The sequence below is a fragment of the Streptomyces sp. NPDC055815 genome (genome assembly GCF_053616475.1).
In genome coordinates, this window is sequence record NZ_JBSHDU010000070.1 from 1 (window position 1) to 42,703 (window position 42,703).

Here is a 42,703-nt window from a genome sequence, read left to right on the forward strand (position 1 = left end):
GGTGGTGTGGGGGCGCGCCCCGGGGGGGGCGGGGGGGGGGCGGGGGGGGGGGGGGGCCTGGGGGGGGGGGGGCGGCCGCCCCCCCACGCCGAAGAGGTCACGCTTCGGGCGTTCCGGTCGTGACGCGTCGCCGACGTGAGGATGCCGAATCGCGCCCGAAAATGTTTCGAAATGCTCTCGAATTCTGCGTTGCCACAACCTAGGAACGCGCGGCCTCTCGGTCAAGCCCTGTCGCCGATTGATTTGAAAACGGCGGGAGTTCATTGCCTTGACAGGCCGGTTGCGCGACCGGAAACTCTTCGAAAGTTTGCGATATCTGTCGCCGGGAAGACGTACGCACCGAGGAGAGAAGTTGAGCGAGAAGCGTCCGACCCTGGCCGTCATCGCCGCGGAGGCCGGGGTCTCCCAGGCCACCGTGTCCAAGGTGATCAACGGCCGTTCCGACGTCGCGCCCTCGACACGCGAACGGATCGAGGGGCTGCTGCGATCCCGCAACTACCTCCCGCCCGGCAGGCAGAGCAGAGCCCGCCGGTCGGGCCTCGTCGACCTGATCATCGGCGGTCTGGACAGCGCGTGGGCGGTGGAGATCCTGCGCGGCGTCGAGGCCGAGTGCGCCCAGCGGAGCGTCGCCACCGTCGTGTCGCTGGTCCCGCCGGGCGAGGCCACGCCGTCCAGTTGGGCCGCGCTGCCGGTCCTTCACCACAGCGACGGCGTCATCCTCGTCACCACCTCGGTCACCCACGCCCAGCGCGCCCAGGTGGAGAGGGCCGGGGTGGCGCTGGTCGTCATCGACCCCATCGACCTCCCGGGCAACGGCGTGCCGAGCGTCGGGGCGACCAACTGGGCGGGCGGGCTCGCCGCCACCGAGCACCTGCTGGAGCTGGGGCACCGTCGGATCGCCGTCATCGGCGGACGCAAGGACATGCTTTGCAGCCAGGCCCGGATCGACGGGTACCGGGCCGCCCTGGAGCGGGCCGGGATCGAGGTCGACCGCGACCTGATCCGGTTCGGCGACTTCCAGCACGAGGGCGGGTTCCGTGGCGCCCGGGAACTGCTCGCCCTCCCCGAGCCGCCGACCGCCGTCTTCGCCGGCAGCGACCAGCAGGCGATGGGCGTCTACGAAGCCGCCCGGCAGGGCGGGCTGAGCATCCCGCGGGACCTCAGCGTGGTCGGCTTCGACGACCTGCCGATGTGCCAGTGGCTGTCACCGCCGCTGACGACGGTGCGTCAGCCGCTGGAGGAGATGGGCCGGGTCGCCGCCCGCACCCTGTTCCAGGTTCTGGAGAAGCAGCCCCTCGTCACCCCTCGGATGGAGCTTTCGACCGAACTCAAGGTCCGGCTCTCCACAGCCCCGCCCCCTCGTTCCTGACCGATCCCGCTGCCAGGTTCAGGGACGGCCGCAACAATCCGGCCATGGCATGCCTGAATGCGGGAAATCGTCGTTCATGGCAGCGCCCCATTGTCGGCACCGGCATCCCTTTGGGGCCCTGATTCTGCTCCGTATGTCCGAATATGAAGGCGCTCACCCCTGCACGGAAGTCCCAGGTCAGAGGCTGATTCTCATCGAAAGAATTTCGCTGGGCGCAGGATTCTCGAAATGATTTCGAAACTGTTGACATGTTTCCGTCGAGTTTCCAAACTGAGTCCCGAGCCGATGCCGCCCTCTGCCCGTGTGCCGCGCGCCGGCTTTTGAAAGCCGTTACGCCGTGGCAGTACGCGTCCTTTATCCCCGGACGCCGGCGTCGCTCACGCGGATTCCTTTCCGCCGCGCTCGAATCGTTCCGTGATTTCCACCCTGGAGGTTCAGTCATGCGCGCACCATCCCTTCCACCGTCCACCGCCCGCCGGAAGCTCGGCGGCCTGGGTGCGGCGCTGATCGTCGGCGTCCTCGGTTCGGCCACCCTGCTGGTGGCGCCGCCGGCCTCACAGGCCGCCGAGAGCACGCTCGGCAGCGCGGCGGCGCAGAGCGGCCGCTACTTCGGCACCGCCATCGCCTCGGGCAGGCTGGGCGACTCGACGTACACGACGATCGCGGCCCGCGAGTTCAACTCGGTGACGGCCGAGAACGAGATGAAGATCGACGCCACCGAGCCCCAGCAGGGCCAGTTCAACTTCGCCGCCGGTGACCGCGTCTACAACTGGGCCGTGCAGAACGGCAAGCAGGTGCGCGGCCACACCCTGGCCTGGCACTCCCAGCAGCCGGGCTGGATGCAGAGCCTCAGCGGCAGCACGCTGCGCCAGGCGATGACCAACCACATCAACGGCGTGATGGCCCACTACAAGGGCAAGATCTCCCAGTGGGACGTCGTGAACGAGGCCTTCGTCGACGGCACCTCGGGGGCCCGGCGCGACTCCAACCTGCAGCGCACGGGCAACGACTGGATCGAGGTCGCCTTCCGCACCGCGCGCGCCGCCGACCCGGCCGCCAAGCTCTGCTACAACGACTACAACATCGAGAACTGGACCTGGGCCAAGACCCAGGCCGTGTACTCCATGGTCAAGGACTTCAAGCAGCGCGGTGTGCCGATCGACTGCGTCGGCTTCCAGTCGCACTTCAACAGCGACAGCCCGTACAACAGCAACTTCCGCACCACCCTGCAGAGCTTCGCGGCCCTCGGTGTCGATGTGGCCGTCACCGAGCTCGACATCCAGGGCGCCTCGGGCACGACCTACGCCAACGTGACCAACGACTGCCTGGCCGTCCCGCGCTGCCTCGGCATCACCGTCTGGGGCGTGCGCGACACCGACTCCTGGCGAGCGGACCAGACGCCGCTGCTGTTCAACGGCGACGGCAGCAAGAAGCCCGCCTACACCTCCGTCCTCAACGCGCTCAACGCCGTCTCCCCCAACCCCAACCCGACGCCCTCGCCCGGTTCCGGCCAGATCAAGGGCGTCGCTTCGGGCCGCTGCATCGACGTCCCCGGCTCCAGCACCACCGACGGCACCCAGGTCAACCTGTGGGACTGCAACAACCGCACCAACCAGCAGTGGACCTACACCTCCGCGGGTGAGCTCAGGGTCTACGGCGACAAGTGCCTGGACGCCGCCGGCACCGGCAACGGCGCCAAGGTGCAGATCTACAGCTGCTGGGGTGGCGACAACCAGAAGTGGCGCCTCAACTCCGACGGGTCCATCGTCGGCGTCCAGTCCGGCCTCTGCCTCGACGCCGCCGCCAACGGCACCGCCAACGGCACCCTGATCCAGCTCTACTCCTGCTGGAACGGCGCCAACCAGCGCTGGACCCGCACCTGACCCGCCCCACCGCGCCCACAGCGTGAAGGGGAGCCAGGAAGGTCCTGGCTCCCCTTCGGGCTCCGCGGAACTCCGGCAACCTTTTCGCGTCCGGCGGCAACCGAGCAGTGCACCATCGACTCGACCTTCCGGACGGACGGACATGCAGACAGCACGGCGGGCAACCCGACAGCGCGGACACCGGCGCAGGCGCAGACACCGGCTCCTCTGGAGCACGCTGGCGGTACCGGCGGTGGTATCCGCCCTCATCTGCCTGGTGATGGCCCTGCGCCCCGCTCCCACGACCGACTCGGGCGCGGCCACGACGGTGGCCCCCGTCACCGGCCAGGAGACGTCCCCGGCGACCGGTTCCGCACCCCCGGCCCGCGCCTCCCACACGCCACCGACAGCGATCTCGTCGGCGGCCGGCGCCTCTCGCGCGCCGACGGCATCGGCCTCGACGCCGACCACGGGCGCGACCCCCGCGGCCGCGCGGCCCTCGCAGACGACCGGCCGGACGGCACCGCGGACCGCACGCATCCAGCCCCGCACCACGTACCAGGGGGTCGCGACCGCCTACAAAGCCGCGGACGGCAACGGCGCCTGCCTGTTCGGGCCGAACGACGACCTCATGGTCGCGGCGATGAACACCACCGACTACGAGTCGTCCAGGGCGTGCGGCGCGTACGTGCTCGTCCGCGCCTCCAACGGCGCCTCGATCACGGTCCGGATCACCAACGAGTGCCCGCTCCCCTGCGCGCCCGGACAACTCGACCTCAGCGAGCAGGCGTTCGCCGAACTGGCGGACCTCAAGGTCGGTCGGCTCCCGATCACCTGGAGCCTGCTGAGCCCCGGCACCCTCGGCCCGCTCTCGATCCGGTACAAGACCGGGTCCAACCCCCACTGGTGCGGCATCCAGGTGATCGACCACCGCAATCCGGTCGACCGGCTCGAGGTCCGCACGGCCCAAGGCTGGCGGCAGCTGCCCCGTACCGACTACAACTACTTCCTCTCCGCCGACGGCAGCGGATGCGGCGGCTCGATCAGGATCACCGACATCTACGGGGAACGGCTGAAGGTCGACGGGATCGCGCTGAAACCGGACGTCGCCCAGCGGACCCGCGTCCAGTTCACCCGCCGCTGAAACGGCCCCTGTGTCCCCCCGCCGGCCGCAGGTACCCCGCCGTCCGCCCGTTCACCGGCGGCCGGCGGGGCGCCTCTCAGCGCGTTCGCGAGACCTTCGCCGTCCGGGCCGGCGGCGGGGCGGTGCTCTTTCTGACGACGAGACTGGTCGCGAGTTCCATGCGCGTCACCGAGGGCTCCCCTGCGCGCAGGCGGAGCAGCATCTGGACCGCCTCCTCGCCCATCTCGCGCAGGGGCTGGTGGATCGTGGTGAGCGGGGGGCTCGACCATCGGGCGATCATCACGTCGTCGTAGCCGACGACGGACAGGTCCTCGGGCACGCGCAGTCCGCACACCCGGGCCGCCTCCATGACGCCGAGCGCCTGCAGATCGCTCCCGGCGAAGATGGCGGTGGGCCGTTCCGGCGCCTGCAGCAGCTCCATCGCGCGCGCGTACCCGCCCTCGACGTGGAAGTCGCCGAACCGGACGAGGCCGGCGTCGTGGTCCAGGCCGGCCATGTTCAGGGCGGACCGGTAGCCGTCGAGGCGGGCCAGCGAGCACAGCATGTCCTCGGGGCCGGTGATGATGCCGATGCGGCGGTGCCCGAGGTCGATGAGGTGGCGGGTCGCGGCGACGCCGCCGGACCAGTTCGCGGAGCCGACGGACGGTACGTCCGGTTCGGGGTCTCCCGCCGGGTCGACGATCACGAAGGGGATCGACCGCGCGTCGAGCTGCCGTTTGACGGCGTCGGGGAGGGAGGAGAACACCAGGACCACGCCGATCGGCCGGCGCTGGAGCACTCCTTCGATCCAGTCCGGCGCGGGGGCGTGCCGGGTGCCGCTCTCGGTGAGCACGACGCTCGCCTGGTGGGCCTTGGCGAGGTTCTCCACGCCTCGGATCAGCTCCATCGACCACACGCTGTCGAGCTCGTGGAAGACGAGTTCGACGAGGGGCGCCTCCCTGGTGACGCGGGTGGTGCGCCGGTACGCGTGCTCTTCGAGGAGCTGCTCGACCCTGACGCGCGTGCCGGGCGAAACGTCCTGTCGGCCGTTGAGGACTTTCGAAACTGTCGACAGTGAGACCCCGGCCTGCTGCGCGACCTCCGCCAGCGTGATTCGCCTGCTCTCCTCGCCATCTCGCATCTGAGCAGCATAAAGCACCGTTCCACGCGGCGACATAGTCACGCTTTGATAACTCCGCACCGAAGGGTTGACCGGTTCACCGCCTCAACTTTAGCGTCCGACGCCAGGAAGTTTCGACGTCAGTATCGAAACTCTTTCGAAAGGTTGGGCGATGAAGCGACACGTACGGCTCCTCAGAACCGCAGTCGTCGGTGGGGCGTCGCTGGCCATGACCCTCTCCCTGGCGGCCTGCGGCGGGTCGGGCGACTCCGCCGGAGGCGGCGCGGACGAGATCCACGTCCTGGTGTACGGCGACGCCACCAACAAGGTGGAGAAGCAGCTCGTCGACACCTTCAACAAGACGTCGAAGGTCAAGGCCGTCCTCGACACCATCCCCGGCGCCGACTACCAGTCCAAGCTGCAGACGATCATCAGCGGCAAGCAGGCGCCGGACGTGTTCTTCAACTGGGGCGGCGGCAGCATCAAGCCCTTCGTCGACGCGGGCCTCCTCATGCCGCTCGACGACGTCATCGCCAAGGACCCCGGTCTCAAGTCCAACTTCCTGCCGTCCGTCTTCGACACCGCGGTCGTCGGCGGCAAGCCGTACGGCGTACCCATGCGCGGCACCCAGCCCGTCCTGCTGTTCAGCAACAAGAAGGTCCTGGCGGACGCCGGCGTCACCGCACCGCGCACCTGGGACGAGCTGCTGACCGCGGTCAAGGCCCTCAAGGCCAAGGGCGTCACCCCCATCGCCCTCGGCGGCGGCGACAAGTGGCCCACCCAGATGTGGTTCCAGTACGTCTACGACCGGGTGGCCGGCCCCGAGCTCTTCCAGAAGGCCGTGAACGGCGACAAGAGCGTCTGGGCGAGCGCCGACAGCAAGAAGGCCCTCGGCATGCTCAAGGAGCTGATCGACGCGGGCGCGTTCGGCACCAACTACGACTCGGTCAAGTTCACCGACGGCGGCTCCCCCGCCCTCCTCGCCACCGGCAAGGCCGGCTTCGAGCTCATGGGCTCCTGGGAGTACTCCACGCTCCAGGACGCCTACCCGGACTTCGTGAAGAGCGATCTCGGCTACGGCACCTTCCCGACCGTCGCGGGCGGCAAGGGCGGCCCGGACAACCTGGCCGGCAACACCAACAACTTCTACTCGGTCCTGAAGAAGACCGAACACCCGGAGGCCGTGGCCGAGTTCCTGAAGCTCATGTACTCGGACGAGTTCGTCAAGGGCCAGCTGAGCATCGGCAACCTGCCCACCACCACCAACACCGCCAAGTTCCTGGGCGAATCCGCCAGCCCCGCCTACTCGACGTACCAGTACGACCTGGTGAAGAAGGCCCCCCACTTCCAGCTCTCCTGGGACCAGGCCTATCCCCCGGCGGCCACCACCACCATCCACCAAGCCGTCCAGCAGTTCTTCAACGGCCAGACCGGCCCCGACGAGTTCATCGCCGCCATGCAGAGCCTGCCCGCGGCCTGACCCGCGGCCCCGACTTCCGGAACGCCTCCCATGACCACAACCGCTGTACCCACCGCGGACAGCACCGAGAAGAGCGTCCGGCGCGGGCGGCCCAGCCGCCCCGCGACCGGTGTGGGCCGCCCGGGCTTCGCCTGGGCGGCGCCCGCCGCCGTCTTCTTCGGCCTGTTCGCCCTCGTCCCGCTCGTCCTGGTCGTCGTGCTGTCCTTCACCCGCTGGAACGGCCTCGGCTCCCCCGAGTTCGCCGGCCTGGACAACTGGAGCCGGCTGCTCGACGACCCCGTGATGGTGAAGAGCCTCTGGCTGAGCCTGCTCCTCACCGTGCTCGGCGTCGTCGTGCAGACGCCGATCAGCATCCTGCTCGGCGTCTGGGCCGCCGGCCGGCAGCGCAACCGGGCCGTCCTGTCCGCGATCTACTTCGTCCCGCTCCTGCTGTCCATCACCGCCGTCTCCGTACTGTGGCGCGCCGTGCTCGACCCCAACTTCGGGGTCCCGTCACAGGCGAAGTGGCTCTTCGGCGACGGCAACCTGTTCGGCACGCAGACCGGCGCCCTCGGTGTCCTCGTCTTCGTCAGCACCTGGCAGTTCACACCCCTGCACACACTGATCTACCAGGGCGCCGCGCGGGCCGTCCCCGGGGTCCTCTACGAGGCCGCCCGGATCGACGGCGCCGGCACGGTCCGCCAGTTCTTCCACATCACGCTGCCGCAGCTGCGCAACACCGTCGTGACCTCGATGATCCTGATGGTGGTCGGCGGACTCACGACCTTCGACACCGTACTGATCCTCACCCAGGGCGGGCCGGGCACCGACACCACCAACAGCGCCTACTACATGTACCAGAAGGCCTTCAAGAGCTTCGATTTCGGCTCCGCCTCCGCGATCGCGCTGCTCCTCGTCCTCGTCGCCACCCTCGTCTCCCTGGTCATGGTGCGCCTGACCGGCTACGACCGGATGCGCAGCACCATGGAGGGCGTGTGATGAAGCCCCGTCCCAACCTCCTCGCCGGTTTCGGCTCGTTGATCTGGCTCTTCGTGGTCGGTCTACCGCTGTACGTCATGCTGATCGCCACGTTCCAGTCGCGTGCGGACTACGCGGCGAACGGCCCGCTCGCCTTCCCCGAGCACTTCACCCTCGACAACTACGTCAACGACCTCGATGACGGCTTCGCGCAGTACTTCCTCAACACGGTCGTCGTCACGGTCGCGGTCGTCGGCATCGTCGTGCTCCTCGTGCCGCCGCTCGCGTACGCCATCGTGCGCAGCGACGGCAAGGCCACCGGACGGGTCTTCCGGCTCTTCCTGCTCGGCCTCGCGATCCCGTCCCAGGCCGTGATCGTCCCGATGTTCTACCTGATCAACGAGGCCGGCCTGTACGACAACCTGCTCGGCGTCATCCTGCCGACCGCCGCCTTCGCGATGCCCGTGTGCGCCCTGATCCTCACCGGCGTCATGCGGGACATCACGCCCGAGCTGTACGAGGCCATGACCGTCGACGGGGCCTCGCCCTGGACGATCTTCCACCGGCTCGTGCTGCCCCTGTCGAAGAGCGGTCTGTCCACCATCGTGGTGTTCTCCTCGCTCCAGGCCTGGAACGGCTTCCTGTTCCCGCTGGTCCTCACCCAGTCCTCGGAGAACAAGGTCATCACGATGGGCCTGTACGACTTCCAGACGGAACACGGCGTCGACATTCCCGGCCTCCTCGCGGCCGTCGTCCTGTCCATGCTCCCCATCCTGCTCGTCTATCTGTTCGCCCGTCGCGCCCTGGTCCAGGGCCTGATGGGGGTCGGAGGAAAGTGACCGACACCGTGGCCCCCAAGACCCAAGCCCCGTACCGCGCCTGGCACGACACCGCGCTGAGCGCGGAAGCCCGCGTCGACGCGCTGATCCGCGAGATGACCCTGAAGGAGAAGACCGCCCAGCTCTACGGCGTGTGGGTCGGGGCCTCCGACGAGGGCGCCGAGGTCGCGCCGCACCAGCACGACATGGAGGAGCCGGTCGACCTCGACGCTCTGCTGCCCGACGGTCTCGGCCAGCTCACCCGGCCCTTCGGAACCGTCCCCGTCGACCCCGCGCTCGGCGCCCTCTCCCTGATGCGGACGCAGGCCCGGATCTCCGCCGCGAACCGCTTCGGCATCCCGGCCGTCGCGCACGAGGAGTGCCTCGCCGGCTTCGCGGCCTGGGGCGCCACCGCCTATCCCGTACCGCTGTCCTGGGGAGCGACCTTCGACCCCGCGCTCGTACGGGAGATGGCCGCCGCCATCGGCCGCGACATGCGGGCGGTCGGCGTGCACCAGGGGCTCGCGCCCGTCCTCGACGTCGTCCGCGACGCCCGCTGGGGGCGCGTGGAGGAGACCATCGGCGAGGACCCGTACCTCGTCGGCACGATCGCCACCGCCTACGTCCAGGGCCTCGAGTCCGCCGGGATCGTCGCCACCCTCAAGCACTTCGCCGGTTACTCCGCCTCCCGGGCCGGCCGCAACCTCGCCCCGGTCGGCATGGGCGCCAGAGAGCTGGCCGACGTCATCCTGCCGCCGTTCGAGATGGCGGTCCGGGAGAGCGGCGTCCGCTCGGTGATGCACGCCTACACCGACACCGACGGCATTCCCTCGGCCGCCGACGACGGACTGCTCACCGGGCTCCTCCGGGACACCTGGGGCTTCACCGGCACCGTCGTGGCCGACTACTTCGGCGTCGCGTTCCTGAAGACCCTGCACGGCGTCGCCGGCACGTTCGGCGAGGCGGCCGGGACGGCGCTCGCCGCCGGCGTCGACGTGGAACTCCCCACGGTGAAGACCTTCGGCGACCCGCTCCTGGACGCGGTCCGGCAGGGACAGGTCTCCGAGGAGCTCGTGGACCGCGCGGTCCGGCGGGTCCTCCTGCAGAAGGCCCACCTCGGGCTGCTCGACCCCGACTGGAGCCCGGTCCCCCCGGCACTGCGCGGCACCGACACCACGGCGGACGCGGACCGGCTGCGCGGCACGCTCGACCTGGACCCGGCCGCCAACCGCGAGCTGGCCGGCCGCATCGCCGAGCAGGCCGTCGTCCTGCTCCACAACGACGGGACGCTGCCGCTCGACCCGGGAACCCCGCGCCGGATCGCCCTGATCGGCCCCAACGCCGAGGTCCCCACGGCGGTTCTGGGCTGCTACTCCTTCCCCGTCCACGTCGGCGGACAGCATCCCGACACGCCCCTCGGCATCGACCTGCCCACCCTCCACGAGGCCCTCGTGGCGGAGTTCCCCGGCGCCGAGATCCTCGTGGCGCGGGGAACGGGCATCGACGACGCCGGGACCGAGGGCTTCGCCGAGGCCCTGGAATCGGCCCGACGCGCCGACGTCGTCGTGGCGGCCCTCGGGGACCGCGCCGGTCTCTTCGGGCGGGGCACCAGCGGCGAGGGCTGTGACGCGGAGTCCCTCGTCCTGCCCGGGGCCCAGCAGCAACTGCTCGACGCCCTCCTCGACACCGGGACACCGGTCGTGACGGCCCTGCTGGCCGGCCGGCCCTACGCGCTCGGCCGCGCCGTGGACGAGTCCGCCGCGATCGTGCAGGCCTTCTTCCCCGGCGAGGCCGGAACCACGGCCGTCGCCTCGGTCCTCAGCGGGCGGACCTGCCCGAGCGGCAGGCTGCCCGTCAGCGTGCCCCGCCACCCCGGCGCCCAGCCGTCCACCTACCTCGCCGCTCGCCTGGGCCAGACCAGCGAGGTCTCCAGCATCGACCCGACGCCGGCCTTCGGCTTCGGACACGGCCTCACCTACACCACGTTCGCGTGGAGCGACCTGGCCGTGGCGGACACCGAGGCTCCGACGGACGGCGCGGTGCGGCTCGCCCTCACCGTGGCGAACACCGGCGACCACGCCGGCACCGAAATCGTCCAGCTCTATCTGCACGACCCGGTGGCCTCCGTGGTCCAGCCCGTGCAGCGGCTCATCGGGTACGTACGCCTCGACCTGGCCCCCGGAGAGCGGAAGCGGGTCCACGCGGTCGTCCCCGCGGACCTCGCGTCCTTCACCGGCCGGGCGGGGACGCGCATCGTGGAACCGGGACAGCTGGAGCTGCGGTTCGGCGCGTCCAGCACGGAGCCGCGGCTGACCGCCCGGGTGACCCTCACCGGCCCGGTGCGGCAGGTGGACCACGGCCGGCGCCTGCACGTCGACTTCGAGGTCCTCCCGGAGGCCCGCGCCTGAACCGCCGGCCCCGCTGCCCGTCCGGGCGGCGGGGCCGACCGCACGCTTGCGCGGCCAGGATGTCGACAGGCCCACCGAAACTTTCGCCGCGGTTCAGAGGCCCGTCACCGAGTTCGCGCCGATCGTCCTGGCGTACCAGCGGGCGCTGCGCTTCGGCGTGCGCAGTTGGGTGGCGTAGTCGACGTGGACCGCTCCGAAGCGCTTCTCGTAGCCGTACGCCCACTCGAAGTTGTCGAGGAGGGACCAGAGGAAGTAGCCGCGCACGTCGGCACCGTCCGCGATGGCCCGGTGGACGGCGGCGAGGTGGCGGTGGAGGTAGTCGATCCGGTCGTGGTCGTGGATCTGGCCGTCCGCCGTGGGGACGTCCGGGAAGGCGGCGCCGTTCTCGGTGACGGCCAGGGGGAGGCCGGGGTGGGCGCGGGAGGTGGCCACGAGGAGGTCGTGGAGACCGGTCGGGTCGATGGTCCAGCCCATGTCGGTGGTGTCGCCGGGCGGGAGGTGGAAGGTGACGTCCTCGGAGCCCGGCCACGGGGAGTGGTCGCTCTCGCCGTGGGCGTGGGTGCCCGCCGCCGCTCCGGGGGCGGGAGCGGAGACGACGGCGGGGGTGTAGTAGTTGATGCCGAGGAGGTCGATGGGGGCGCCGATGGCGGCCTCGTCGCCCGGCCTGACGAGGCTGTCCCAGTCGACGACGTGGGCGGTGTCGGCGAGGAGGTCGGCCGGGTAGCCGCCGGAGAGCATCGGTCCGGTGAAGACGCGGTTGCCGACGGCGTCGATGCGGCGGGCCGCGTCGAGGTCGGCGGGATCCGTGGTGAGCGGGCGGACCTGGTGCAGGTTGAGGGAGACCGCGACCTGGGCGTGTGCGGGCAGCGCCGCACGCAGGGCGGCGGTGGCGCGGCCGTGGCCGAGGTTGAGGTGGTGGGCGGCGCGCAGCGCGAGGGCGGGGTCGGTGCGGCCGGGGGCGTGGACGCCGGAGCCGTAGCCGAGGAAGGCCGAGCACCAGGGTTCGTTGAGGGTCGTCCACAGCGCGACCCGGTCGCCGAGGGCCTCGGCCGCCAGGGCGGCGTACTCGCCGAAGCGCTCGGCGGTCTCCCGTACCGTCCAGCCGCCCGCCTCTTCCAGCGCCTGCGGGAGGTCCCAGTGGTAGAGGGTGGCCACCGGCTGGATGCCGGCGTCGAGGAGTTCGTCGACGAGCCGGCTGTAGAAGTCGAGGCCTGCCGGGTTGGCGGGGCCCCGGCCGCCGGGCTGGATGCGGGGCCAGGCCAGGGAGAAGCGGTAGGCCTGGATGCCGAGGTGGGACATCAGGGTGACGTCGGTCCGGTAGCGGTGGTAGTGGTCGCAGGCGATGTCCCCGGTGTCGCCGTTGGCGACCTTGCCGGGGGTGTGGGAGAAGGTGTCCCAGATGGAGGGCGTGCGACCGTCCTCGGCCACCGCGCCCTCGATCTGGTACGCGGCGGTGGCCGCGCCCCACAGGAAGCCGGGCGGGAAGTGCAGTCGGCCGACGGCGGCGGGGGCGGTGACGGGGGTTGCGGGCATGACGAGGTCTCCCTTGGGCGGAGGTTGTCGGACGTGAGGGCGAGGTGGAGCGGGGAGGTCAGCCCTTGATGGCGCCCTGGGTGATGCCGCCGACGATGTGACGGCCGAAGAGGGCGAAGACCAGGAGCAGGGGCAGGGTGCCCATGAGCGCTCCGGCGGTGATGACGGACCAGTCGGTGGACCAGCCGGTGCCGAGGCCGGCGAGCGCGACCTGGACGGTGGGGTTGGTGGAGCCGTTCATGACGATGATCGGCCAGAGGAAGTCGTTCCACGACTGGACGAAGGTGAGCATGCCCAGGACCGCCATCGCCGGGCGGGCGACGGGGAAGACGACGTGCCAGATGACGCGCAGGGAGTTGGCGCCGTCGACGCGGGCGGCTTCCAGGAGTTCGGTGGGCAGTGCCTGCGCGAGGAACTGGCGCAGGAAGAACACGCCGAAGGCGGTGACGAGGACGGGCAGGATCAGCGCCCCGAGGTGATTGCTGAGCCCCAGGTTCTTGGTGAGGATGAACAGCGGGACGACGCTGAGCTGTGCGGGCACGGCGAGGGTGGACAGGACCAGGCCGAGCAGGACCTTCTTCCCGCGGAAGCGGAGTTTGGCGAAGGCGAAGCCCGCGAGGACGGAGAAGGTCACCGTGCTGACGGTGACGGCCCCGGCGACGAGCGTGGAGTTGAGCAGGGCGACGCCCATGCCGCGCCCGCCGGCGTGCTGCCACACGTAGCGGAGGTTGTCGAAGAGGTTGCCGCCGGGCAGCATCGGCGGCGGGCTGGAGACGACGGCGTGGCTGTCGGTGGAGGCGGCGACCAGCGTCCAGTACAGCGGGAACAGCGAGGCCAGGGCGGCGAGTCCGAGGACGAGGTGGGCGAGTCGCCCGGCCCGGTGCTGGCCACCGGCCCGCCCGGCCCGGGCGGAGGGCCCGGCCGGTGCGTGGGGACGGCGGTCGGGGACGGATGCGGTGGTGGTCATGTCTTACTCCACGTCACTGGGAGGCGCGCAGGCGGCGGGTGATCAGCGCGTTGACGAGCCCGATGAGCAGCAGCAGGCCGAGCATGACCCAGGCGACCGCGCTGGCGCGCCCGAGCATGCTGGAGTGGAAGCCCTGGTCGTACATGAGGATCCCGAGGGTCTCGTACTGGTGGTCGCTGCCGCCCTGGTGGCCGCTCTGGCCGCCGAACAGGTAGGGCTCGCCGAAGAGCTGGGTGGCGCCGATGGTCGAGACGATCACCGTGAAGAGGATCGTGGGGCGCAGGGCGGGGATCGTGACGTGCAGGAACTGCTGCCATCGGTTGGCGCCGTCCAGGGCGGCGGCCTCGTACAGCTCGCGCGGCACGGCCTGCATGGCCGCGAGGTAGATGAGGGCGTTGTAGCCGGTCCAGCGCCAGGTGACGATGACGGAGATCGCGAACTGCGAGCTCCAGCGGCCGGCCTCCCAGTGCACGGGTCCGGCGCCGAACAGGCCCAGGAGCCAGTTGGCCATGCCTCCCTCGGGGCTGAAGATCAGGGCGAAGACGAGGGTGGCGGCGGCGACGGAGGTGGCGTACGGGGCGAGGAGGGCCGTGCGCAGGAACCCGCGGGCGCGGAGCCGGTAGTTGAGCAGGTGGGCGAGGCCCAGTGCCATGAGGAGCTGGGGGACGGTGGACAGGACGCCGAGGGTGAAGGTGTTGAGGAGCGCGTTCCAGAAGTAGTGGCTGACCTGGCCGGTGAACAGGTCCGTGTAGTTGTCGAGGCCGACCCATTCGGCGCGGTCCACGTTGTACAGGCTCACCCGGTGGAAGGAGAGCCAGCCGGTGTAGAGCAGCGGGAAGAGGCCGAAGGCGGCGAAGACGAGGAAGAACGGCGCGACGAGGGCGTACGGCGTGCCTTGGGTGTCCCAGCGGTGCAGGCGGCTGCGCCAGGCCGTGGATCCGGCGGGGCGGGCCGGGGGCGGCTGGGTGTCCTGACGGCCTGCGGGGCCGTTGCGGCTGGGTGCGGTCGTGGAGGCCACGGGCGGGTTCCTTCGGTGGTCACGGCCGGCCGCGTCGGTACGGGGAAGGGCGGCCGGCCCCCCGGTGACCGGCCGCCCCCCTCCCCCGCGAGCGGCGGCCGGGGAGGTTCGGGAAGGGTTACTGGATGGTGCTGTCGATCTGGCGGACGGTGGAGTTCCAGGCCTCTTCGGGGCTCTTGCCGTTCTGCTCCATGAGCTGGACGCCGGTGCTGAACGCCCCGGTGAGGTCCTGCGCGTGCGGGCCGGTCTCGGCGGGCCGGATGGCCTTGGCGGCGGTGGAGAAGATCTGGCCGGTGGCGGCGTCGGGGCCGATGTAGGGGTTCTTGTGGTCGACGAGGCCGGGCAGGTCGTAGGCGGCCTGGTTGGCGGGGATGTTGCCGACCTTCTCGAAGACCTTCGCCTGCTGCTCCGGCGCGGTGAGCCAGGCCACGAGCTTCTTCGCCTCGTCGACGTGCTTGCCGGAGGAGGGCACGGCCAGGAAGGAGCCGCCCCAGTTGCCGGCGGCCGGAGGCTGGGCGATGTTCCACTTGCCCTTGTTGGCGGGGCCGGAGAACTGCTGGATGTTGGCCTGCTGCCAGGAGGGGCAGACGGTGGTGGCGAAGGTGGACTGGGAGAAGGCGGTCTGCCAGGGGGTGTCGAACATCTTCAGGCCCTGGCTGGTCCCGCCCTGGACGGCCTTGACGGCCAGGTCCCAGGCGGTTCTGACACTGGCCGAGTCCTTGTAGGCGAGCTTGCCGTCCTTGTAGTACTGGACGGGGCTGCTGGAGACGACGGCGTTGAAGAGTCCGGTGGCGCTGTCCATGAAGTGGGTGCCCCGGGGCGCCTTGGCCTGGTACCGCTTGCCCGCGTCGACGAACTTCGCCCAGTCGCCCGCCCACAGCTTGCCGACCGAGGCGGGGTCGGAGGGCAGGCCCGCGGCCTTGAACAGGTCCTGGCGGTAGCAGATGGCCATCGGGCCGACGTCGGTGCCGAGGCCGATCGTCCTGCCGTCGGCGGTGGTGGCCTGGTCCCACTTCCAGGGCAGGTAGTCCTTCTTGTCGACGCCCGGGGCGTCGGACAGGTCGGCGAAGGCGCCGGCCAGGTCGTCGGAGGTGGCCAGGGCTATGCGGCCGACTTCGAGGGCCTGGACGTCGTCGAGGCCGCCGCCGGAGAGCCGGGTCTGCAGGGCGGTCCAGTAGTTGCCCTCGACGGTCGTCGGGTTCTCCTTGATGGTGATCCCGGGGTGCTGCTTCATGTACGCGTCGTACAGGCCGGCCTCCTTGTATCCGAAGGTCCCGAAGGTGCCGACGGTCAGGGTGATCTTCCCGTCGGCGGAGACGGAGTCGTCGCCGGAGGACGAGCAGCCGGTGAGGGCGAGCGCCAGGGCCGTGGCCGCGGAGAGGACGACGGCGGAGCGGCTGCGGACACGCGGCACGGACGTACGGGACATGGCATCTCCTCGATGCGTTGAGGGGGAAGGGGTGCGGCACGGCCTCGCCTCGACGGCGGTCGGCACAGGGGGTGCGGGGGGGGTGGCCTTCACTGGGCCGGGGAGAACAGGTTCCGGTGGCTTCCGACCGGACTGGGAGCGCTCCCAAATGGCGGCAGCCGGAACCCTGCCGCCCCCGTGACGGTCTGTCAAGGCCGGTGGCCGGGTTTGGCCGGGCTCTTCTCGCGGTGGTGCCGGTCAGGCGCTGGCGCGGGCGACCAGGCGGGTGGGCAGGATCAGCGGGGTGGGGTCCTGTCCGTTGATGAGCGCGACGAGCATGCGCGCCATCTCCCGTCCGAGACCCTCTATGGGCTGGTGCACCGTGGTGAGCGGCGGGTCGGCGATCCGGGCCACCGCCAGGTCGTCGAAACCGACCACGGCGATGTCGCCGGGGACCGGCCGGCCGGCCTCGCGCAGGGTCCGCAGCGCGCCGACGCCCATGTTGTCGCTGGCGGCGAACACCCCGTCCAGCTCCGGATGGTTCGCCAGCAGGGCGGCCATGGCCTCGGCTCCGCTGCACTCCGTGAAGTCGCCGGCCTGCGGCGGGTACGGTTCGAGGCCCGCCGCGAGGACGGCGTCCCGGTAGCCGCGGTACCGGGCGCGCCCGACCTCGGTGTCCAGGCGCCCGCAGATCGTGGCCACGCGGGTCCGGCCTCCCGCGATCAGGTGCTCGGTCGCCGCGCGTGCTCCGCCGACGTTGTCGACGTCCACGTACCAGCGGGGGTCCAGGCCGACCGGGCGCCCGCCGAACACGACGGGCATCTCCGCCTCCTGGGCCAGGTGGGCCAGCGGATCGTCCTCGCGCAGCGCCATCAGCATCACGCCGTCGGCCCCCTTGGACCGCAGGAGCTGTTCGACGCGCTTGCGCCCCCGGTCGGAGGCGGCCAGGCACAGCATCAGATGCAGGTCGGCGTCCTCCAGGGCGGCCGAGGCGCCCACGATGACCTGGGCGAAGAACGGATCCGCGAAGATCGACGGATCCTCGCCCGAGACGACCAGGGCGGCCGCGCCGGTCTGACGGGTCGCCAGTGCGCGTGCGGTCGGGTTCGGTACGTAGCCGAGCTGGTGGACGGCCCGTTCGACGGCCTCGCGTTTGGCGCGGCTGACGTGCGGGGCGTTGTTCAGCACCCGCGAGGCCACCGACCGTGAGACGCCGGCCAGTTCGGCCACCTCGTCGAGGGTCGACTGCCGGCGTGGCACTTCTGCGGCCATGAGCTGCCTTCCTGTCGCGGCATGAACGCCCGGAAGGCTGGGAGCGCTTCCAGTTCGAGGACTGTAAAGCTTTCTTGCCGTCGTGTGAAGTGCGAGTTAAACGGGACCACTTGACAGGCTGACCAGTGCATCACACGATACCGGCCACAACCCCAAGCGTACGGAGTGCGTACTGGGATCGCTTCCAGTGGGAGCGCTTCCACGCATTCCACAGGTCCGAGGTCCCCCATGCGCCGCCCGCTCCGGACGAGAACGGGCGGCGCCTCCGCCGTCAGGAAGCCGAGGTACATCCATGCGCCGCCGAATCCGCACCCTCGTGGCAGCCCTCTCCGCCCTGCCGTTGGCACTCGCCGTCGCGCCGTCCGCCCACGCGGCGGACCCGACCGGCATGACCAGCGGGTTCTATGCGGACCCCAACTCCAGCGCGAAGCAGTGGGTCGCCGCCAACCCCGGGGACGGCCGGGCGCCCGCGATCAACGCGTCCCTCGCGAACACCCCCATGGCCCGCTGGTTCGGCTCCTGGAGCGGCACCATCGGCACCGCCACCGGCGCGTACGTGGGGGCGGCGGACTCCGCGGACAAGCTGCCCGTCCTCGTCGCCTACAACATCTACAACCGCGACACCTGCGGCGGGCACTCCGGAGGCGGCGCCGCCTCCCCGTCCGCGTACGCGACCTGGATCGCGCAGTTCGCAGGCGGGATCGCGGGCCGCCCGGCCGCCGTCATCCTCGAACCCGACTCCATCGCCGACTACGGCTGCCTGAACCCGACGCAGATCCGCGAACGCCAGGGCATGCTCAGCGGAGCCGTCGCCGAGTTCAACCGCCAGGCGCCCAACACCTGGGTCTATCTCGACGCCGGGAACCCCGGCTGGGTGAGCCCGGCGACGATGGCCCAGCGCCTGCACGAAGCCGGCCTCCGGCAGGCCCACGGCTTCTCGCTCAACATCTCCAACTACTTCACCACCGCGCAGAACACCGCGTACGGCAACTCCGTCAACGGCGAACTGGCCGCCCGCTACGGCTACACCAAGCCGTTCGTCGTCGACACCAGCCGCAACGGCAACGGCTCCAACGGTGAGTGGTGCAACGCGGCGGGCCGCCGCATCGGCACCCCCACCCAGCTGGGAGGCGGCGCCGAGATGCTGCTGTGGATCAAGGCCCCGGGCGAGTCCGACGGCAACTGCGGCGTCGGAACGGGCTCCACGGCCGGACAGTTCCTCCCCGAAGTCGCCTACAAGATGATCTACGGCTACTGACCCCGTACTCCTGTGGCCCGGTGTCTCCCCGCCCCGCGACCGGGCCACAGGAACCACCCGCCCTTCCGTCCCCCGTCCCCGTCCTTCGACCAGGAGCATCATGAAGTCACTCAGCCTGAGACGCCGCGCGACCGCCGCCCTCGCGGCGCTCGCGGCCTGCGCCGCCCTCACCGCGACGCAGGGGCAGGCGCAGGCCGCCCCCGCCGGCGACGGCATCGCCCCGAGCACGAGGTTCTACGTGGACCCGCACAGCAAGGCCGCCCGGCAGGCGCTCGTCGACCTCGGGAACGGCGACGTCACGAACGCCGTGAACATGGCGAAGCTCGCGAGCTGGCCACAGGCCGAGTGGTTCACCGAGGGCACTCCCGACGAGGTACGGGCCAAGGTGAAGCGTCTCGTCCGCGAGGCCCGGACGGTGAACCGGACCCCCGTCCTGGTCGCCTACAACGTGCCGGGCCGGGACTGCTCCCAGTACTCCAGCGGCGGAGCGGCCTCCTCGGCCGCCTACCGGCAGTGGATCGACGCCTTCGCCGCCGGGATCGGCGACAGCAAGGCGGTCGTCGTGGTCGAGCCCGACGGCCTGGCCCTCCTCCCCAGGGACTGCGGCGCGGCCGTGGACCCGACCGGAGAACTCACGGCGACCCGCGTCGCCGATCTCGAGTACGCGGTCAGGACCATCAAGTCCAGGGCCGGCACCGCGGTCTACCTCGACGCGGGCAACGTCCTGTGGCGGCCCGTCGGCGACATGGCGCGACGGCTCCTCGACGCCGGCGTCCGGTACGGCGACGGCTTTTCCCTCAACGTCTCCAACACCCACCCCACCGACCACAACGCCCGGTACGGCACGTGGATCGCGAAGTGCATGTGGTTCGCCACCGAGGGTCCGGAGTGGGCGCGCGGCCACACCGACTGGTGCGCCACGCAGTACTACTCGTCCGCCGCGCCCAACGACGGCGTTCCCGGCAACGCCGTGGACTCGGCCGATCCCGCCACCTGGCGCTGGACCGACGCCTGGTTCGACCAGAACGTGGGCACCCCGTCGAGCGACGCGCTGCACCACTTCGTCATCGACACCAGCCGCAACGGTCTGGGCGCCTGGACCCCGGAGCCCGGCAAGTACAGCGGGGATCCGGAGATCTGGTGCAACGCGCCCGGCCGCGGCCTCGGCCCGCGTCCGACCGCGGACACCGGTGTCCCGCTCGTCGACGCCTACCTGTGGATCAAGATCCCCGGCGAGTCCGACGGCAGCTGCACCCGCAATACGGGCGGCACGATCGATCCCGAGTACGGCATCGTCGACCCGCCCGCCGGCGCCTGGTGGTCCGACCAGGCCCACTCGCTCGCCCGCAACGCGGCCCCGCGGCTGACGTTCAACCGCTGAGCCCCGCCCCTTCCCGGCCTCGTCGGGTCCGGCCGCCCGCGGCCCGGCCCGTACCCGGGAAGGGGTTCACTCGTCCTTCGGCGGGGCCGTGCTCCCCCGGACGGTCAGCGTCGTGGCGATCTCGAGGCCGACCTGGGACACCTCCTCGCCCCGGCCGAGCGCGAGCGCCAGTTCGGTGGCGGCGGTCGCCATCTCGGCGAGCGGCTGATGCACCGTGGTCAACGGCGGATCCATCCACGCCACGGCCGGCACGTCGTCGAAACCGACCACGCTGAGGTCGTCCGGGATGCGCAGGCCCAGTTCACGCGCGGCCTGATAGACCCCCATGGCCTGCATGTCGTTCGCGGTGAACACGGCGGTCGGACGGTCGGGGCGGCAGAGCAGCTCGCGCGCGGCGGCGATCCCGTGCTCGCGGTCGAGGTGCGTCTTCACCACGAGGCCGGGCTCCACCGGCACCCCGGCCTCGGCCAGCGCGGAGGCGTACCCGGAGAACCGGGCGCGGCAGAAGGGGTGATCGGGGCCGCTGATCATGGCGATGCGACGGTGGCCCAGGTCGAGCAGATGCCGGGTCGCGGCCTGGCCGCCCCGCCAGTTCGTGGCACCGACGAACGGCACGCCGTCGGGCAGATCGTCGATCGGGTCGAAGACGACGAACGGGATCCCCTTCGCCGTGAGCTGCTCCCGCTCCGCCTCGGAGAGCTGCGCCACCGACAGGACGGCCTGCGGGCGCCGTCCCACCGTGTCGTCGATGGGCCGGTCCTCCGAGTCCGGGAGTCCGAACTGCGAGACCAGTAACCCGATCCGGTTCTTGCGGGCCACGCGCTCGACACCGCGGATGATCTCCACGGCCCACATGTGCTCCAGCTCGCGGAAGACGAGCTCCACCAGGTTGCTGCGGTTCTTGGGCGGCTTGCGGTAGCCGTACTGGTGGATGAGCTGCTCGACGCGGGCCCGCGTCTCGTCCGACACCCCGGAGCGGCCGTTGAGCACCTTCGAGACCGTGGGCACCGAGACGCCGGCGGTCTCGGCGATGTACGCGATCGTCACCGCCCCCGGGCCCGCCGCCCGCTCACTGGAGTCCTCCACCGAAGGTCTTTCCGCTCGGTCGTCCGGCACCGTCGCCCTTCCTCGTCCCCTGGTCTGCTGCCTCCGCCATTCTGGCTGGCCGGGAACCGTAAGGGAAGGACAGTCGGCAGCGGCCGCCCGCCGGAAGGTGCAGGCGGTGGCGCCGAGGGGCGCCGGGGACGGGGACGAGTACGGGGGCCGGCTCCGCCCGGTCGGCCGGAGGAGGGGCTCGTGGCATTCCGCGAGGCCGGTGGTCTCGGCGGGCCAGTAGTTCATCTCGACGTTGATGTTGGTGGTCCAGTCGGCGTTCCAGGGCGGGGCGATGTCGGTGTTCCAGATGCCCTGGAGGTTCGCGGCCTGGGTGCCGGGGCGCGAGGAGGCGATAAGGAGGTAGCGGCCGTAGGCGAAGAGCAGGCCGGCGAGGCCGGGGTCCTCGGCGCCGGCGTGCGCGGCGGCGAGGCGCTCGTCGGTGGGCAGGTCCGCCGCTTCCGCCGGTCCGTGGAGCTGGAGCGCGGCCGCGTCGTAGAGGCGCCGGTGGTCGGCGACGTGGGCGGCGCGCAGCGCGTCGTAGTCCGCCGCGCGGGCTTCGTGCAGCCGGTCGAGTGCCTCGGTGAGAGCCGCCTCGGGGCCGTCGGGCCGCTGTCGCCAGTCCCGGTAGCCGGTGCCGACGGCGACGAGGAGCACGGCGCCGTCGGCGTCGGTGACGTCGATCGCGTCCTCCCCGACCGTGACGTGCCCGTTCGTGGCGCTCACGGTGAGTGCGGCGGCGAAGCCCGTCCCCTCGTCGTCCCGGTAGGCGGCGGGCTCCTCCTGTCCGCGGGTGAGGTGGGCGGGGGCGCGGCCGTGGATCTTCAGGAGGCCGGTGTCGGGGTCGGCCGCCGGGCGGGCGGCCGGGTGGGGTGTGGTGAGGCTCGCGCGGAAGGAGAGGGCGCCGGGGGTGTCGGACGTGAGGCGGACGGCGAGCACGCCGGCCGGGGCGGAGACGAAGCTCTCGCGCAGGTGGCGGCCTCCGTCCGTCGTGAACGACACGGTGTGCACGGCCTGTTCGAGGTCGAGCACCCGCCGGTAACCGGAGACGTCGTCGTGCCCCTCGGGGAAGGTGAGGTGGAGGGTGCCGAGCGGCTGGTACGCCTCGGTGTCGGGGCCCAGGAAGTGGGCGGCGGAGAGCGCGTCGGCGCGGGCGGGGTCGTGGTCGCCGAGCACCGCCGCCCGGAGGGCGGGCAGGTGGTCGGCGGCGCCCGTACGGTCGCGGGGTCCGGGGCCGCCGGACCAGAGCGTGTCCGCGTTCAGTTCGACCGTCTCGGTGCGCACGCCGCCGTACACCATGGCTCCGAGCCGGCCGTCGCCGAGCGGCAGCGCCTCCAGGAAGCCGTCGGCGGGGCGCCGGTACCAGAGTGTGTCGGCGGAGGGCCGGTGGGCGTCGGTCAGCACGGTGTCTCTCCAGGGGTGAGGGTGGAGGGAAGGCGGTAGGCCCGGGCAGCCGTGCCGCCGAAGACCTGGGCGCGCTCGTCCGGCCGGAGCGCTGCCGTCAACTCCTCGGCCGTGGCGACGACTTGTTCGTAGGTGGCGGCCAGGAGGCAGACGGGCCAGTCGGAGCCGAACATCACGCGCTCGGGACCGAAGGCGTCGAGGGCGATCTCGGCGTAGGGGCGCAGGTCGGCGACGGTCCAGGAGCCCCGGCGGGCCTCGGTGACGAGGCCGGAGAGCTTGCAGAAGACCTGGGGCTCGCGGGCCAGTGCGCGCACCTGGGCGGCCCAGGGTTCCCGTTCCCCGCGCGCGATCGGCGGCTTCGAGAGGTGGTCGAGGACGAACGGCTGCTCCGGCAGGGCGCGTACGGTGTCGAGGGCGGCCGGGAGTTGATGGGGCAGGGTCAGCAGGTCGTAGCAGAGTCCGGCGCGGCCGACGGCACGGAGCCCGCGCCGTACGTCGGGCCGGGCGAGCCAGGCCGGGTCCGTCTCGTCCTGGACCAGGTGGCGTATGCCGACGAGCCGGTCGCCGCCCGGGCCGCCCCGCAGGGCGGCGAGGGTCTCGGCGATGTCGGGCGCGGTGAGGTCCGCCCATCCGACGACGCCCGCCACGAGCGGATCGGCGGCGGCGAGGGCGAGGAACTCACGGGTCTCGGCGAGCTCCGGACGCACCTGGACGAGCACGGTGCGCTCGATGTCCGCCGCCCGGGTGTGCGGCGCCAGGTCGGTCAGGTCGAAGTCCCGTCGTACGGACGCGAGTTCGGGTGCGTCGAGCCAGGCATGCCGGTGCCGGGTGACGCTCCAGACGTGGTGGTGCGCGTCGATCCTCACGCGGGTGCGCTCCACCCGTCGAGGGGCTCGTCCAGGTCCTCCCAGAGCTGCTCGGGGATGTCCCGTACGGCGTGGGCGGCGTTCTGCACCACCTCGGCGGGGCTCGCCGCGCCGACCACGATGCCGGTGACGGCGGGGTGGCGGAGCGGGAAGCGCAGCGCGGCGGCGGCGAGCGGGACGCCGTGGGCGGCACAGCGCCGGTCCAGCTCCCGGGCGGCCCGGAGCACCGGCTCGGGCGCCTGGGCGTAGTCGTACCGGGCGTCGGGGCGCGGGTCCGCCAGGACGCCGCTGTTGAAGACGCCTCCGACGAGGACGCCGACTCCGCGGGCGGCGCACAGCGGCAGCAGTTCGCGTTCCGCGCGGCGGTCGAGCAGCGAGTACCGGCCGGCGACGAGGACGCAGTCGACGTCGGTCTCGCGGACGAAGCGGGACAGCATCTCCGTCTGGTTCATGCCGACGCCCACCGCGCGGACGACGCCCTCGGCGCGCAGCCGGGCGAGGGCGGGATAGGCCTCGCTCAGGGCCTGGTCGCCGTGGTCGTCGGGGTCGTGGACGAGGACGATGTCGAAGGCGTCGAGACCGGAGCGTTCGAGGCTCTCCTCCAGGGAGCGGCGGACCCCGTCGGCCGTGTAGTCGCGGACCCGTACGAGATCGGGGGGCGCGCCGTGGAAGCCCTCGTCGCCGGGCGTCGCCGCCCCGGGGACGAGGAGGCGGCCGACCTTCGTGGACACGACCGCTTCGCCGGGCGGCCGTTCGGCGAGGTACGCGCCGAGGCGCCGTTCGGCCAGACCCGCGCCGTAGTGGGGGGCGGTGTCGAAGGTGCGGACGCCCGCCTGCCAGGCGGCGGCCAGGGTGGCGCGGGCCTGCTCCTCGCCCACGGGCGCGTACAGGCCGGCGAGCGGTGCGGTGCCGAGCGCGATCCGGCCGACCGACACGCCGGTGCCGCCGAGCGGCACCCGATCGGCGATCACGCCTGTCCCAGGACGTGGCGCTGGCGCCCGAGCCGGTCGATCTCCACCTCGACCACGTCACCGGCGGTCAGGTACGGAAAGTCGTTGGCTCCGCCCGCGACTCCGGCCGGGGTGCCCGTGTTGATCACGTCGCCGGGCTCCAGGACCATGAACTGGCTCACGTACCGGACGACATGGTGCACGGCGAAGAGCATGTTCTTGCTGTGCCCGTCCTGGCGCTGCTCACCGTTGACCCACAGGCGCAACGCGAGGGACTGCGGGTCGCCCGCCTCGTCCGGTGTCACCAGCCAGGGGCCCATGGGGTTGAAGGTCTCGCAGGACTTGCCCTTGTCCCACTGTCCTCCGCGTTCCAGCTGGAAGGCGCGCTCGCTGACGTCGTCGCTGATGGTGTAGCCGGCAATGACGGCCCGCGCGCTCTCGGGGGAGTCGAGGTAGCGGGCGGTCCGCCCGATGACGACGGCGAGTTCGACCTCGTAGTCGGTCTTGTGGCTGCCGCGCGGGACGAGCACCTGGTCGTCCGGGCCGACCACCGTGTAGGGGGCCTTGAGGAAGAGGACGGGTTCGGCGGGCGGCTCGGCTCCGGTCTCGTCCGCGTGGTCACGGTAGTTGAGACCGACGCAGACGATCTTGCCGGGCCGGGCGACGGGAGCGCCGATCCGCCTGCCGGTGGTGTCCAGCGGGGGAAGCTGGCCGGCGGCCAGTGCGGCCCGGGCCCGCTCGGGGCCGCCGGAGGCCAGGAAGGCGCCGTCGATGTCGGCGGTCAGCGGGGAGAGGTCGTAGGCCTGGCCGTCGGTGTCGAGGACGGCGGGGCGCTCGGCGCCCCGGGGGCCGACACGCAGGAAGCGCATGATGCTCCTCGGAGGGTGATGGGGCGGGCTGCGGCATGCCGGCGGGGTTCCCGGCTCAGTCGGCCAGGTGTGCCCGCAGCCAGCGTTCGGTGGTGTTGACGTGGATCAGGGCGGCGGCCTGGGCGAGGCCGGCGTCGTGGGCGACGAGGGCCTGGTGGATCGCCTCGTGCTCGGCGATGGTCCGTCCGGCCGCGTCGGCGTCGACCTGGCCGCGCCAGATCCTGGCGCTCAGGGTGCGCCCGGAGATGTGCTCCAGGAGCGTGGCGAGGGTCTCGTTGCCGGTGGCGCGGATCACCGCGCGGTGAAAGGCGGCGTCGTGGCGGGTCAGGAGCTCCACGTCGTCGCGCGCCTCGCGCATGGCCGCCAGGTGCCGTTCGACCTCGTCGAGTCCCTCTGCGTCGATGCGGGTGGCGGCCAGCGCGGTGGCGACCGGCTCGAAGAGCCTGCGCACCTCCGTGAGCTCCAGGACGGTGTCGCCCTGGAGGAGTTCCACCGCACCGCCGAGCCCTTCGAGGAGCAGGCCGGGAGCCAGGCTGGTCACGTAGGTGCCGTCGCCGCGCCGGATCTCCAGGACCCGTGCGACGACGAGCGACTTGACCGCCTCGCGCATCAGGTTCCGGGACAGGCCGAGCTCGGCCGCGAGCTGCTGTTCGGGGGGCAGCTTGGAGCCCGGGGGGAGTTCCCCTTCCCGGATGAGCTGACGGATGCGGGCGATGGCCTGATCGGTGAGGGACACGCCGTCAACCTAACAGGACATCCCATGTCTGAGAAGAGAAGAAGTCGACCCTGCCTGATCTGGCTCATCGTCAAATTCTAGGTGTCTGCATTGACATGGGATTTCACCGGCGTTCGCGTCATCCCTCTGGACGGCCGGACGCGCAGACCCTATAAATCCATCCCATGACTCAAGGCGATGTGAAAGAGGCGCCGTGACTGAAGTGATCTCCGCCGTCGAAACGGCCGACATCAGGTTCCCGACCTCCCGCCGACTCGACGGATCCGACGCGCTCAACCCCGATCCCGACTACTCCGCCGCCTACGTGACCATCCGGACGAGCGGCGGCCAGGCAGGCCACGGCCTCGCGTTCACCGTCGGCCGTGGCAACGAGGTGGAGGTGGCCGCCGTCCGCGCGCTCGCGCCGCTGGTCGTCGGGCTCCCCGTCGAGGACGTGCTCGCCGACCTCGGCGCGTTCTCGCGCCGGCTGCTCGGCGACAGCCAACTGCGGTGGCTCGGGCCGACGAAGGGCGTCATCCACATGGCGGCCGCGGCGATCGTGAACGCCGTCTGGGACCTCTACGGACGCCGGGAGGGCAGACCCGTCTGGGACCTGCTCAGCGGCCTGAGCCCCGAACAGCTCGTCGAACTGGTCGACTTCCGCTATCTGGAGGACGCCCTCACCCGTGACGAGGCCCTCGACATCCTGCGCCGGGCCGAGCCCGGCCGCGCCGAGCGGCGGCGGCGTCTCCTGACGGAGGGCTATCCGGCGTACACCACCTCCCCCGGCTGGCTCGGCTACACCGACGAGCGACTGATCCGCCTCGCGAAGGAGGCGGTCGCCGACGGCTTCTCGCTGATCAAACTGAAGGTCGGCGCCGACCCCGCCGACGACCTGCGTCGGCTCGCCCTGGCCCGCGAGGCGGTCGGCCCCGACATCCGTATCGCCGTGGACGCCAACCAGGCGTGGGGCGTGAACGAGGCCGTCGACCGGCTCCGGCGGCTCGCCCCGTACGACCTGCACTGGATCGAGGAGCCCACCAGCCCCGACGACATCCTCGGCCACGCCGCGATCCGCCGTGCGGTCGCGCCGGTCAGGGTCGCCACCGGGGAGCACTGCCACAACCAGGTGATGTTCAAGCAGCTGCTCCAGGCGGGCGCGATCGACGTGCTCCAGCTGGACGCGAGCCGCACCGCCGGAGTCACGGAGAACGTGGCGATCCTGCTCCTCGCCGCCAAGTTCGGCGTGCCCGTCTGCCCCCACGCGGGTGGCGTCGGGCTGTGCGAGATGGTGCAGCACCTGGCGATGTTCGACTACGTGGCCGTCAGCGGTACGACGGAGGGCCGGGTGATCGAGTACGTCGACCATCTGCACGAGCACTTCACCGCCCCCGTACGCGTCCGTGACGGCCGGTACCTCGCGCCCACCGCCCCGGGGATCGGCGCCGAGCTGCACCCGGCCTCCGCCGCCGCCCACCGCTATCCCGACGGGCCCGTCTGGCAGGAGGAGGCCCTTCATGGGTGAGTCCTCCGAGTTCAGCGGCCTCGCCGTCGTCGTCACCGGCGGTGCCTCGGGCATCGGACTCGCGACCGCCCGGCTGCTCGCGGCGCGCGGGGCGCGTGTCGCCTGCCTGGATCTGGCGCCGGACGACCTGCCCGCGCCACTGACGGGGATCCGGGCCGACGTCACGGACGACTCGTCGGTACGCGCCGGGGTGAGCCGTGCCGCCGAGCTGCTTGGCGGCATCGACGTCCTCGTCAACAACGCGGGGATCGGCGCCCAGGGCGGCATCGAGGACAACACCGACGACGAATGGCGCCGGGTCTTCGAGGTCAACGTCCTCGGCATGGTGCGGACGGCCCGGGCCGCGCTGCCGCACCTGCGCCGGTCGAAGGCCGCGGCGATCGTCCACACCTGCTCCATCGCGGCCACCGCCGGCCTGCCGGACAGCGTCCTCTACTCGGCATCGAAGGGCGCGGTCCTGGCGATGACCCGGGCCATGGCCGCCGACCTCGTCGGCGAAGGCATCCGCGTCACCTGCGTCAACCCCGGCACCGTCGCCACTCCCTGGATCGAGCGGCTGCTCGACCGGGCCGCCGATCCCGCGGCCGAGCGGGCCGCCCTGGAGGCCCGGCAGCCCACCGGACGCCTGGTCACCGCCGACGAGGTGGCCGCCGCCATCGCCTACCTGGCCGGACCGCTCTCCGGCGCCACGACCGGCACCGACCTGGCGGTCGACGGCGGCATGAGCGGCCTCCGGCTCCGCCCCCGGGCGTGAGCCCCCGTCCATGAACCGCCTCCGGCTCCGCCCCGGGCGTGAGCCCCCGTCCATGAACCGCCTCGGGCTCCGCCCCCGCGGGTGAGCGGCCGTCCATGAACCGCCTCGGGGGTGGTCCCCGTCCCTGAGCCCCCGCCGGCCTCCCCCGCGTCCATCACCGTCCTTCCTGCGAGGAGACCCATGCCGCACCCGAACGCGCCCGACCCGCGCCGCTTCCCGCAGCGCACCGTGCACCTCGACTTCCACACCGGGCCCGACATCCCCGACGTCGGCCGGGACTTCGACCCCGTGACCTTCGCGCGGACCTTCCGGGACGCCCACGTCGACAGCGTCACCGTCTTCGCCAAGTGCCACCACGGCCACCTCTACTACGGGACCGAACGCCCCGAGCGCCACCCCGGCCTCGCCCCCGATCTGGACCTGCTCGCCGAGCAGATCGACGCCCTGCACTCGGTGGGCATCCGCGCGCCGATCTACCTCTCGCTCCAGGTCGACGAGTACGCCGCCCGCGAGCACCCCGAGTGGGTCGCGCACAACGAGGACCTCAAGATCACCCGCTGGAGCGCCTCGGCCTTCGAAGCGGCCTGGAACGTCCTCGACATGTCCAGCCCGTACGCCGACCACTTCGCCGACCAGCTGGACGAGGTGCTGCGGCGTTTCGCGCCCGTCGACGGGATCTTCGTGGACATGTGCTGGGACCAGCCGAGCGCGAGCCGCTGGGCGGTCGACGGGATGCGCCGCGAGGGCCTGGACCCGACCGACGCCGATCACCGGTCCCGTTACGCGACCCTGGTGACGCGGCGGTACATGGCCCGCTATGCGGCGATGGTGGAGAAGGCGCTGCCCGCGGATTCCGCGATGGGCATCTGGTTCAACGGGCGGCCGAAGACGGGCCTGCCCGAGGAGCGGCAGTTCCTGCGGCACGTCGAGGTCGAGGGGCTGCCCACCGGCGGCTGGGGCTACGCGTTCCTGCCGTACGTGGCCCGGTTCGTCCGGCCGCTGGGGCTCCCGGCCCTCAGCCACACCGGCCGCTTCCACGAGAGCTGGGGCGACAACGCCGCGCTCAAGCCCCGGGCCGCGCTGCTCTACGAGTGCGGCCAGATGCTCGGCCACGGACTGACCCGCGGCGTGGGCGACGTACTGCATCCCCGGGGCGCGCCGTCCCCCGCGGTCTACGAGCTCATCGGCTCGGTCTACGGGCACATCGAGAGGTGCGAGCCGTTCCTCGACGGCGGTCGTACGGTGACCGAGGTCGCCCTGATCGTCGATCCCGACCTCGGTGACAACCCCGGCGCCGGCAACATCGGCGCCGTACGAGCGCTGCAGCAGCTCCGCGTCCAGTTCGACGTGGTCCCGCCGCAAGCGGACCTCGGCGGGTACCGGGCCGTCGTGGTGCCGGAGACGACCGAGGTCGACGAAGCCCTCTCCGGGCGCCTGGACGCCTACCGTCGGGCCGGTGGAGCCGTTGTCCTCGTCGGGCCGGCCCTGCTCGGGAGCGACGGCCGGCCGAGCCTCCCCGACCTGCCGGTCGAGGGGCTGGCACCGGCCGGGACCGGGGAGGCCTTCCTCGCGTGCCGGGGCGTCCCCGGTGTCCGGGAGGACTTCCCCGTGATCAGCCACGGCTCGCGGCTGACCGCCCGGCCGCGGCCCGGCGCCGAGGTCCTGGCCGGCGTGGTGGAGCCGTACTTCCCGCGTAGCTGGGACCGGTTCTGCGGTCACTCCTACACTCCGCCGGCCGATCCGACCGACGAGGTCGCGGTCGCCGTCGCGGACGGGGTGGCCGCGGTGACGGTCCCGCTGTTCGAGGCGTTCCACGAGCACGGCATCGAGCCGTACCGCCTGCTGCTCGGTGCGGCGCTCGACCGGCTCCTGCCGGAGCCGCTGCTCAGGGCGGGCGGTCCGGTGCACCTGGAGACGAGTGTCGTACGGACCGACACGAGCACCGTGGTCCATCTGATCAGCTTCGTCCCGGTCCGGGAGACGCCGACGCTGGATCTGGTGCACGACCCGTTCCCCCTGGTCGAGGTGCCCGTCTCGGTACGGATGGCGAACGCGCCGCGCTCGGTGCGGCTCCAGCCCTCCGGGCAGGAGCTCTCCTGGCGGCACGACGGCGGGTACGTCCACGTGGACGTCACGAGCCCGGACGGGCACGCGATGGTCGTGATCGAGCACGACTGACCCCGGGCACGGGAGAGGCCCCGCGCCGTGCGGCGCGGGGCCTCTCGCACGTACCGGTTCAGGACGGGTGGGCGATGTCGGCCTCGTGGGTGCCGGCCGGGAAGGTGTGCAGGACGCCGTCCGGTCCGCCGATCCGCAGCTGCCAGGGGTGCGGGCTGTCGGTGGTCACCCGGAGGCGGTCGCCCGTACGGCGCAGGTGGAAGCGGGCGGCTTCGTCGGGGCCGTCGCCGCGCGGGATCACCACGGTGCGCTCCGATCCGTCCGCGAAGGCGTGGACCCGCAGTTCGACGCCGTCCGCCCAGTCCGAGACCGGGTGCTGGTCGTCCGCCGCGAGCGGGATGACGGAGTCGGGGCGGGCGAGCAGCGGCAGGGTGTGGACGTCGTGCTGTTCCCGCACCCATCGGGGGCCGGTGACCTGGACGCCGGTCAGGACGTTGGTCCAGGTCCCTTCGGGGACGTAGTGGTCGACGGTGCCGTCGTCGGTGAAGACCGGGGCGACGAGCAGGTCGTCGCCGAGCATGTACTGCCGGTCGAGCGTGGCGGCGCCGGGGTCGTCGGGGAACTCCAGGACCATCGCGCGCATCATCGGGACGCCGGTGGCGTGGGCCTGCTGGGCGGCGCGCTGGAGGTAGGGGGCGAGGCGGTGCTTGAGGAGGGTGAAGGTACGCGTGACGTCGACGGCCTCGTCTCCGTAGTCCCAGGGGACGCGGTAGGACTTGCTGCCGTGCAGCCGGCTGTGCGAGGAGAGCAGGCCGAACTGGACCCAGCGCTTGAAGACGGTGGGGGTCGGGGTGCCCTCGAAGCCACCGATGTCGTGGCTCCAGAAGCCGAAGCCGGACAGGCCGAGGGAGAGGCCGCCGCGCAGCGACTCGGCCATGGCGTTGAAGTGGGACTCGCAGTCGCCGCCCCAGTGCACCGGGTACTGCTGGCCGCCGGCGGTGGCCGAGCGGGCGAAGAGCAGCGCCTCGCCCTCGCCGCGCACCTCGCGCAGCAGGTCGAAGACGGTCTGGTTGTAGAACTGGGTGTAGTAGTTGTGCATCCGCTCCGGGTCGGAACCGTCGTGCCAGACGACCTCGGTGGGGATGCGTTCGCCGAAGTCGGTCTTGAAGCAGTCCACGCCGGTGTCGAGCAGCGTGCGGAGCTTGGCCGTGTACCAGTCCCGGGCGGCGGGGCTGGTGAAGTCGACGAGGGCCATGCCCGGCTGCCAGAGGTCCCACTGCCAGACGCTGCCGTCCGGGCGGCGCACCAGGTGCCCCTCCCGCATGCCCTCGTCGAACAGTGTCGACTTCTGCGCGATGTACGGGTTGATCCAGGCGGAGATCCGCAGGCCCCGCTCCTTGAGGCGGGCCAGCATGCCCGCCGGGTCGGGGAAGGTGTCGGCGTCCCAGTCGAAGTCGCACCACTGGTAGCCGCGCATCCAGAAGCAGTCGAAGTGGAACACGCTGAGCGGGATGCCGCGTTCGGCCATGCCGTCGACGAAGTGGTTGACGGTGGCCTCGTCGTAGTCGGTGGTGAAGGAGGTCGTCAGCCACAGGCCGAGCGCCCAGGCGGGCGGCAGCGCGGGCCGGCCGGTGAGGGCCGTGTAGCGCTCCAGGACCTGCTTGGGGGTGGGGCCGTGGACGACGAAGTACTCGAGGGTCTGGTCCTCGACGCTGAACTGGACCTGGCCGACGGACTCGGAGCCGATCTCGTAGCTGACCTTGCCCGGGTGGTTGACGAAGACGCCGTATCCGCGGTTCGTCAGGTGGAAGGGAACGTTCTTGTAGGCCAGTTCGCTGCTGGTGCCGCCGTCCGCCTGCCAGATGGCCACGGACTGACCGTTCTTGACGAACGGGGTGAACCGCTCCCCCAGGCCGTAGACGAGTTCGCCGACTCCCAGGGAGAGCTGCCCGAGCATGTGGTGCCGGCCGTCGGCGTCGGTGACGAACCCGGTCCCCCGCTCGCCGACCGAGGTCAGCACCTGCCCGCCGGCGGTGAACTCCAGCCGCCACGGCTCCGCGGTGTTCACCCGCAGGGCCAGCTCGCCGGAGACGAGTTCCACGACGTCGCCGTCCCGGTGCGTCTTGCCGCTGTCCGCTTGCGCGCCGGGCAGCGCGAACTCCGGGCCGCGGCGGACCGATCCGGCATGGTGGGTGGCGCGCACCCCGATCACCCCCTCGGCCGGCGACCAGCACTCGATGGTGAGGAGCGGGCTGTTGAGGGTGTCGCCGCGCCCGGTCACGTGCTTCACGGGCGCGTACAGCGTCATCCGGTGCTCGTCGGTCCGGACGTCGGCGACTTCGGTGGCGTAGCGCGCGGTCACTCCGGGGCGCATCAGCCAGTAGCCGTCGGTGAACTTCATCGGGAAGGTTCCTCCGCCCGCGCGCGGTGCGCGGTGATCAGGCCCCGGTACCAGTGGTAGCTGTCCTTGGGCGTGCGGGTCTGGGTGTCGTAGTCGACGTGGACGAGGCCGAAGCGCTGGGAGTAGCCGCGGGCCCATTCGAAGTTGTCGAGCAGTGACCACACGTAGTAGCCGCGGACGTCCACCCCTGCCGTGACGGCGTCGGCGACGGCGGTGAGGTGGTCGGCCAGGTAGGCGGTCCGGTCCGGGTCGTGGACGAGGCCGTCGGGGGTGACGGTGTCGTTCTCGGCGGAGCCGTTCTCGGTGATCCAGAGCGGGGGGAGTCGCGGGTGGCGGTCGTGCAGGTCCCGGAGGAGCTCCGTGAGCGCGGCGGGGACGACGGGCCAGCCCATGGTGGTGTGCCGGGTCCCGTACGGGTCCGGCTCGGCGACCCCGATGTCGACGGCGGTGCGCCGCTCGGGCTCGGCCACGCGGTGGGGTGCGGCGGCGACGGTCACCGGCCGGTAGTAGTTGATGCCCAGGAAGTCCAGTGGCTCGCCGATCAGTTCCAGGTCGCCGTCGAGCCGCCAGGGGCCGTCGGCGAGGCCGCCCCAGGTCTCCGTCTCGTGCCGGGGGTAGCGCCCGGCGAGGAGCGGCTCGGTCCAGATCTCGTTGTGGAGGACTTCGGCCCGGCGCAGCGCGGCGAGGTCCTCGGGGCGGTCGGAGGCGGCGTGGAGCCGGTCGAGGTTGAGCGTGACGCCGACTTCCCGGGCGTCCGCCGCGCGCAGTTCGCGTACGGCGAGGCCGTGGGCGACGAGGAGGTGGTGGGCGGCCGCGAGGGCGCCGCGGTTCTCCTGGGCGCCGGGGGCGTGGCGGCCCTCGGCGTAGCCGACGAAGGCGGAGCAGTACGGCTCGTTGAGGGTGATCCAGCGCTCGACCCGGTCGCCGTAGCGCCGGGCGGCGAGGGCGGCGTACGCGGCGAAGGCCTCCGCGGTCCCGCGGACGCGCCAGCCGCCCTGGTCCTCCAGGGCTTGGGGCAGGTCCCAGTGGTAGAGGGTGACGGCGGGCGCGATGCCCGCGGCAAGGAGTTCGTCGATCAGGCGGTCGTAGAAGTCCAGGCCCTTCTGGTTGGCCGGGCCGGTGCCCCGGGGCAGCAGGCGGGGCCAGGCGAGGGAGAAGCGGTAGGTGTCGACGCCGAGCTCGCGCAGCAGGGCGATGTCCTCGCGGTGGCGGTGGTAGTGGTCGCAGGCGGTGTCGCCGGTGGCGCCGCCGAGCGTGCGGCCGGGGGTGTGGCTGAAGGTGTCCCAGATGGACGGGCCGCGGCCGTCCTCGTCATGGGCGCCCTCGATCTGGTAGGCGGCGGTCGCGGCGCCGAAGCGGAAGCCGGCGGGGAGGTGCGGGAAGGCCGGGGTGCTCATGCGGGGTCAGAGCTCCGGCGCGAGGCCGCGCTCGCGCAGCCAGGACAGCTGGACCGGCGGGTTGGAGCCGCAGCCGCCGCCGTGGTCGCCGAAGGGCCAGACGGTCATGGTGCGGTCCTGGCCGCCGTAGTGGTTGAAGGCGGCGTAGACCGTCGAGGGCGGGCAGACCGGGTCCATCAGGCCGACGCTGAACAGCGCCGGTGCGGTGGCCCGCCGGGCGAAGTGGACGCCGTCGAAGTGGTCGAGGGTGGCGAAGGTCTGCTGCACCCGGTCGCGGCTGTGCCAGCGCAGGTACTCGACGATCTCCGGGTACGGGCCTTCGCCGGTGATCTCCACGGCCCGGCGGAAGTGGCACAGGAACGGGACGTCGGACAGCACCGCGGCCACGCGGTCCCCGACGAGACCGGCGACGGCGAGGGCCTGGCCGCCGCCCTGGCTGCCTCCCGCCACCACGACCCGGTCGGGGTCGAGGCCGGGCAGCTGCGCGACGGCGTCCACGGCGCGTACGCAGTCGGTGATCAGGCGCCGGTAGTAGTAGTTCTCGGGGGAGTCGATACCCCGGGTCATGAACCCCCTGGTCCACTGCGTGCCGTCGCCCGTCGTCCGGTCCGGGGTGTCGTGGCCCTGGCCGCGGCTGTCGACGACGAGCTGGGCGTAGCCGGCGGCGGACCAGAGGAGATGGTCGGTGGGCAGCCCGCGGCCGCCGCTGTAGCCGATGTACGTGACGACGACCGGCAGCGGTCCGTCCGCGCCGCGCGGACGCAGCAGCCAGGCGGCCACGGGCTCGCCGTTCCAGCCGGGGAAGCGCACGTCGTCGACCTCGACGGTGTGCAGCAGGTGCGTGGAGGTGACGCGTTCGGTCTTGATGCTGTCGCCGTAGGACCTGGCTTCGGCGAGGGTGTCCCGCCAGAAGGTGTCGAAGGTCTCCGGGGCGGGCAGCTCCGGGCGGTACCCGGCGAGCTCGCCGGACTCGAAGTCGGTGAGCGGCATGCGGTCTCCTGTGGTCGAAGAGCTGGCGGGAGGGTGGGGCGGCTCGGCCCGCCCCTCCGGTGGCACGCTGGGGGACGGGAGCGGCGGCCCGTCCTCCCCTCCGTGGACGGGCCGCCGGTCGTGTCCGGGTGCCGGGGGTGTCAGTCGGTCCGGCCGGCCCTCCGGAAGCGGAACCCGGCGAGACGGAAGTCGCCGTGCAGGGTCAGGTGCAGGTCGTGGACGCCTTCGGGAAGGGCGGTCAGGCCTGTCGCGGCGGTCGTCCACGTGTAGCGGTCGCCGGTGACGGGCACGTCGAGCTCGGCCAGGACCCGGTCTCCCGCCCGGACGAGCAGGCGTGCCTCGCCGGGGCCGTTGTCCTCGCGGGCGGTCTCGCACTCGAACCGGACGGCGCCCGACAGATCGACGTCGCGGAAGAGGAGCGTCGCGGGGCGGGCGGGGTCGGTGGGTGCGACCGCGTCGCCGTGGGCGCGGGTGGCGTCGACGATCGTGAGGTCCGCGTAGTCGTCGAAGTCGACGGCCTGGGTGCGCCGTTCCACGACGACCCGGGGTGCCGTGGCCGTCCCGGTCACCGTCAGGGGTGCGGTGAGGACCGGGTGATCGGCCGAGCGGGCGACGACGATCTCGTACGCACCGGGAGCGACGGTGAAGGCGGAGGTGGCGACGTCCCAGTGGGCGAGCGCTTCGGCGGGCAGCCGGAAGGTCACCTCGAGGCTCTCCCCCTGCTCCAGGCGCACCTTGCGGAAGTCGGCGAGCCGCAGCCTGGGCGCCTCGTGACGGGCGTCCGACGCCCGGACGTAGAGCTGCACGACCTCGCTGCCGGACCGGGTCCCGGTGTTGGTGAGGGTCACCGTGACGTCGACCGTGGCGTCGGCTGTGCCTTCGGCCCGCCCGATCGAGGACCGCGACAGGTGCAGGTCGGTGTAGGAGAAGTCGGTGTACGACAGTCCGTGGCCGAAGGGGTAGCGGGGCGCGGTCCGGTGGTACTGGTAGGTCCAGCCGGCCTTGATGATGTCGTAGTCGAGCGGGTCCGGGAGCGGGTCGTCGCCCCGGTACCAGGTCTGCGGGAGGCGGCCGGATGGCTCCGCCTCGCCGAGGAGGACGGCGGCCAGGGCGTGTCCCGTCTCCTGCCCGCCGTGGGAGGTCCACACCACGGCGGGCAGGTGCTCGTCGGCCCAGTCGAGGGCGTACGGGTAGCTGCTCATCACGATCAGCGCGGTGTCCGGGCGGACTGCCGCGACCGCGCGCAGCAGCTCCTCCTGCCCCTGCGGCAGGGCGATGTCCGTGCGGTCCTCGGTCTCGCGGCCGTTCACCATCGGGTGGTTGCCGAGGACGACGATCGCGGCGTCCGCGGTCTCGGCGGCCGCCCGTGCCCGGGCGATGCCGTCGTGCACCAGCTCGCGTCGCCAGTGCTCGGCGTCGTCCGCGCTCTCGGCGGTGACGCTCACCCGGCCGTCGGTCGGGTCCACGGCGGCGTAGCGCCCGGTGAACACGGAGCGCAGCAGTACGGTGTCCGCTCCGGCCGGTTCGATCCGGAAGGTCTCCTTGACGAACCAGCTCTTGATCAGCTCCTGGTCGGCGGCCAGGCCGTCGTCGTCCTTGAGGCTCAGGTACCGGCCGGTGTCGGCGGCCCGGAGGGTCATCGCGCCGCGGCCCCAGTCGGTCACGTCGAAGGCGGTCTTGCCGAGGAGTTCGCCGGTGGTCCGGGAGCGCAGGGCGATCCGGTCGGTCCCCTCGACGCGGACCACTTCGCCTTCGTGGGCGCCGAGTTCCGCGGCGAGGCCGTCGGCGACGGTGACCCGGTAGGGCAGGGTGCCGCTGTACCAGTCCTCGTACAGGGTGTCGGCGAGCGGTCCGATGACGGCGATACGGCGTGTCCGTGCCGGATCGAGCGGCAGCAGCCCCTCGTTCTTGAGGAGCACCACCGACTCGGTCGCCGCGCGCCAGGCGAGGGCACGGTGCTCGGCGCAGTCGATCACCTCGGGGCCGATCCCCGCGTACGGGTCGAGCTCAGGGTCGAACTCGCCGAGCCGGAAGCGGAGTTCCAGCTGGCGGCGGACCGCGCGGTCCACATCGCCCTGGTCGATCAGCCCGCGCTCCAGGGCCTCGCGGAGCCGGCCGACGGGTGTGGCGCTGTCCTCGCCGTGGTCGGTGAAGCTGTCGATGCCTGCCTTGAGCGCGGCCGCGTGGGATGCGGCGTGGTCGTCGAAGTAGTGCTCCGGGTCGACCAGGTTGGACGGGGCTTCGGCGTCGCTCACGACGAACAGTTCGTGGCCGGTGGGCTCCGCCCAGCGGCGCAGTTCCGTCTCGATCAGCGGGCTGACGTGACAGGGGCGGCCGTTGACCAGGTTGTACGCGGCCATGGCACCGGTCGCGGCGCCGGAGGCGACGACGGGCCGGAAGGCCGCCAGGTCGTACTCGTGGAGGACCCGCGGGCGCAGCCCGGAGGACGTGGTGCAGCGGTCGTCCTCGTTGTTGTAGGCGAGGAAGTGCTTGAGCACGGGAGCCGCGCGCAGGTGCTCCGGATCGTCGCCGGCCAGACCCCGGCAGAACGCCTCGCCGAGCCGGGCGGTGTGCACCGGGTCCTCGGAGTAGCCCTCCTCGTTGCGTCCCCAGCGCGGATCCCGCAGCAGGTTCAGGACGGGCGCCCAGGCCTGGAGGCTGTTGGGGGCGCGGTCGGGGGCGATCACCGCCGGGCGGTGGTGGTGGAAGGCGCGCAGCTCGACCGAGACGGCCTCCGCGACCCGGTGCACCAGCTCCTCGTCCCAGCTGGCGCCGAGGCCGACGGCCTGCGGGAAGACCGTCGCCTCGCCGAGCCAGGAGACCCCGTGCAGGGCTTCGGCGCCGGTGCGGAAGGCGCCGACGCCGAGCCGTGGGACGGCCGGCGCGTACTGGTGGAGCATCGCGATCCGCTCGTCGGGCGTGAGCCGCGCGAGCAGGTCGTCGACGCGCTTCTGGAGTGACAGCGCGGGATCACGGAAATCGGGCGGCTCGGATGCGGCCGTGGGCGCGGAACTCACGTGGAAACCCCTCATGCGGGTGGGTACGGTGACCGTTCGTCGAAGCGCATCGACGGTCGCATTCACCCCAACGGCCTGTCAACGAAAGCCACAGAGAAAGTTTCTTTCTGTCGAACCTCTTGTTTCGCGCGAAACAAGTCCGTTACCTTCCCGGCCAAGTCAAGCGTTTCGACACTCACTTGAAGAAGGAGTCGTGTCATGAGCCATGGGTTGAGCCGCAGACGCCTCGTCAGCGCGGCGGCCTCGGTCGCCGGAGCTGCCGCACTGTCCCCGCTGCTGTCCGCCTGCGGGGGTGGCGGACAGCAGCGCACGGGGACGAACACGACGTCGGGACTCAAGGCGGCCCTGCCGTCCTACGTGCCCCGGACGACCGTGCGGCCCGACATCCCGTCCGTGGCGGGAGGCCCGGGCGCGGCGACGGATCCCGCGTTCCTGTCCTATCCGGCGTCACCGGTCTCCAGCGTCTCCGGCATACCGGGCAAGGGCGGGCGCTACACCGCGGTCACACCGCTGTGGGGCACCAACCCGCCGGCCGACAACTCCTTCTACCAGGCGATGAACAAGGCCCTGGGGGTCGAGCTCGCGGTCAAGCCGGCGGACGGCGGCACGTACAACACGATCGTCCCGACCATGACCGCCGCGAAGAAGCTGCCGGACTGGATCCAGCTGCCGACCTGGTGGAACCCCCACTTCAACGTCGGCGGCCTCGCCGGAACCCAGCTCGCGGACCTCACCCCGTACCTGGCAGGCGACAAGATCAAGAAGTACCCCAACCTCGCGGCCCTGCCCACCGGCGGCTGGCAGGTCGGGACCTGGGGCGACAAGCTCTACGGCGTCCCCTGCTTCACCAGCGACTTCAACGTCGCCGGTCTCGTCTACCACCGCCGTGACATCCTCGAAGCCCGCGGGATCACCTCCGACCAGGTGAAGTCCGCGGCCGACCTGATGGACCTCGGCAAGGAACTCACCGACGCCAAGCGGGGCGTCTGGGCCTTCGGCGACATCTGGACCTACATGTTCACGGCCTGGGGCACCCCCCTGAAGTGGGGCGTCGAGGCGGCAAGCTGATCCACCTGTACGAGACCCAGGGGTTCCTTGAGGCCCTCGACTGGCACTACCGCCTGGCCAAGTCCGGCTACGTCCACCCGAGCGCCCTCGCGGGCGACGAGGCCGGCGGCAACACCCGCTTCTACAGCGGGAAGGAGCTCATCCAGGGCGGCGGCCAGGGCGGCTGGAACCTGGCCGACCACCAGAACGGCACCGCCGCGAACCCGGACTACCGGCGCGGCGCCTTCAACGTGTTCGCCGCCGACGGCACCAGCAAGCCCAGGATCTTCATGGGTGCGTCCGCCAGCATGCTCAGCTACTTCAACGCCGAGCTGAAGCCCGCCCAGATCGAAGAACTGCTCGCCGTCGCGGACTATCTGGCCGCTCCCTACGGCACGACCGAGTACACGATGGTGAACTTCGGCGTCGAAGGGGTTCACCACACCAAGGTGAAGGGCGTGCCGACCTTCACCGAGGAGGGCAAGAAGTACGTCCAGGCCCCGACCTTCCCCTTCCTCGCCTCTCCCCACAGCGTGATCAGCAACCCGGGCGGCGAGAGCGTCACGAAGGACTACGCGGCCTGGCAGGCGGCCAACGTCAACGCCCTCACCAAGCCGCCCTTCTGGGGCATGAACATCAGCATGCCCCAGTCGATGGCCTCCGCCGAGGCCGCGCAGGCCGTCTACGACACGGTCAAGGACTGCTACCACGGCAAGAAGAAGGTCTCCGACGTCCAGGCCGTCATCGCGAGCTGGAGGTCGAGCAGCGGCGACCGGCTCAAGCGGTGGATGACCGAGAACGTCCTCGACAAGTACGGAACCGGCCAGTGACGACAGCCCCCGCACCGCGGAAGACCGGGCCGGAAGGGCTCACCCGGCTCGGCAGGCTACGGCGCGACCGCAGCCTCCTCCTCATGACGCTGCCCACGGTCGCCCTCCTCCTGGTCTTCAACTACGTCCCGCTCTTCGGCGTGGTCACCGCCTTCCAGGAGTACGACCCGCTGACCGGCGTGTGGAACAGCCAGTGGGCCGGCCTGGACCAGTTCCAGCGGCTCTTCAGCGACCCCCAGTTCTGGGGGGCGATGCAGAACACGCTCTACCTCAGCTTCGTCCAGCTGATCCTGTTCTTCCCCCTCCCGATCGCCCTCGCCCTGCTGCTCAACACGGTGATCAGCGAACGGGTGCGCAACGTCATCCAGTCCGTCGTCTACCTGCCGCACTTCTTCTCGTGGGTCCTGGCGATCACGATCTTCCAGCAGATGCTCGGCGGCGCGGGGGTGCTCAACCAGTTCCTGCGCCGGCACGACCTCGGCACCTGGGACATCATGACCGACCCCGACACCTTCGCCCTGCTCGTGACCTCGCAGGCGGTGTGGAAGGAGGCCGGCTGGGGGATCATCGTCTTCCTCGCCGCCCTCAGCGCCATCAACACCGACCTCTACGAGGCCGCGGCCGTCGACGGCGCGGGCCGCTTCCGGCGGATGTGGCACATCACGCTGCCGAGCCTGCGCGGAGTGATCGTGCTGATGCTCGTGCTGCGGCTCGGGAACGCGCTGTCCGTCGGCTTCGAGCAGTTCCTCATCCAACGCCTGGCGGTGGGCCACGAGGCGGCGGACGTACTGGACACCTTCTCCTTCTACTACGGCATCGCCACCGGCGACTACAGCTACGGCGCGGCGGCCGGGCTCTTCAAGAGCGTGATCTCGCTCCTGCTCATCTGGGGCGCCAACAAGCTGGCCCATGCCTTCGGCGAGGACGGGTTGTACCGAAAATGACCGACACACTCACCATCGGTTCCCGGCGCGGAGAGCGCCCCGCGACGGCGAGCGCCCCACGGCGCGGCGCCCGGTCCGCCCGCCCGTCCTGGGAGGAACCGCCGACCGCCGTCGGCCAGGCGGCCAAGGGGCTGACGCTCGGCGGAGTGGTCGCCGTCGTCCTGGTCCCGCTGTGGATCGTCGTACTGACCAGCTTCTCCACCCCCGGGGCCGTCAACCGAGCCGGCGGCCTGGTGATCTGGCCGGACGGCCTCACCACCGAGGCGTACCGGCAGATGCTGAGCGACTCGACCGTCCTCACCGCGCTCCTCGTCAGCCTCGGCATCACCGCGGTCGGCACGGCCGTGTCCATGGCCCTCTCGATCCTGTGCGCCTACGGCCTGTCCCGCCCCCGGTCGCTCGGGCACCGGTTCGTGCTGATGCTGCTGATCGTCACGATGTTCGTCAACGGCGGCCTGATCCCCACCTTCCTGGTGGTCACGGGCCTCGGCGGATACGGCGAGTGGTGGGCGCTGATCCTGCCGAGCGCGATCTCCGTCTTCAACATCCTGGTGCTGCGCGCCTTCTACCAGGAGACGTCGGCGGAACTCATCGACGCGGCCCGGATGGACGGCGCGGGCGAGTGGCGGATCCTGTGGTCCGTCGTCCTGCCCACGTCCCGCGCCGTCACGGCCGTCACCGCGCTCTTCTACGGGGTCGGCTACTGGAACTCCTTCTTCAACGTCATGCTGTACATGCCGACGGACCTCGAGCGCTGGCCGCTGCAGTACGTGCTGCTCACCTACGTCAACCGGGGCAACGGCATGCCCGGTTCCATCAACGCGGGCTTCGGCAACACCCAGGTGCAGACCGCGCCGCTGTCGCTCCAGATGGCCGTGGTGGTCCTCACCCTGGTGCCGCTGCTGATCGTCTACCCGTTCGTGCAGAAGCACCTCAGGGCCGGTGTGCTCACCGGCGCGATCAAGGGCTGAGGCGGCCATGGTGACACTCGCCGACGTGGCCCGACGGGCCGGCGTCTCGACCAGTACGGTCAGCTACGCCCTCAGCGGGAAGCGGCCCATCTCCGACGAGACCCGGATCCGTATCGAGGGAGCCATCGCGGCCCTCGGCTACCACCCGAACGCGGGCGCCCGTGCCCTGGCCGGCAAACGCTCGCACATCATCGCCCTGGTCGTGCCCCTGCACCCCGAGGTGCACGTGCCGACGATGATGGACATCGCGATCGCGGTCACGATGACGGCCCGCGAGCGCGGCTACGACGTCCTGCTCCTCACCAACGACGAGGGCCCCGAGGGGGTGCGCCGGGTCACCGGCAGCGGGCTCGCCGACGGGGTGATCCTGATGGACGTCCGGCTGGACGACGACCGGATCCCGGTCCTGCGGTCGCAGGGCACTCCGGCGGCGCTCATCGGGCTCCCCGACGATCCGAGCGGACTCTCCTGCGTGGACTACGACTTCGCCACGGCGGGGGCGCTCTGCGCGGACCACCTCGCCGACCTGGGCCACCGGGACATCGCGTTCATCGGCTACAGCAGCGGCGTGTACCGACGGCACGCCGGCTATGCCGAGCGGACCCTGAACGGCTTCCGCGAGCGCGCGGAGGCGCGCGGTCTGCGCTTCGTGCACCGGCCGTGCGAGGGCACGTACGACAGCACGGCGGCCACGCTGGGCCGGGTCCTCGCGGACCGCCCCGACACCACGGGGTTCGTCGTGCAGAACGAGGGCGCGATCGGCCCGCTGCTGAGCCTGCTGCGCGCCAGCGGGCGCACGGTCCCGGAGGACGTCTCGGTGGTCGCCGTCTGCCCCGACC

32 protein-coding genes and 1 pseudogene are annotated in these 42,703 nt (G+C 71.6%); 17 read left to right on the forward strand and 16 right to left on the reverse strand.

All coding sequences use genetic code 11. From position 1 onward, the window contains the following. The first annotated feature begins 352 nt into the window (after positions 1 to 352). From ACWGN5_RS32405 to ACWGN5_RS32415, 3 genes are all read left to right on the forward strand, one after another. The gene (locus ACWGN5_RS32405) at positions 353 to 1,369 is read left to right on the forward strand and encodes a LacI family DNA-binding transcriptional regulator (RefSeq protein ID WP_453521915.1); all 1,017 of its coding nucleotides are present in this window, start codon (positions 353 to 355) and stop codon (positions 1,367 to 1,369) included. 440 nt (positions 1,370 to 1,809) lie between these two features. Continuing rightward, positions 1,810 to 3,252 carry an endo-1,4-beta-xylanase gene (locus ACWGN5_RS32410; protein ID WP_453521917.1) on the forward strand — a complete coding sequence of 481 codons (1,443 nt, stop codon included), beginning with the start codon at positions 1,810 to 1,812 and terminating at the stop codon, positions 3,250 to 3,252. Between the two features lie 232 nt (positions 3,253 to 3,484). Next, positions 3,485 to 4,375 carry an expansin EXLX1 family cellulose-binding protein gene (locus ACWGN5_RS32415; RefSeq protein WP_453521919.1) on the forward strand — a complete coding sequence of 297 codons (891 nt, stop codon included), beginning with the start codon at positions 3,485 to 3,487 and terminating at the stop codon, positions 4,373 to 4,375. A gap of 76 nt (positions 4,376 to 4,451) precedes the next feature. On the opposite strand, the gene ACWGN5_RS32420 is transcribed toward ACWGN5_RS32415, so the two are convergent. Continuing rightward, positions 4,452 to 5,495: a LacI family DNA-binding transcriptional regulator gene (locus ACWGN5_RS32420; protein ID WP_453521920.1), complete on the reverse strand. Its 1,044-nt coding sequence runs from the start codon at positions 5,493 to 5,495 to the stop codon at positions 4,452 to 4,454. A gap of 151 nt (positions 5,496 to 5,646) precedes the next feature. Here ACWGN5_RS32420 and ACWGN5_RS32425 point away from each other — a divergent pair, with 151 nt between their 5' ends. From ACWGN5_RS32425 to ACWGN5_RS32440, 4 genes are read left to right on the forward strand one after another with little or no spacing between them, the layout of a single operon-like run. After that, positions 5,647 to 6,954 carry an ABC transporter substrate-binding protein gene (locus ACWGN5_RS32425; protein ID WP_453521922.1) on the forward strand — a complete coding sequence of 436 codons (1,308 nt, stop codon included), beginning with the start codon at positions 5,647 to 5,649 and terminating at the stop codon, positions 6,952 to 6,954. 30 nt (positions 6,955 to 6,984) lie between these two features. Continuing rightward, positions 6,985 to 7,932 (forward strand): carbohydrate ABC transporter permease, encoded by a 948-nt coding sequence (locus ACWGN5_RS32430; protein ID WP_453521924.1) that lies wholly within the window; start codon positions 6,985 to 6,987, stop codon positions 7,930 to 7,932. After that, the gene (locus ACWGN5_RS32435; protein WP_453521926.1) at positions 7,932 to 8,750 is read left to right on the forward strand and encodes a carbohydrate ABC transporter permease; all 819 of its coding nucleotides are present in this window, start codon (positions 7,932 to 7,934) and stop codon (positions 8,748 to 8,750) included. The genes ACWGN5_RS32430 and ACWGN5_RS32435 overlap by 1 nt, the downstream gene beginning before the upstream one ends. Then, positions 8,747 to 11,137, forward strand: a complete 2,391-nt coding sequence (locus tag ACWGN5_RS32440) for a beta-xylosidase/alpha-l-arabinosidase (RefSeq protein WP_453521928.1) — start codon at positions 8,747 to 8,749, stop codon at positions 11,135 to 11,137. The genes ACWGN5_RS32435 and ACWGN5_RS32440 overlap by 4 nt, the downstream gene beginning before the upstream one ends. 93 nt (positions 11,138 to 11,230) lie before the next feature. Here the strand turns inward: ACWGN5_RS32440 and ACWGN5_RS32445 are convergent, their stop codons facing one another. The 5 genes from ACWGN5_RS32445 to ACWGN5_RS32465 form a co-directional block, all read right to left on the reverse strand. Then, on the reverse strand, positions 11,231 to 12,670 hold the full coding sequence (locus ACWGN5_RS32445) for a GH1 family beta-glucosidase (protein ID WP_453521930.1): 1,440 nt from the start codon (positions 12,668 to 12,670) through the stop codon (positions 11,231 to 11,233). Between the two features lie 58 nt (positions 12,671 to 12,728). Then, positions 12,729 to 13,637 (reverse strand): carbohydrate ABC transporter permease, encoded by a 909-nt coding sequence (locus ACWGN5_RS32450; protein WP_453521932.1) that lies wholly within the window; start codon positions 13,635 to 13,637, stop codon positions 12,729 to 12,731. A gap of 13 nt (positions 13,638 to 13,650) precedes the next feature. Continuing rightward, positions 13,651 to 14,655: a carbohydrate ABC transporter permease gene (locus ACWGN5_RS32455; protein WP_453521934.1), complete on the reverse strand. Its 1,005-nt coding sequence runs from the start codon at positions 14,653 to 14,655 to the stop codon at positions 13,651 to 13,653. 118 nt (positions 14,656 to 14,773) lie between these two features. Continuing rightward, positions 14,774 to 16,084, reverse strand: a complete 1,311-nt coding sequence (locus tag ACWGN5_RS32460) for an ABC transporter substrate-binding protein (protein ID WP_453521936.1) — start codon at positions 16,082 to 16,084, stop codon at positions 14,774 to 14,776. Positions 16,085 to 16,321: 237 nt separating this feature from the next. Next, positions 16,322 to 17,335: a LacI family DNA-binding transcriptional regulator gene (locus tag ACWGN5_RS32465; protein ID WP_453521937.1), complete on the reverse strand. Its 1,014-nt coding sequence runs from the start codon at positions 17,333 to 17,335 to the stop codon at positions 16,322 to 16,324. Positions 17,336 to 17,627: 292 nt separating this feature from the next. Here ACWGN5_RS32465 and ACWGN5_RS32470 point away from each other — a divergent pair, with 292 nt between their 5' ends. Beyond that, entirely contained in the window at positions 17,628 to 18,593 is a 966-nt protein-coding gene (locus tag ACWGN5_RS32470) for a glycoside hydrolase family 6 protein (protein WP_453521939.1), read from the forward strand. 100 nt (positions 18,594 to 18,693) lie between these two features. Beyond that, positions 18,694 to 19,974: a glycoside hydrolase family 6 protein gene (locus tag ACWGN5_RS32475; protein ID WP_453521941.1), complete on the forward strand. Its 1,281-nt coding sequence runs from the start codon at positions 18,694 to 18,696 to the stop codon at positions 19,972 to 19,974. Positions 19,975 to 20,040: 66 nt separating this feature from the next. Here ACWGN5_RS32475 and ACWGN5_RS32480 read toward each other — a convergent pair whose 3' ends face one another. The 6 genes and pseudogenes from ACWGN5_RS32480 to ACWGN5_RS32505 form a co-directional block, all read right to left on the reverse strand. Next, complete coding sequence (locus ACWGN5_RS32480) at positions 20,041 to 21,060, reverse strand: LacI family DNA-binding transcriptional regulator (protein WP_453521971.1); 1,020 nt, start codon at positions 21,058 to 21,060, stop codon at positions 20,041 to 20,043. Positions 21,061 to 21,261: 201 nt separating this feature from the next. Then, positions 21,262 to 22,470: pseudogene (locus tag ACWGN5_RS32485) on the reverse strand (glycoside hydrolase family 95 protein); the annotation flags it as partial. Then, positions 22,464 to 23,336 carry an amidohydrolase family protein gene (locus tag ACWGN5_RS32490; protein ID WP_453521943.1) on the reverse strand — a complete coding sequence of 291 codons (873 nt, stop codon included), beginning with the start codon at positions 23,334 to 23,336 and terminating at the stop codon, positions 22,464 to 22,466. The pseudogene ACWGN5_RS32485 and the gene ACWGN5_RS32490, both read right to left, overlap by 7 nt. Further along, positions 23,333 to 24,304: an aldo/keto reductase gene (locus ACWGN5_RS32495; protein ID WP_453521973.1), complete on the reverse strand. Its 972-nt coding sequence runs from the start codon at positions 24,302 to 24,304 to the stop codon at positions 23,333 to 23,335. Before ACWGN5_RS32495 ends, ACWGN5_RS32490 begins: the two co-directional genes overlap by 4 nt. After that, positions 24,304 to 25,155 (reverse strand): fumarylacetoacetate hydrolase family protein, encoded by an 852-nt coding sequence (locus ACWGN5_RS32500; protein WP_453521945.1) that lies wholly within the window; start codon positions 25,153 to 25,155, stop codon positions 24,304 to 24,306. Before ACWGN5_RS32500 ends, ACWGN5_RS32495 begins: the two co-directional genes overlap by 1 nt. A gap of 55 nt (positions 25,156 to 25,210) precedes the next feature. Then, on the reverse strand, positions 25,211 to 25,891 hold the full coding sequence (locus ACWGN5_RS32505; RefSeq protein ID WP_453521947.1) for a FadR/GntR family transcriptional regulator: 681 nt from the start codon (positions 25,889 to 25,891) through the stop codon (positions 25,211 to 25,213). Positions 25,892 to 26,084: 193 nt separating this feature from the next. Between ACWGN5_RS32505 and ACWGN5_RS32510 the strand changes: the two genes are divergently transcribed. The 3 genes from ACWGN5_RS32510 (at position 26,085) to ACWGN5_RS32520 (ending at position 30,327) form a co-directional block, all read left to right on the forward strand. Further along, the gene (locus ACWGN5_RS32510) at positions 26,085 to 27,395 is read left to right on the forward strand and encodes an enolase C-terminal domain-like protein (RefSeq protein ID WP_453521949.1); all 1,311 of its coding nucleotides are present in this window, start codon (positions 26,085 to 26,087) and stop codon (positions 27,393 to 27,395) included. Beyond that, complete coding sequence (locus tag ACWGN5_RS32515) at positions 27,388 to 28,149, forward strand: SDR family NAD(P)-dependent oxidoreductase (RefSeq protein ID WP_453521951.1); 762 nt, start codon at positions 27,388 to 27,390, stop codon at positions 28,147 to 28,149. The genes ACWGN5_RS32510 and ACWGN5_RS32515 overlap by 8 nt, the downstream gene beginning before the upstream one ends. A gap of 180 nt (positions 28,150 to 28,329) precedes the next feature. Further along, the gene (locus tag ACWGN5_RS32520) at positions 28,330 to 30,327 is read left to right on the forward strand and encodes a beta-galactosidase trimerization domain-containing protein (RefSeq protein ID WP_453521953.1); all 1,998 of its coding nucleotides are present in this window, start codon (positions 28,330 to 28,332) and stop codon (positions 30,325 to 30,327) included. Positions 30,328 to 30,385: 58 nt separating this feature from the next. Here ACWGN5_RS32520 and yicI read toward each other — a convergent pair whose 3' ends face one another. From yicI to ACWGN5_RS32540, 4 genes are all read right to left on the reverse strand, one after another. Continuing rightward, entirely contained in the window at positions 30,386 to 32,668 is a 2,283-nt protein-coding gene (gene yicI / locus ACWGN5_RS32525; protein WP_453521955.1) for an alpha-xylosidase, read from the reverse strand. Further along, positions 32,665 to 34,065, reverse strand: coding sequence for a GH1 family beta-glucosidase (locus tag ACWGN5_RS32530; protein ID WP_453521956.1), 1,401 nt, complete (start codon positions 34,063 to 34,065; stop codon positions 32,665 to 32,667). Before ACWGN5_RS32530 ends, yicI begins: the two co-directional genes overlap by 4 nt. A 6-nt stretch (positions 34,066 to 34,071) precedes the next feature. After that, positions 34,072 to 35,055, reverse strand: a complete 984-nt coding sequence (locus ACWGN5_RS32535; RefSeq protein ID WP_453521958.1) for an acetylxylan esterase — start codon at positions 35,053 to 35,055, stop codon at positions 34,072 to 34,074. A 140-nt stretch (positions 35,056 to 35,195) separates the two neighbouring features. Next, on the reverse strand, positions 35,196 to 38,087 hold the full coding sequence (locus ACWGN5_RS32540) for a glycoside hydrolase family 3 C-terminal domain-containing protein (protein ID WP_453521960.1): 2,892 nt from the start codon (positions 38,085 to 38,087) through the stop codon (positions 35,196 to 35,198). Positions 38,088 to 38,270: 183 nt separating this feature from the next. Between ACWGN5_RS32540 and ACWGN5_RS32545 the strand changes: the two genes are divergently transcribed. The 5 genes from ACWGN5_RS32545 to ACWGN5_RS32565 form a co-directional block, all read left to right on the forward strand. Next, on the forward strand, positions 38,271 to 39,140 hold the full coding sequence (locus ACWGN5_RS32545; RefSeq protein ID WP_453521962.1) for a hypothetical protein: 870 nt from the start codon (positions 38,271 to 38,273) through the stop codon (positions 39,138 to 39,140). Further along, positions 39,116 to 39,949 (forward strand): hypothetical protein, encoded by an 834-nt coding sequence (locus ACWGN5_RS32550; RefSeq protein WP_453521963.1) that lies wholly within the window; start codon positions 39,116 to 39,118, stop codon positions 39,947 to 39,949. The genes ACWGN5_RS32545 and ACWGN5_RS32550 overlap by 25 nt, the downstream gene beginning before the upstream one ends. Further along, the gene (locus ACWGN5_RS32555) at positions 39,946 to 40,893 is read left to right on the forward strand and encodes an ABC transporter permease (RefSeq protein ID WP_453521965.1); all 948 of its coding nucleotides are present in this window, start codon (positions 39,946 to 39,948) and stop codon (positions 40,891 to 40,893) included. The genes ACWGN5_RS32550 and ACWGN5_RS32555 overlap by 4 nt, the downstream gene beginning before the upstream one ends. Next, positions 40,890 to 41,864, forward strand: a complete 975-nt coding sequence (locus tag ACWGN5_RS32560; protein ID WP_453521967.1) for a carbohydrate ABC transporter permease — start codon at positions 40,890 to 40,892, stop codon at positions 41,862 to 41,864. The genes ACWGN5_RS32555 and ACWGN5_RS32560 overlap by 4 nt, the downstream gene beginning before the upstream one ends. Positions 41,865 to 41,871: 7 nt before the next feature. Then, the coding region (locus tag ACWGN5_RS32565) for a LacI family DNA-binding transcriptional regulator (protein WP_453521969.1) at positions 41,872 to 42,703 on the forward strand (832 nt) is incomplete at its 3' end.

Excerpts from the sequence above, each read along its gene's own strand:
- ACWGN5_RS32545 (WP_453521962.1), top strand. The coding sequence starts at position 38,271 with ATGAGCCATGGGTTGAGCCGCAGACGCCTCGTCAGCGCGGCGGCCTCG.
- ACWGN5_RS32535 (WP_453521958.1), bottom strand. The coding sequence starts at position 35,055 with ATGCCGCTCACCGACTTCGAGTCCGGCGAGCTCGCCGGGTACCGCCCG.
- ACWGN5_RS32540 (WP_453521960.1), bottom strand. The coding sequence starts at position 38,087 with ATGAGGGGTTTCCACGTGAGTTCCGCGCCCACGGCCGCATCCGAGCCG.
- ACWGN5_RS32475 (WP_453521941.1), top strand. The coding sequence starts at position 18,694 with ATGAAGTCACTCAGCCTGAGACGCCGCGCGACCGCCGCCCTCGCGGCG.
- ACWGN5_RS32530 (WP_453521956.1), bottom strand. The coding sequence starts at position 34,065 with ATGAGCACCCCGGCCTTCCCGCACCTCCCCGCCGGCTTCCGCTTCGGC.
- ACWGN5_RS32500 (WP_453521945.1), bottom strand. The coding sequence starts at position 25,155 with ATGCGCTTCCTGCGTGTCGGCCCCCGGGGCGCCGAGCGCCCCGCCGTC.
- ACWGN5_RS32520 (WP_453521953.1), top strand. The coding sequence starts at position 28,330 with ATGCCGCACCCGAACGCGCCCGACCCGCGCCGCTTCCCGCAGCGCACC.
- ACWGN5_RS32460 (WP_453521936.1), bottom strand. The coding sequence starts at position 16,084 with ATGTCCCGTACGTCCGTGCCGCGTGTCCGCAGCCGCTCCGCCGTCGTC.
- ACWGN5_RS32560 (WP_453521967.1), top strand. The coding sequence starts at position 40,890 with ATGACCGACACACTCACCATCGGTTCCCGGCGCGGAGAGCGCCCCGCG.
- ACWGN5_RS32420 (WP_453521920.1), bottom strand. The coding sequence starts at position 5,495 with ATGCGAGATGGCGAGGAGAGCAGGCGAATCACGCTGGCGGAGGTCGCG.
- yicI (WP_453521955.1), bottom strand. The coding sequence starts at position 32,668 with ATGAAGTTCACCGACGGCTACTGGCTGATGCGCCCCGGAGTGACCGCG.
- ACWGN5_RS32445 (WP_453521930.1), bottom strand. The coding sequence starts at position 12,670 with ATGCCCGCAACCCCCGTCACCGCCCCCGCCGCCGTCGGCCGACTGCAC.
- ACWGN5_RS32515 (WP_453521951.1), top strand. The coding sequence starts at position 27,388 with ATGGGTGAGTCCTCCGAGTTCAGCGGCCTCGCCGTCGTCGTCACCGGC.
- ACWGN5_RS32470 (WP_453521939.1), top strand. The coding sequence starts at position 17,628 with ATGCGCCGCCGAATCCGCACCCTCGTGGCAGCCCTCTCCGCCCTGCCG.
- ACWGN5_RS32430 (WP_453521924.1), top strand. The coding sequence starts at position 6,985 with ATGACCACAACCGCTGTACCCACCGCGGACAGCACCGAGAAGAGCGTC.
- ACWGN5_RS32465 (WP_453521937.1), bottom strand. The coding sequence starts at position 17,335 with ATGGCCGCAGAAGTGCCACGCCGGCAGTCGACCCTCGACGAGGTGGCC.
- ACWGN5_RS32450 (WP_453521932.1), bottom strand. The coding sequence starts at position 13,637 with ATGACCACCACCGCATCCGTCCCCGACCGCCGTCCCCACGCACCGGCC.
- ACWGN5_RS32435 (WP_453521926.1), top strand. The coding sequence starts at position 7,932 with ATGAAGCCCCGTCCCAACCTCCTCGCCGGTTTCGGCTCGTTGATCTGG.
- ACWGN5_RS32425 (WP_453521922.1), top strand. The coding sequence starts at position 5,647 with ATGAAGCGACACGTACGGCTCCTCAGAACCGCAGTCGTCGGTGGGGCG.
- ACWGN5_RS32410 (WP_453521917.1), top strand. The coding sequence starts at position 1,810 with ATGCGCGCACCATCCCTTCCACCGTCCACCGCCCGCCGGAAGCTCGGC.